46 protein-coding genes (1 of these 46 only partly in view) are annotated in these 57671 nt (G+C 57.5%); 18 read left to right on the forward strand and 28 right to left on the reverse strand.

Annotated elements, in window-relative coordinates; all coding sequences use genetic code 11:
- Both BLU26_RS07725 and BLU26_RS07730 read left to right on the forward strand, forming a co-directional pair.
- A protein-coding gene (locus BLU26_RS07725; protein ID WP_092285417.1) for a sensor histidine kinase crosses the window boundary here: on the forward strand, positions 1-1433 show its 3' portion. 163 nt of this gene lie to the left of the window's left edge; only the last 1433 of its 1596 coding nucleotides appear in the window; the start codon falls outside the window, past its left edge; it ends in the stop codon at positions 1431-1433.
- Positions 1434-1478: 45 nt separating this feature from the next.
- Positions 1479-2822 carry a sigma-54-dependent transcriptional regulator gene (locus tag BLU26_RS07730; RefSeq protein ID WP_092285419.1) on the forward strand — a complete coding sequence of 448 codons (1344 nt, stop codon included), beginning with the start codon at positions 1479-1481 and terminating at the stop codon, positions 2820-2822.
- Positions 2823-2832: 10 nt separating this feature from the next.
- On the opposite strand, the gene thiO is transcribed toward BLU26_RS07730, so the two are convergent.
- Positions 2833-3924 carry a glycine oxidase ThiO gene (thiO, locus tag BLU26_RS07735; protein WP_092285421.1) on the reverse strand — a complete coding sequence of 364 codons (1092 nt, stop codon included), beginning with the start codon at positions 3922-3924 and terminating at the stop codon, positions 2833-2835.
- A 567-nt stretch (positions 3925-4491) separates the two neighbouring features.
- Between thiO and mqo the strand changes: the two genes are divergently transcribed.
- Positions 4492-5985, forward strand: coding sequence for a malate dehydrogenase (quinone) (gene mqo, locus BLU26_RS07740; protein WP_092285423.1), 1494 nt, complete (start codon positions 4492-4494; stop codon positions 5983-5985).
- Here mqo and BLU26_RS07745 read toward each other — a convergent pair.
- The 5 genes from BLU26_RS07745 to BLU26_RS07765 all read right to left on the reverse strand — a co-directional run bounded on the left by BLU26_RS07745 (position 5970) and on the right by BLU26_RS07765 (position 14665).
- Positions 5970-7031: a M48 family metallopeptidase gene (locus BLU26_RS07745; RefSeq protein ID WP_157719329.1), complete on the reverse strand. Its 1062-nt coding sequence runs from the start codon at positions 7029-7031 to the stop codon at positions 5970-5972. The genes mqo and BLU26_RS07745 overlap by 16 nt on opposite strands.
- Positions 7009-8325 carry a YjgN family protein gene (locus BLU26_RS07750; RefSeq protein ID WP_092285427.1) on the reverse strand — a complete coding sequence of 439 codons (1317 nt, stop codon included), beginning with the start codon at positions 8323-8325 and terminating at the stop codon, positions 7009-7011. The genes BLU26_RS07745 and BLU26_RS07750 overlap by 23 nt, the downstream gene beginning before the upstream one ends.
- A 126-nt stretch (positions 8326-8451) precedes the next feature.
- Positions 8452-9237, reverse strand: coding sequence for a substrate-binding periplasmic protein (locus BLU26_RS07755; RefSeq protein ID WP_157719330.1), 786 nt, complete (start codon positions 9235-9237; stop codon positions 8452-8454).
- A gap of 193 nt (positions 9238-9430) precedes the next feature.
- A complete protein-coding gene (gene glyA / locus BLU26_RS07760) occupies positions 9431-10687 on the reverse strand; it encodes a serine hydroxymethyltransferase (RefSeq protein WP_092285431.1) in 1257 nt (418 codons plus the stop codon).
- A gap of 105 nt (positions 10688-10792) precedes the next feature.
- On the reverse strand, positions 10793-14665 hold the full coding sequence (locus tag BLU26_RS07765; RefSeq protein ID WP_157719331.1) for a sensor domain-containing protein: 3873 nt from the start codon (positions 14663-14665) through the stop codon (positions 10793-10795).
- A 223-nt stretch (positions 14666-14888) separates the two neighbouring features.
- Between BLU26_RS07765 and ettA the strand changes: the two genes are divergently transcribed.
- Together ettA and BLU26_RS07775 are read left to right on the forward strand one after the other, a co-directional pair.
- On the forward strand, positions 14889-16553 hold the full coding sequence (gene ettA / locus BLU26_RS07770) for an energy-dependent translational throttle protein EttA (RefSeq protein ID WP_092285435.1): 1665 nt from the start codon (positions 14889-14891) through the stop codon (positions 16551-16553).
- 148 nt (positions 16554-16701) lie between these two features.
- The gene (locus BLU26_RS07775) at positions 16702-17058 is read left to right on the forward strand and encodes a PilZ domain-containing protein (RefSeq protein WP_092285437.1); all 357 of its coding nucleotides are present in this window, start codon (positions 16702-16704) and stop codon (positions 17056-17058) included.
- A 61-nt stretch (positions 17059-17119) separates the two neighbouring features.
- On the opposite strand, the gene radA is transcribed toward BLU26_RS07775, so the two are convergent.
- On the reverse strand, positions 17120-18490 hold the full coding sequence (gene radA, locus BLU26_RS07780; RefSeq protein WP_092285439.1) for a DNA repair protein RadA: 1371 nt from the start codon (positions 18488-18490) through the stop codon (positions 17120-17122).
- A gap of 179 nt (positions 18491-18669) precedes the next feature.
- Here radA and pap point away from each other — a divergent pair, with 179 nt between their 5' ends.
- The 3 genes from pap to BLU26_RS07795 all read left to right on the forward strand — a co-directional run bounded on the left by pap (position 18670) and on the right by BLU26_RS07795 (position 21772).
- The gene (gene pap, locus BLU26_RS07785; RefSeq protein ID WP_092285441.1) at positions 18670-20115 is read left to right on the forward strand and encodes a polyphosphate:AMP phosphotransferase; all 1446 of its coding nucleotides are present in this window, start codon (positions 18670-18672) and stop codon (positions 20113-20115) included.
- A 55-nt stretch (positions 20116-20170) separates the two neighbouring features.
- On the forward strand, positions 20171-20578 hold the full coding sequence (gene mscL, locus BLU26_RS07790; protein WP_092285443.1) for a large-conductance mechanosensitive channel protein MscL: 408 nt from the start codon (positions 20171-20173) through the stop codon (positions 20576-20578).
- 75 nt (positions 20579-20653) lie between these two features.
- The gene (locus tag BLU26_RS07795) at positions 20654-21772 is read left to right on the forward strand and encodes a methyltransferase (protein ID WP_092285445.1); all 1119 of its coding nucleotides are present in this window, start codon (positions 20654-20656) and stop codon (positions 21770-21772) included.
- Here the strand turns inward: BLU26_RS07795 and BLU26_RS07800 are convergent, their stop codons facing one another.
- From BLU26_RS07800 to BLU26_RS07820, 5 genes are all read right to left on the reverse strand, one after another.
- Complete coding sequence (locus BLU26_RS07800; RefSeq protein WP_092285447.1) at positions 21773-22288, reverse strand: TIGR00645 family protein; 516 nt, start codon at positions 22286-22288, stop codon at positions 21773-21775.
- A 385-nt stretch (positions 22289-22673) separates the two neighbouring features.
- Positions 22674-25121: a Lon protease family protein gene (locus BLU26_RS07805; RefSeq protein ID WP_092285449.1), complete on the reverse strand. Its 2448-nt coding sequence runs from the start codon at positions 25119-25121 to the stop codon at positions 22674-22676.
- 104 nt (positions 25122-25225) lie between these two features.
- On the reverse strand, positions 25226-26086 hold the full coding sequence (locus BLU26_RS07810; protein WP_092285451.1) for a uroporphyrinogen-III synthase: 861 nt from the start codon (positions 26084-26086) through the stop codon (positions 25226-25228).
- Positions 26087-26305: 219 nt separating this feature from the next.
- On the reverse strand, positions 26306-27766 hold the full coding sequence (locus BLU26_RS07815) for a DUF3336 domain-containing protein (RefSeq protein ID WP_092285453.1): 1461 nt from the start codon (positions 27764-27766) through the stop codon (positions 26306-26308).
- A gap of 48 nt (positions 27767-27814) precedes the next feature.
- A complete protein-coding gene (locus tag BLU26_RS07820) occupies positions 27815-29449 on the reverse strand; it encodes a wax ester/triacylglycerol synthase family O-acyltransferase (protein WP_092285455.1) in 1635 nt (544 codons plus the stop codon).
- Positions 29450-30178: 729 nt separating this feature from the next.
- Between BLU26_RS07820 and BLU26_RS07825 the strand changes: the two genes are divergently transcribed.
- The 3 genes from BLU26_RS07825 (at position 30179) to BLU26_RS07835 (ending at position 33548) form a co-directional block, all read left to right on the forward strand.
- Positions 30179-30967: a class II glutamine amidotransferase gene (locus tag BLU26_RS07825; RefSeq protein ID WP_092285457.1), complete on the forward strand. Its 789-nt coding sequence runs from the start codon at positions 30179-30181 to the stop codon at positions 30965-30967.
- 81 nt (positions 30968-31048) lie between these two features.
- On the forward strand, positions 31049-32386 hold the full coding sequence (locus BLU26_RS07830; protein WP_092285459.1) for a nucleotide sugar dehydrogenase: 1338 nt from the start codon (positions 31049-31051) through the stop codon (positions 32384-32386).
- Positions 32379-33548 carry a glycosyltransferase family 4 protein gene (locus tag BLU26_RS07835; protein ID WP_231702025.1) on the forward strand — a complete coding sequence of 390 codons (1170 nt, stop codon included), beginning with the start codon at positions 32379-32381 and terminating at the stop codon, positions 33546-33548. The genes BLU26_RS07830 and BLU26_RS07835 overlap by 8 nt, the downstream gene beginning before the upstream one ends.
- Here BLU26_RS07835 and BLU26_RS07840 read toward each other — a convergent pair.
- From BLU26_RS07840 to BLU26_RS07865, 6 genes are all read right to left on the reverse strand, one after another.
- Complete coding sequence (locus BLU26_RS07840) at positions 33522-34499, reverse strand: polysialyltransferase family glycosyltransferase (protein WP_092285461.1); 978 nt, start codon at positions 34497-34499, stop codon at positions 33522-33524. The genes BLU26_RS07835 and BLU26_RS07840 overlap by 27 nt on opposite strands.
- Before the next feature lie 15 nt (positions 34500-34514).
- Positions 34515-35807 carry a lipopolysaccharide biosynthesis protein gene (locus BLU26_RS07845; protein WP_157719332.1) on the reverse strand — a complete coding sequence of 431 codons (1293 nt, stop codon included), beginning with the start codon at positions 35805-35807 and terminating at the stop codon, positions 34515-34517.
- Positions 35785-36735, reverse strand: a complete 951-nt coding sequence (locus BLU26_RS07850; protein ID WP_092285465.1) for a glycosyltransferase family 2 protein — start codon at positions 36733-36735, stop codon at positions 35785-35787. The genes BLU26_RS07845 and BLU26_RS07850 overlap by 23 nt, the downstream gene beginning before the upstream one ends.
- A 25-nt stretch (positions 36736-36760) precedes the next feature.
- The gene (locus BLU26_RS07855) at positions 36761-37609 is read right to left on the reverse strand and encodes a glycosyltransferase family 2 protein (RefSeq protein WP_092285467.1); all 849 of its coding nucleotides are present in this window, start codon (positions 37607-37609) and stop codon (positions 36761-36763) included.
- A complete protein-coding gene (locus BLU26_RS07860; protein WP_157719333.1) occupies positions 37606-39525 on the reverse strand; it encodes a hypothetical protein in 1920 nt (639 codons plus the stop codon). Before BLU26_RS07860 ends, BLU26_RS07855 begins: the two co-directional genes overlap by 4 nt.
- A 73-nt stretch (positions 39526-39598) precedes the next feature.
- Complete coding sequence (locus BLU26_RS07865) at positions 39599-40009, reverse strand: pilin (protein ID WP_092285471.1); 411 nt, start codon at positions 40007-40009, stop codon at positions 39599-39601.
- Positions 40010-40294: 285 nt separating this feature from the next.
- Here BLU26_RS07865 and pilB point away from each other — a divergent pair, with 285 nt between their 5' ends.
- The 6 genes from pilB to BLU26_RS07895 all read left to right on the forward strand — a co-directional run bounded on the left by pilB (position 40295) and on the right by BLU26_RS07895 (position 45984).
- Entirely contained in the window at positions 40295-41998 is a 1704-nt protein-coding gene (gene pilB / locus BLU26_RS07870; protein WP_092285473.1) for a type IV-A pilus assembly ATPase PilB, read from the forward strand.
- A 3-nt stretch (positions 41999-42001) separates the two neighbouring features.
- Positions 42002-43264 (forward strand): type II secretion system F family protein, encoded by a 1263-nt coding sequence (locus BLU26_RS07875; protein WP_092285475.1) that lies wholly within the window; start codon positions 42002-42004, stop codon positions 43262-43264.
- Between the two features lie 4 nt (positions 43265-43268).
- Positions 43269-44141 (forward strand): prepilin peptidase, encoded by an 873-nt coding sequence (locus tag BLU26_RS07880; protein WP_092285477.1) that lies wholly within the window; start codon positions 43269-43271, stop codon positions 44139-44141.
- A 61-nt stretch (positions 44142-44202) separates the two neighbouring features.
- Entirely contained in the window at positions 44203-44814 is a 612-nt protein-coding gene (gene coaE / locus BLU26_RS07885; RefSeq protein WP_092285479.1) for a dephospho-CoA kinase, read from the forward strand.
- The gene (gene yacG, locus BLU26_RS07890) at positions 44811-44999 is read left to right on the forward strand and encodes a DNA gyrase inhibitor YacG (protein ID WP_092285481.1); all 189 of its coding nucleotides are present in this window, start codon (positions 44811-44813) and stop codon (positions 44997-44999) included. Before coaE ends, yacG begins: the two co-directional genes overlap by 4 nt.
- A 31-nt stretch (positions 45000-45030) precedes the next feature.
- Positions 45031-45984: a Nudix family hydrolase gene (locus tag BLU26_RS07895; RefSeq protein ID WP_092285483.1), complete on the forward strand. Its 954-nt coding sequence runs from the start codon at positions 45031-45033 to the stop codon at positions 45982-45984.
- Positions 45985-46002: 18 nt separating this feature from the next.
- Here the strand turns inward: BLU26_RS07895 and ispH are convergent, their stop codons facing one another.
- The 6 genes from ispH to murJ form a co-directional block, all read right to left on the reverse strand.
- Complete coding sequence (gene ispH, locus BLU26_RS07900; RefSeq protein ID WP_092288407.1) at positions 46003-46950, reverse strand: 4-hydroxy-3-methylbut-2-enyl diphosphate reductase; 948 nt, start codon at positions 46948-46950, stop codon at positions 46003-46005.
- A gap of 82 nt (positions 46951-47032) precedes the next feature.
- Positions 47033-47470, reverse strand: coding sequence for an FKBP-type peptidyl-prolyl cis-trans isomerase (fkpB, locus tag BLU26_RS07905; protein ID WP_092288408.1), 438 nt, complete (start codon positions 47468-47470; stop codon positions 47033-47035).
- A 222-nt stretch (positions 47471-47692) separates the two neighbouring features.
- A complete protein-coding gene (lspA, locus tag BLU26_RS07910) occupies positions 47693-48187 on the reverse strand; it encodes a signal peptidase II (RefSeq protein WP_092285485.1) in 495 nt (164 codons plus the stop codon).
- Complete coding sequence (ileS, locus tag BLU26_RS07915) at positions 48180-51005, reverse strand: isoleucine--tRNA ligase (protein WP_092285487.1); 2826 nt, start codon at positions 51003-51005, stop codon at positions 48180-48182. The genes lspA and ileS overlap by 8 nt, the downstream gene beginning before the upstream one ends.
- 22 nt (positions 51006-51027) lie before the next feature.
- The gene (gene ribF / locus BLU26_RS07920; protein WP_092285489.1) at positions 51028-51954 is read right to left on the reverse strand and encodes a bifunctional riboflavin kinase/FAD synthetase; all 927 of its coding nucleotides are present in this window, start codon (positions 51952-51954) and stop codon (positions 51028-51030) included.
- Positions 51955-52039: 85 nt separating this feature from the next.
- Positions 52040-53611 (reverse strand): murein biosynthesis integral membrane protein MurJ, encoded by a 1572-nt coding sequence (murJ, locus tag BLU26_RS07925; RefSeq protein ID WP_092285491.1) that lies wholly within the window; start codon positions 53609-53611, stop codon positions 52040-52042.
- Between the two features lie 272 nt (positions 53612-53883).
- On the opposite strand from murJ, the gene rpsT reads away from it, so the two are divergent.
- Positions 53884-54156, forward strand: a complete 273-nt coding sequence (gene rpsT / locus BLU26_RS07930) for a 30S ribosomal protein S20 (protein WP_092285492.1) — start codon at positions 53884-53886, stop codon at positions 54154-54156.
- A gap of 306 nt (positions 54157-54462) precedes the next feature.
- On the opposite strand, the gene proB is transcribed toward rpsT, so the two are convergent.
- From proB to rplU, 4 genes are all read right to left on the reverse strand, one after another.
- Complete coding sequence (gene proB / locus BLU26_RS07935; RefSeq protein ID WP_092285494.1) at positions 54463-55581, reverse strand: glutamate 5-kinase; 1119 nt, start codon at positions 55579-55581, stop codon at positions 54463-54465.
- Between the two features lie 76 nt (positions 55582-55657).
- The gene (cgtA, locus tag BLU26_RS07940; RefSeq protein WP_092285496.1) at positions 55658-56866 is read right to left on the reverse strand and encodes an Obg family GTPase CgtA; all 1209 of its coding nucleotides are present in this window, start codon (positions 56864-56866) and stop codon (positions 55658-55660) included.
- Positions 56867-56964: 98 nt separating this feature from the next.
- Positions 56965-57222: a 50S ribosomal protein L27 gene (gene rpmA / locus BLU26_RS07945; protein WP_092285498.1), complete on the reverse strand. Its 258-nt coding sequence runs from the start codon at positions 57220-57222 to the stop codon at positions 56965-56967.
- Between the two features lie 23 nt (positions 57223-57245).
- Entirely contained in the window at positions 57246-57557 is a 312-nt protein-coding gene (gene rplU, locus BLU26_RS07950; protein WP_092288409.1) for a 50S ribosomal protein L21, read from the reverse strand.
- Positions 57558-57671 lie beyond the last annotated feature (114 nt).

The raw sequence follows: 57671 nt of genomic DNA on the forward strand, positions 1-57671 counted from the left end.
AAGCCAGCTGGATTTACCTGTTCATCAACGTGCTGATTGCCCTGCTGCTGCATCGTGGCCGCCGCGACCTGCATGTGTTTCTGGTCACTTTGGTCGATATCGGCCTGCTTGGCGTGATCTTTTTCGCCGCCGGCGGGGTGGGTAGCGGCTTCGGCAACCTGCTGATCATTCCGGTGGCCATCGGCAATATCCTGCTGCATGGCCGCATTGGTCTGCTGTTGCCGGCACTGGCCAGTATCGGCCTGATCTATCTGACCTTCTTTCTCAGCCTGACTCACCCCTACGTAGGCCAGAGCTACCTGCAAGTGGGTGTGCTGGGCTGTATCTACTTCGCCGTCGCGCTCTTCGTGCAACGTTTCAGCCGGCGACTGTACCTGTCCGAATCCCTGGCACAGCAGCAAGCCGCCAGCCTGGCCAGCCTTGAACAGCTCAATCAGTTGATCATTCAGCGCATGCGCACCGGCATCATCGTGGTGGGCCCGGACAACCGCATCATCACCGGCAACGAAGCCAGCGCGCAGATGCTGGCACGACCCATTCAGGCCGGCCCGGCGCTGGACAAACTGGTGCCGGAGCTGGACCAGCGGCTGCAACAATGGCGCCGCAACCCCTCCACTCGCTCCACCTCGTTCCACAGCCATAGTGGCAGCGCCGAAATACTCGCCAATTTCAAACCCCTTGGCGGCAGTGGCGACAAGACCATCCTGATCTTCCTCGACGACAACACCCAGGTCGCGCAGCAGGCGCAACAGCTCAAACTGGCCTCGCTCGGGCGGCTGACTGCCAGTATTGCCCACGAAATACGCAACCCGCTGGGCGCCATCAGCCATGCCGCCCAGTTGCTCAATGAGTCCGACCAGCTGTGCAAGCAGGATGTGCGGCTGACAGAGATTATTCAGCAACACTCTCAACGCATGAACCGTGTTATTGAAACCGTGCTGGAGCTTTCCCGGCGCCGGCCCAGCGAGCCCCAACTGGTTGATCTGGCGCTCTGGACATCCAGCTTTCTCACCGACTTTCGTGCCGCCAACCCGCCGACCGACATCATCGAGTGCGAGATAGAGAAAGAAGGCATACTCACGCGTATCGACCCCAACCAGATGACCCAGGTACTCAACAACCTCTGCCAGAACGCACTGCGCTACAGTGGCAGCGCCGGCAGCGAGCGAACGATCTACCTGAAGCTCTACGAAGACGGCATCAGCCAATTGCCTACACTGGAAGTCATCGATTATGGTCCCGGCGTGGCAGACGAGCACGTAGGGCATATTTTTGAGCCGTTCTACACCACCGAGGCCAGCGGCACCGGACTGGGCCTGTATATTTCCCGCGAGCTGAGCGAAAGCAACCAGGCGCGCCTGGAATATGAGGCGGCCACACCGACCGGCAGTTGTATGCGCATTACCTTTGCGCATCCAAAACGCTTGGTATGATGAGCGCAAAACACTACCCAAAGGCACGGAGCACCCCTGGCTGACATGAGCAAGCCCACCGTTTTGATCATCGACGACGAGCCCGACATTCTCGAGCTACTGGACATGACGCTCGGGCGAATGGATGTCTGCACCCAGAGCGCGTCCAGCATGGCCGAGGCGCTCGCGTTGCTGCGCAAAAACCACTATGCGCTCTGCCTCACCGATATGCGCCTGCCCGACGGTGACGGCATGAGCATTGTGCGCCATATACAGCAACACAACCCCGACACGCCGGTTGCGATGATCACCGCCTATGGCAGCCTCGACACCGCAATCAATGCGCTCAAGGCCGGTGCCTTCGACTTTCTGACCAAACCGGTTGACCTGCAGCGTTTGCGCGAACTGGTCGGCAGCGCCCTCAAGCTCAATCCACCCGACGACCGACAGAACGAGCCAAGCCAGGACCCGCTACTGGGTATTTCGCCGCCGATCGACCGCCTGCGCCAGCAGATTGCCAAACTGGCACGCAGCCAGGCGCCACTGTATATCAGCGGTGAGTCGGGTAGCGGCAAGGAGCTGGTAGCGCGGCGCATTCATGCGCTCGGCCCCAGAGCAGAGCAAGCCTTCGTCCCGGTAAACTGCGGCGCCATACCCTCAGAGTTGATGGAGAGCGAGTTTTTTGGCCATCGCAAGGGCAGCTTTACCGGTGCCGTGGCCGACAAACCCGGGCTGTTTCAGGCCGCCAACCACGGCACCCTGTTTCTCGACGAGGTAGCCGATCTGCCTATGGCCATGCAGGTCAAGCTGCTGCGCGCCATTCAGGAGAAAGCAGTGCGGCCGCTAGGTACCCAGCAGGAGGAGTCGGTCGACGTCAGACTGCTGTGCGCCACTCATAAGGATCTGGCCAACGAGGTGGCCGAAGGGCGCTTCCGGCAGGATCTGTTCTACCGCATCAACGTGATCGAGCTGCATGTACCACCGCTGCGCGAGCGCCGCGAAGACCTGCCGCTGCTGACCCGCCACATTCTCGGCAAACTGGCAAAACGCAATGGCTTGCCCGTGCCGCAGGTCGCCGAGAAAGGCATGGAACTGCTGTGCAACTACCGCTTCCCCGGTAACGTACGCGAGCTGGAGAACGCACTGGAGCGCGCCTTTACCCTGTGCGAAAACCAGCGTATCGAAGCGGCAGACCTGCATCTGTCGGGCTGCCCCAGTCCCGGCGCAGACGATAATGCCGACTTCAGCCAGATCGACCATCTGGAGGACTTCCTCGACAATATCGAGCGTCAAGCCATTACCCAGGCCCTGGAAGAAACCCGCTGGAACAAGACCGCTGCCGCCAAGCGGCTTGGCCTGACCTTCCGCTCGCTACGCTATCGCCTGAAAAAACTCGGGCTGGATGACTGAGCAGAGCTGATCAGAGCCGTCCAGCAGGCAGGTAGGGTTGCGGATTCAACGCCGGCTCACGCTGCAACACCAGGTCAGCCAAGAGCCGGCATGACGCCGGCGCCAACACCAGCCCGTTACGGTAGTGCCCCGCGTTAAGCCACAGGCCGTCCAACCCCGGTACCGGTCCGATGTAGGGAATACCCTCTGGCGAGCCGGGCCGCAAGCCAGCCCACTGTGCAACCGGCGCCATCGCCGCCAGATCCGGCAACAGCGCCTCGGCCGAATACCGCAGTGACTGCAGCGCCTCCTCTGTGGTGCGTTTATCGTATTGCGCGTGTTCCAGCGTACTACCGATCAGAATATGCCCATCTTTGCGCGGAATCGCATAACGCCCCTCATGCAGCACGACCGACTTCAGCCAGCCAGGCTCACGCTTGTACAGCAACATCTGACCCTTTACCGGTACCACCGGTACCGCTACGCCCGCCTGCGCCAACCAGTCGCCGGTCCAGGCGCCGGTCGCCACGACTACGGCATCAGCGCGGTGCTCGGCGGTGGCCGTGCGCACCCCGGTCACCTGCTGGCCGTCACACAAAAGCGCCAACGCCGGGCTGCGTTCATGCAGCTGAAACTCGGCAAACTGCAACAATCGCGCGCGCAACGCCTGCAGCAGCCGCGGGTTGCGCAGGTTCGCCAGGTCCGCCTGCCACAGGGCACTCTGGTAGCCGCTGGCCAGCTGCGGCACACGCTGATAGATAAAAGGGCTACTTACCTCGCTCAGCGGCTGCTGGTGCGTCTGCGCCCAGGCCCGCGCCTGCGCACGCTCGGCGTGATCCAGCCACAGCAAACCACAGGGTGCTACTTCAGCATCGATGCCGGTCGCCGCCAGCAGCTGCGCTGCCAGGGTTGGATAGAAACCCTGCGACCAGTTTGCCAGCGCGCGCACCGGCTCCTCATATCGCCACGGATACAGCGGTGAAACGATGCCACCCCCCGCCCATGACGCCTCCCGCCCACACTCACCGCGCTCAAGCAGAGTCACCCGACAGCCTGCTTCAAGCAGGTTCAGCGCACTCAGGCACCCCATCACACCACCACCCACCACCACAAAATCCTGCATCAACGCCCCTCAAAGAAATTCATAAGCAGCTCACCCGGCTCGCTACCCGACGCGCAGAGCCTAGCGCGAAATGACGCCAAACCCATTGTGCCGGATCAATTAAACATCGCGCGGCAACCACCGCGGCACGACAGAGAAAGCCCCGACGTCCGCCGAGGGCAGTGGCGGCCCAAGCTGCCTTTGACGCGTAAATTAGCGCTTCTGCAGGGCTAACCTGCCTATTTGGCGTCATTGTCGCCGCTTTGATTCTGTCACCGACCCGATTTAACCGGTATGATAACGCCTCTCTGAACTACTCCAATGGCCGATCACAGTCAGTCCATTGAGCCCTGGCAGCTCACTCCCCGGAGCGCCTGTCGTTAACCAGCATGTTGTTACTGATGGTTATCCTGATGCTGCCGCACCAGGGCTTTCGGAGCAGACAGCACACCGCTTGATGTGCTCTCGATGCCAGCCACAAGCCTTGGTCGAGAACAAGCCCGTTTGCTAGCCGCCCCGACATTGGCCAGTATGATCACTGGAGAGCTCAAGAGGCTCCTTGATTTTTACCAAAGAGGCGACATGTTAATGACAGCAAGAAATGTAGATGTATTGCTGGTCGGTGGTGGTGTCATGAGCGCTACACTAGGGATGTTGCTCAAACAGCTGGATCCGGCGATGACCATTACCCTGGTCGAGCGTCTGGACCACGTTGCTCACGAAAGTACCGACGGCTGGAACAACGCCGGAACCGGCCACGCCGGCTATTGTGAGTTGAACTACACCCCTCAGGACGCCGAAGGCAATATCGCCATCGAACGCGCCCTGGCCATCAATGCATCATTTGAAGTAACCCTGCAATTCTGGACCTATCTGGTCGAGCAGGGCATCCTGCCCAAGGCATCCGACTTCATCAACACCACGCCACACCAGAGCTTTGTCTGGGGCGAGAAGGATGTTGAATTCCTGCGCAAGCGTCATGAACTGCTCAGCAACCATCACCTGTTTGCCGAAATGCAATACAGCGACGCGCCGGAAACCCTGCGCGAGTGGATGCCGCTGGTCATGTCCAGCCGTGACGCCAAGCAGCCGATCGCCGCCACCCGCGTCGAACACGGCTCGGACGTCGACTTCGGCTCACTGACCCGCAAGATGATCGACCACCTCAAGCAGCAGGACGGCTTTGAGCTGTGCCTCAAGCATTCGGTTAAAAGCCTGCGCAAGAGCAAAAAGGGTCACTGGCGCGTCAACATCGAAGACGAAAAGAGCGGCGAAGACAAAACCTTCAACGCCAAGTTCGTATTTCTCGGCGCTGGCGGCGGCTCATTGCCCTTGCTGCAGAAATCTCAGATCGATGAAAGCCAGGGCTACGGCGGCTTCCCGGTCAGCGGGCAGTGGCTGGTTTGCAAGGCACCCGAAGTGGTCAAGCGTCATAGCTCCAAGGTTTACGGCAAGGCGCCGGTCGGCGCACCACCGATGTCGGTTCCGCACCTGGACACGCGCATCATCAACGGCCAGCCAGCCCTGCTGTTCGGCCCCTTTGCCGGCTTCACCACCAAGTTCCTGAAAAAGGGTTCAGTATTTGACCTGTTCTCCTCGGTCAAGCCCTACAACCTGGCGCCCATGATGGCGGTAGGCCGTGACAATATGGACCTGACCAAGTATCTGATTGCCGAGTCTTTCCAGTCGCACAAGGACCGCGTCGAGTCGCTGCGCAACTTCTTCCCCGATGCGCAGGAGAAGAACTGGGAGCTGCAAAACGCAGGTATGCGTGTACAGATCATCAAGAAAGACGCCAAGGGTCACGGCAAGCTGGAGTTTGGCACCGAGATCGTTGCGGCCAAGGACGGCACCCTCGCCGCCCTGCTGGGCGCATCACCTGGTGCCTCTACTGCTGTACAGGCGATGATTGATGTACTGGAACGCTGCTTCAAGGATCGCATCGCCAGCCCGGAGTGGCAGGCACGCATGAAGGAACTGGTGCCATCTTATGGCCAGTCACTGATCACCGACGCCGAACTGCTCAAGCGGGTACGCACCCGTACCCTGAGCACGCTGGGCCTGGGTCAGTCAGCAGTCTGAAAGCGCTGAAGGCGCTCTGGCGTCGGCGGGTGGGTAGACAGGAAACTGCCTAACCCGCTCGCCGCGTCGTCAGACTCTCCCTCAGACGGCGGATCAAGCCGCGTCATGATGTCGGCAAACCGTTGCGGTGCAATGCCTTGCTGCTGCAAAAAGGTCAAGGCAAAACCATCCGCCTCGGTTTCCATATCCCGCTGATAACTCAAATTCGCCAACAGCGCGGGTAACCCGGTAGTGATATCGGATGCTGCCGAGATATCCCCAGTCAGCGATACCATCACAAACACCAGCAATGAGCTCTGTACCACATTGCGCAATCCGTGCCGGTGTATCACGTGGCCTACCTCATGCGCCAGTACCGCCGCCAGCTCCTCATCGTGCTCCGCCAGCGCGACCATCTCGTCGGTAAATATCAGGTGCCCGCCGGGTAGCGCAAAGGCATTGGCCCCCAAGCTGTCAGACGAGCGAAAGTGCAATTGCAGAGGATGCTTGGGATAGGCTTGCTGCATAGCACGCAAATGAGGCGCCATCGCAGCCAGCACTTCTTGCTGGCGGGCCTCGGTCAGGTCGCTGGGGCCAGTCCAGAAGCCGTCCAGTGCGTCCAGCGACTGCTCACCCAGGTGCCGCTCGAGTTCAACTGGCAAGGCGTGGGCAATCTGATTGGAGAGCCAAGGGACGCCGTAAACCACCCCCAGCCAGGAGAACGCCACTACCGCCACCAGGCTGCAGACGATCAGCCTGGGGCTGACTTCCAGGCGCTGCAGCCAACTACTTCTGCCGGAGCGCGTGAGCGCGCGTGACAAGGCCTGCAAACCCGGCACGTCCAGCGATTCGAGCACCGCACCATCGGCCAGGTGCAGATAGCTGCTTGCCTTGCCGACCTGCACGCCAAGACGGACTTCATCAGCGTCATAACGTCTTACCTGGCCCGCCACCTCAAGATGCAACTGGTCACCCACCACGGTTGCACACGCCGCTTGACTGCTGCTGGACTGCCCATCGAAAAAGCGTCCGGCAACCCGCGCCTCAGACAAGGGAGATACCCACATCAAACACGTCGCCCAACTCCAGCCCCACCGCGCCGGCATGCTGGGCCTGACCAGCCACAAAGCCATCCAGATCACCGTGAATCAGCATCTGCGTGCAGTGGGCACGGTAGCGCGCCATCCGCACCTTGGCCCAGGGCGTGTAAAAGCCGAGCGTGAGCATCACCAGGGCGCTATTGCTAAGGTAGATCCACAGCATGCGCCGCTTGCCCAACCGCGACTCGAAGCCGTGATTCTCCAGGGAGGTCGCATTGGTCACCAGGTTCTGAATACCCGCCAGCAGATACCCGAAGAGCGCCAGATAGCCCAGGATTGCCAGCACGAAAGCCAGTGACTCGTGCACAAACTCTCCCAGCACAGCCCCCAATACAGCGAACCCGAGCAAAACGCCGAACATACGCAGAAACAGCATGTAGACAGCGCCGACGGAGAGGTTAAGCGTGAACTCACTAGCCCCGTAGCGCATGTTACCGATTAGAAAGTGATACCAGCGCTGCGCGGAAAACGGGATGAGCAGACCCAGACTGACAATTGCCAGCAGCGGCCAGAGATAAATCACCTGCACCGCTTGCCAGTAGCCGCCGTTGTAATCAAATCGAATGTTGCGATAGGCGCTGTTAATAGCGTGAAACTTGAGTGACCGCGCTATGATCCAGGGCAGCACAGGGACAAAAATCAGCAAGAGCCCCATCGCGACGAGGGGAAAGAAACTCGAGGCAACAGACCAGATCACCAGAGCGACCATGGCTACCAGGCGGCCACGAAAGATAACCCAGGGATCGGCCAGATATTGAAAACTGGTATCTTCCAGCAGCGTATGACCGTAAAAATACTGCAGGTTACGTACCTTGGCCCAGGGCGCGTAGAAGCCAAGTGTCACAATCAGCAGCAGGATATTTACAATCCAGATACCGAAATATTCACCGCCGTCGCCGGTAAAGCGAATGCGCGACGGGCGCCGCCCGGGGGGCTTGGCCTTGCCCACATAGGGCACCTCAGGCGGAAGATTGTCAGACAACACGGGCTCGCGGCGTACCGATGACTCAACGGCCAGCGTCTGCTCGGCACCACTCTCCGCCACCACTTCGGTAAGCAAGCCTGCCGCCTGCAGGCGCTGGCGGTAACGCTCGGCCTTTGCCGCGCTCAGATTGCTCTTGATGGTGACACGGCGACCTTCCAGCAGCGACTGGACCTGTCGCTCATCGAACCCCAGACGCAGCAACTCGCCGCGTACCGCCGGCTCTTCCATGCCCGGCACCAGCTCACCCTTGAACACCACCTTGAAACTATCCGACATCACTATCCCTTCCCTTGGAAAATACTCCTACCGCGCTGGCCGATAGCAAAAGGCCAATACGCAAAATCTGCGCTATTCAATCAAGCAGCTGACAACCGCGCAAGCCTCGGCACGCAACTTTGTGCGTTACTGCCGCGTTATGTCGAGTTCCTCGCCGCGCGCCTGCAACCGGTCATACGCCAGATCAAATTGCTGAACCAATTCCGCGGCACCAGGTGTGCGCCGCGACACCACCAGGCGCATCGACTGCTCTGCTACGGTCAAATGCGGCAACATCTCGATATTCAACTGCTTGGTCACAGCTTCTACCTGGGCTCGATAATCCAGCAGATAGTCGCCGCGACCACGCAGCAGCATGCGTACCGCGCCAATATGTGAGCTACCACTATGGAAGGTCAGCGCCAAGGCGGGGTCATCCAGAGTGCGCATCAGCTGCGCGGTGTAGGTGTAATTGGTGATCAGGATCACCCGCTTGCCCTTGATGCCCTGCGGCCATTGTGGCGCGGGGCTATCGGGCGGGTAATACAGGTTGATACCAACCACGCCCAGTGGGCGCTGGGTAAGCAGGGTATAGGCTTCTAGACCGGGCTTGTTGACGATACCCGGCCAAACTTGCACGCTCCCGTCTTCCAGGCCCTTCCAGATACGAGCGGCCGGCAAGATGCGCACCTCATAGGGCAAGCCCGCCTCATCCATCAGTTTTTTTATCAGGGTCACCGTGTGGCCACTGGCCTCGCCATCGGCATTAACCTCGGAATAGCCGGGAAAATGCATGATGCCCACCTGCAGGGGGTCACGGGTCACCTTCTCAGCCGACACGGCAGACTGCGACGCCGCCTCCTGTGCACCCAACGACGGCATGTCGGCAATCAGCAACGCCAGCGATGTCATCAAGCAGGCCCACAGCCTCATGAGATGCATTCCTATTATTTTCCAATCAGACTAGACCGGCATACCGCTGCCGTCATGCTTCGCAGCCGGGCAGGCGCGACGATGTCATTAAAATAACGTCAAATATTAAACTAGTTGTCATAAGCCTGGCGACCACCCATAAAAAAACCCTCCCGACTCAGTCGCGGAGGGTTTTTTTCAGCAGCCGTTGCTATCAGTCACCGTAGACCGGCAGCCGGGCGCAGATCTGCTTGACCTGCTCACGCACTCGATCAATCACAGACTCGTCGCCCATGTTGTCGAGAATATCGCAAATCCAGCCAGCCAGAGCCTGACAGTCCGCCTCAACAAAGCCACGCGTGGTCACCGCTGGGGTACCGATACGCAGACCCGAGGTCACGAAGGGCGAGCGCGGATCGTTCGGGACGGCATTCTTGTTTACGGTGATGAAGGCACGCCCCAGGGCAGCGTCTGCGTCTTTGCCGGTGATGTCCTGCTTGATCAGCGACAGCAGAAACAGGTGGTTCTCGGTGCCGCCGGACACGACATCGAAGCCGCGCTCGATAAACACGGCTGCCATCGCCTTGGCGTTCTTGACCACCTGCTGCTGGTAGCTCTTGAACTCGGGGCTCATGGCTTCCTTGAAGCAGATTGCCTTGGCAGCAATCACGTGCATCAGCGGGCCGCCCTGACCACCGGGGAATACCGCAGAGTTCAGTTTCTTCTCCAGTGCCTCGTTGGCGCGGGCCAGAATCAGGCCGCCGCGCGGACCGCGCAGGGTCTTGTGCGTGGTAGTGGTAACCACATCGGCAAAGGGCACCGGGTTCGGGTAAACGCCCGCCGCAACCAGACCAGCTACGTGAGCCATATCGACGAACAGGTAAGCATCTACCTTGTCGGCGATCGCACGGAAGCGGGCGAAATCCAGCACCTGGGAGTAGGCCGAGAAACCGGCAATGATCATCTTCGGCTTGTGTTCCAGCGCCAGCGCTTCAACTTCGTCGTAGTCGATCAGACCGGTGTCGGTGTTGATGCCGTACTGCACGGCATTGTAGTGCTTGCCGGAAAAGTTGACCGTCGCACCGTGGGTCAGGTGACCGCCATGCGCCAGACTCATGCCCAGCACGGTATCGCCAGGGGTCAGCAGCGCTTGAAACACCGCACTATTGGCCTGTGAACCCGCATGCGGCTGCACGTTGGCATAATCGGCACCGAACAACGCCTTGGCGCGATCAATGGCCAGCTGTTCCGCCACGTCAACATACTCGCAACCGCCATAATAGCGTTTGCCCGGGTAGCCCTCGGCATACTTGTTGGTCAGAACCGAGCCCTGCGCCTGCATGACCGCCGGGCTGGTGTAGTTTTCCGAGGCAATCAGTTCAATGTGCTCTTCCTGACGCACTTCTTCCTGCTGCATGGCTGCCCAAAGGTCGGCATCGTATGTGGCTATATCGTTGGAACGGCTAAACATGTAACGGCCCCCTGCTAGGTCGTTCAGAAACAAAAGAGGCGCGCATTTTAACGCAAGCGACGCCAACTGGCACTTGAAAAGCATTCAGGCGTGAGCAAAAAACGCTCATTCAATCGCCCGCAGCCAGCGCTGCTCGAATGCGCCAGCCTCTACCGGCCGCCCCAGGTGAAAGCCCTGCACCTCATCACAACCAAAACTGCCAACCAGGCAATACTGCTCCTCGGTTTCGATCCCCTCGGCGATCACCCGCAGTTGCAGACTGCGGCCCATGGCCACAATGGCTTCGGCCAGACGAGCATCGCGGGTCTCCGGCTGCATGGCATGAATGAACCCGCGATCAATCTTCAACGTATCAATCGGGAAGTCCTTCAGGTAATTGAGCGCCGAATAACCGGTGCCGAAGTCGTCAATGGCAATATGTACGCCCTTGTCTTTCAACCGGTTCAGGGTGCTCATGGTCTGTTCCAGGTTACGTAACAGAATACTTTCGGTCAGCTCCAGCTCCAGTACCTGCGGCGGCAGCCCGTAACGCTCCAGAGTGCCGGAGATCTGCTCGACCAACTGGCCGTCATCGAACTGCATGGCCGACAGGTTAACCGCCAATCGGGGCATGGTGTAGCCGCTCATGCGCCACTGCGCGAGCTGTTTGCAGGCTTGGTCCAATACCCATTCGCCGAGCACCCGAATCAGTCCCAGCTCCTCGGCAATGGGAATGAAGTCAGCCGGTGAAACCGCGCCACGTTCAGGGTCATTCCAGCGCAGCAGCACCTCTGCGCCGGTCAGGCGACCATTGCCACAGCTGAATTGCGGTTGATAGACCAGATGAAAAGCCCGTTCATTCACCGCGTGGCGCAGGTCATTTTCCAACCCCAGGCGCTCCAGCGCACGGGCGTTCATTTCGCTCTGATAGAACTGGAAGGTGTCCTTGCCCATTGCCTTGGCGTGATACATGGCGGTATCGGCGTTCTTCAGCAGCATACTGCTCTCTGCACCATCCAGCGGTGACAACGCGATACCGATACTGGCACTGACAAAGAACTCCCGCTCCTGCAGCACGAACGCTGGCCCCAGCGCCAGCAAGACCTTTTCCGCGACATGCATGCAAGCCGATAGCGCGGCGTCGTGATCGCTGAGCCCGGCAAGCAAAATGGTAAATTCGTCGCCCCCCATACGCGCCACTGTGTCGCTCTCGCGCACGCAGCGACGCAGGCGCCGCGCGACATCCTTCAGCACGGTATCGCCGGCGGCGTGGCCGAGGCTGTCGTTGATCGGCTTGAAGCGATCCAGATCGAGGAACAGCACGGCAACCCACTCCGAACGCCGTGCAGCCAGCTGCAACGCCGCTTGCAGGCGGTCCTGAAACAGCGTGCGGTTGGGCAGCCCCGTTAGCACATCGTAATAGGCCAGACTCTGGATGCGCGCCTCGGAGGCTTTGCGTTCACTGATATCGACAAAAAAGCAGACGTAGCTGACCAGGTCACCGTCGCCGTCTTGCACCGCAGTAATCCCGGCCCAGCTGGGGAAGGCCTCGCCGTCCTTGCGCTGTTGCCAGATTTCACCTTCCCAGCGTCCTTGCTGCTCAAGGGCCATCATCACTTCGCGGTAAAAGGCTTCTTCGTGCAGGCGGGCGGTCAGCACCACTGGCAGCTGGTCAATGATCTCGTCGCTGCGATAACCGGTGATGCGGGTGAAGTTCTCGTTCACCTGCACAATGTAACCTGCCGGGTCGGTTACCAGCACCGCCCCGGTGGTGTTCTCGAACACGGTGGCCGCCATGCGCAGACGATTTTCGGTGCGCCGCTGCTCGGTAATATCACGCGCTACGCCCAGCAGCCCGAGAAAACGACCCTGCTCATTCCACATCAGCGAGACGCGCGTTTCCAGCGGGCATTTGCGACCGTCAGCCTTGATGGCGTCGGACACGATCTGTCTGTGAAAGCCGCGTTTGCGCAGTGCCCTGGCTTTTTCAGCGTTGTAAACCTGGGGTCTCAGCTCCCGCGCGATATCACGCATGAACTCGACGTAACGATCACCCACGATGATCTCATCCGAACCATGCTGCAGCAGATAGTCCGCACTGTAGCCCAGCACATGCTGCGCCGAGGGGCTGATGAAATCGGTATGAAACTCGCTATCGGTTGACCAGATGATGTCGCTGATATTTTCGGCCATCAGCCGATAGCGAGCTTCAGAACGCTGAATATGCTGCCGCTCCAGCGTTTGCGCGTGGGCGTCACGCACAAAACCGATAACCATTTCGACACTGCCATCGGCGGCGCGCCGGAATACCCGCGAGCGGATACTGAACCAGCGCCACCCGTTGTCCTTGTGGCGCCAGCGCACGCGCCATTCCAGTACGCGATTATCGGACAGGATCAGCTGCAGGCGACGGTTTACCTCCATGTACTCCAGGTCATCAGGATGCAGCAGCCGGTTGCGATAACTGTCGCCCATGGCTTCCTCTTCCTCTGCGCTGTAGCCCAGCAGAGTGGCGAGCGAGCGGTTACTGAAGAAGAACTGATCGGCGCCCATCTTGTGAATGTCGCGGATATACACCAGATCGGGCACAGAGCGCACGACCGAGGCCCAGAACTGCTCGCGTTCACGCATTGCCAGTTCCATACGCCGCCGCTCGGTCAGGTCGGTAATACTCAGAGTGACCGAATGCAACTCATCAATATCGCGCGGCAGACGCATGACCATCCACAGGTAGCGCAATTCGCCGTCAGCCCCCTGCACCGGCGTTTCCAGCTCAACCCGCGCGTCCCCATTGACCAGCGCCAGAATCAGCCGATACCGCGCGCCGCCCACCCGTACCTGTTGTTCACCGCGCAAAAGGATAGTGAGTCGCTCCAGGGACGCTACCTGCAGCAAGTCCAGGGTTACCTGATTGGCCTCCAGCAAATTGATAGTCGCCAGCAGTTCGCCATGGCGCTGCGGGTTGTCAGCCAGCCACTGATCCAGCGCTGCCTTGTCGTGCAGGCCGTTGCGCATGATGAAGGACTTGAGGTCGGATAGATCCGCCAGGCACAGCGCCATATCAACACCGCGAAACACATCCAGATAACGCCGTTCGCTGTCTTGCATATGCCGAAAAGACTGCGCTGTACGCGCCCGCAGTTGCTGGTTGGACCGGGTTTGCCGCAGCAACAGCCACAACACCACAAGCAGCACCAACAGTGAGCCGAATAACAGCAACATGCGTTTCAGCAACAAGGGGCCCAGTTGGCGGTGATAGTAATCGGCATCAACCAGACCGCGTACCTGCCACAAGGTACCCTGAACCGGCGCGCTGACGACCACCCGTTCGCGCTCCTGCGCCGACATAGGCGCGTTGCCGGAGTACACCAGTCGCCCTTCGAGTTGACGCGCCAGCACCCGGCTGCGCCCGGCGTCCTCCAACAGCCAGACGTAACCCTGCGCGCCGCGAGACGACACCAGCGATGCCAGTGCGCGACCATCCAGAGTCAGCACCCAGTAACGCCCGGCGCGTTCGCTGGCCAAGGTCCAAAACAGTTGATTTTGCTCAAGATCGGAATCCAGCCCGAAGGACTCGCCGCCCAGAGCCAGGCGTCGCGCGGTTTGCTGCCAGGCGGCCGGGGGCTGTGCGCCTGGGCGATCCAGGCTCATCTCCCGCACATTAAGCACGCCTGGCAACAGATCCTGCACTACCTGCAACGATCCGGCGCCCGGTTCGGGTGATTGGTAATCGAGTACGCGCCGCAGCGCGGTAGAGGTCACGGCCAGATTGAGCGCCATCTGATCAGCGGTCAGCCAAATGCTTTCTTCTACCTGAATCTGATGCTGCCGCTTGAGCGCCAGATAATCATTCCAGGACTGCCAGCCAAGGAGCGCCAATACCAGCACGCCGGCAGCAGCGATAAGAAAGTAGCCCACGCGCACCGACTGGGATTGGGCAGAGGAGCCGACAGCGCCGTCTTCGGCGGGCCATTGCGATTCACTGTTATTATTATTCAATATGATCACTTGTCTTGAAATCAGGATATAGAGCGGCTTATCACCTCAATTCCCTTGAACCTTGCTGGCGGAACTCCCCAATTCGCCGTCAGCCCTGGCCATCATCGGCCGGTGTTTGCCCTTGAAGCCCAGTTGGGCTAGCCTTGCCTGCAATTTCGCCGCCGCAGCCAGGCCGCTGCATGACGAAGCGTTTTCTACCCCCCATTCAACAGGTTCTGCCCCCATGGCTCAATATGTTTATAGCATGCATCGGGTTGGGAAAGTCGTCCCCCCGAAGCGTCAGATTCTGAAAGATATCTCCCTGTCCTTTTTCCCTGGCGCCAAGATCGGCGTATTGGGCCTCAACGGCGCGGGTAAATCCACCCTGCTGCGCATCATGGCCGGGGTCGACACCGAGATTGAAGGCGAAGCCCGCCCAATGCCTGGCATCAAGGTAGGTTATCTGCCGCAGGAACCACAACTTGATCCTGCCAAGACAGTTCGCGATATCGTTGAAGAGGCGGTAGGTGAGATCAAGGCTGCCCAGGCACGCCTTGATGAAGTCTACGCCGCCTACGCCGAGCCCGATGCCGACTTCGACGCACTGGCCGCCGAGCAGGGTAAGCTGGAAGCCATTCTGCAGGCCGCTGACGGTCACAACCTTGAGCGCCAACTGGAAGTCGCCGCCGACGCGCTGCGCCTGCCACCGTGGGATGCCACCATCGAGCACCTGTCTGGTGGCGAGAAGCGCCGTGTCGCACTGTGCCGCCTGCTGCTCTCAGCCCCTGACATGCTGCTGCTGGACGAACCAACCAACCACCTTGACGCCGACTCCGTCGCCTGGCTGGAGCAGTTCCTGCACAACTTCCCCGGTACCGTGGTCGCCATTACCCACGACCGTTACTTCCTCGACAACGTCGCTGGCTGGATTCTCGAGCTTGACCGCGGCCAGGGCATCCCCTTTGAAGGCAACTACTCCCAGTGGCTGGAATCCAAGGCCGCCCGCCTGAGCACCGAAGCCAAGCAGGAAGCCTCCCACGCCAAGGCGATGAAGGCCGAGCTGGAGTGGGTACGCCAGGGTGCCAAAGGCCGCCAGGCCAAGTCCAAGGCGCGTCTGCAACGCTTTGAAGAACTGCAATCACAGGAATTCCAGAAGCGCAGCGAGACCAACGAAATCTACATCCCGGCCGGCCCGCGCCTGGGCGACAAGGTCATCGAGTTCAACGGTGTAACCAAGGGCTATGGTGATCGGGTGCTGATCGACAACCTGTCCTTCGCTGTACCCAAGGGCGCGATTGTCGGTGTAATCGGGGGTAACGGCGCGGGTAAATCCACCCTGTTCCGCATGATTACCGGCAAGGAGCAACCCGATGGCGGCGCCATCGACATCGGTGAAACCGTCGAGATCGCCAGCGTCGACCAGAGCCGCGATGACCTGGACGGCAGCAAGACCGTATGGGAGCAGGTATCCGACGGCTTCGACATGATCAAGGTGGGCAACTACGAAGTACCCTCGCGTGGTTACGTTGGACGCTTCAACTTCAAGGGCTCCGACCAGCAAAAGTTCGTCAAGGACCTGTCTGGTGGTGAACGTGGTCGTCTGCACCTGGCGCTCACGCTCAAGCGTGGCGCCAACGTGCTGCTACTTGACGAACCCTCCAACGATTTGGATGTGGAAACCCTGCGAGCGCTGGAAGAAGCGCTGCTGGACTTCCCGGGCTCCGCCATCGTGATCTCGCACGATCGCTGGTTCCTTGACCGCATCGCCACCCATATCCTTGCCTACGAAGACGATTCGCAGGTGGTGTTCTTCGACGGCAACTACACCGAGTACGAAGCCGATCGCAAGAAGCGCCTGGGCGAAGCCGCTGCGCAGCCGCACCGGGTACGTTACAAGAAACTGGCCTGATGCCCCGCCCGGACCGCCAGGCGGTCCGGGCTGTTCAGCAGAAAGACGCTATAGTTAACCCAACAAGACTGATTGCGCAGCGCCAGCATTGGCCGCAACGCAGCAGCCCGGCAGCAACACCCGACTGCATCGCCCCGGGAGGCAATCCATGAGTGATGAAAGACGCCGTTTTACCCGCGTACCCTTCGATGCCAACACCCTGTTACAACAGGACCACTGGCAAAGCCCGGTGCAATTGATCGATATTTCGCTGCATGGCCTGCTGGTACTGCAGCCCGACAGCTGGGATAAAGCCCAACCACAAGCCCCCTTCAGCGCCATCATCGAGTTGAACGACGGCCAGCAGATCCGCATGGAAGCCACCTTGAGTCACGCCGAAGAGGGCCTGCTCGGCTTTGTCTGCGAGCACATCGATCTGGACTCCATCAGCCATCTGCGACGCCTGATCGCGCTCAATACCGGTGATGCGGCGTTGCTGGAAAGGGAGCTTAAAGCGCTGCTATGAAGCTGCGCTTTAGCGCAGCTTCAAGCGACAACCTTCAGGCTAAGGCCACAACAGCGGCGTTTTACTCAAAAATCGCCGACAGCGCTTGATCCAGCCTGGTAACGGCAATGACCTGCATCCCCTTGGGCGACTCCTTGGGCGCATTTGCCTTGGGCACAATCGCGCGCGTGAAGCCGTGCTTGGCAGCCTCCTTCAAGCGCTCCTGACCACTGGGCACCGGCCGAATCTCGCCGGACAGCCCCAACTCTCCAAACACCATCAAGTCCATCGGCAGCGGCCGATTGCGCAGGCTCGACATGACAGCTGCCAGCAAGGCCAGGTCGGCGGCGGTCTCCAGCACCTTGACGCCGCCGACCACGTTGACGAATACATCCTGATCGTAGGTTGCGACCCCGCCGTGGCGGTGCAGTACCGCCAGCAACATGGCCAACCGGTTCTGATCCAGGCCCAGGGTGACGCGGCGCGGATTGCCCAGATGGCTGGTGTCGACCAGCGCCTGCACCTCCACCAGCATCGGCCGCGAGCCTTCCCAGGTTGCCATTACCACACTGCCGGGAATGGGCGCGTCGTAGCGCGAGAGGAAGATCGCCGATGGATTGGCGACTTCCTTCAAGCCCTTGTCGGTCATCGCGAACACGCCCAGTTCATTCACCGCGCCAAACCGGTTCTTCACCGCGCGCAGCATGCGGTAGCGACCATCCGCCTCCCCTTCGAAGTACAGCACGGTATCCACCATATGCTCCAGCACGCGGGGGCCGGCCAAGGAACCTTCCTTGGTGACATGGCCCACCAGGAAGATGGCGGTGCCGCTCTGCTTGGCGTAGCGCACCAGCAAGGCAGCGCTTTCGCGCACCTGCGCCACGCCACCCGGCGCCGACTGCAACTGCTCGGTGAAAATGGTCTGAATGGAGTCCACCACCATGACGCGCGGCTGCTCCTGACGAGCGGTCGCCACAATGCTTTCAATGCAGGTTTCGGTCATCACCTTTAGTTGATCTTCCGGCAGACCCAGGCGCCGCGCCCGCATCGCTACTTGCTGCTGCGACTCTTCGCCCGTCACGTACAGTGCCGGCATAGCCTGCGCCAGGCGACACAGCGTCTGCAGCAGAATGGTCGACTTGCCGATGCCCGGGTCGCCACCAATCAATACCACAGAGCCGCCAACCAGGCCACCGCCCAGCACCCGGTCTAGTTCGGACGAGCCACTGGGCTGGCGCGGCATTTCTTCGGTCGAAACCTCTGACAGCGTTTTCACCTGCGCCTGTTGGCCGGCCCAGTTGCTGCTATGCGTGGGGCTACCGCCGGTGGGCGTGGTGTCCAGCACGGTCTCTACGAGCGTATTCCAGGCCTGGCACTCTGGGCACTGCCCAGCCCACTTGGAAAAGGTTGCGCCGCACTCGGTGCAGCCGTATACGCGTTTGGTTTTCGCCATGCATCCTCCGCCGGAATTGCGCCCGCCCCGACCTGCGAGGCGCGACCTGCGAGGCCCGACCTATAATGCACAGGGTTCGAACGCAAAACGGCTATTGTTGTCGAGCTGAGAAGTAACAAACAACCCTTGCCCGCCGTCTGGCTCGCATTTCTGCCAGCAGCATCAAAAAAGGCCAGTAAATGAGCAAAGAAAAAAGTGTGAAAAAACAGCGTGAAGCGCTCTGCGAAGACCTGCTGGAGGCCCAGTTCGAACTGCAAAAATCTAATCTGGGCCCCGTGCTGCTACTGGTCAGCGGCAACGACCTGGCCGGCAAGGCCGAACTTATCTACACCTTTTACGACTGGCTGGACAATCGCTACCTGAACACCCGCGCCTTTACCCTGCCGCAGGGCGTAGAACGCAAAATGCCGCGGCTATGGCGCTACTGGCGCAGCCTGCCGCCCGCCGGCACGCTGGGATTCTATCTGGGCTCCTGGTATCACCAACCGCTTATCCGGTTAAGCCGTGGGCAGCTTTCGGAAAAACACTTCACCGTCGAAATGGCGCAGATCACCCGCTTTGAGAACCAGCTGGTAGCCGAAGGCGTCGGTTTGCTCAAGCTTTGGCTGCACCTGGATGACGACCACACGCAGAACTATCCACCCCACGAGCAACAACAGCAGTACGACAGCCTGGCCATGCGTGAGTGGGGCGAATTCAGCACCACCGAGTACTCCGCCGTCCGCCAGGCCGCCGATCGCATGAGCGAGCTGACCTCAAGCGCGATCGCGCCCTGGATTCGGGTACCCAGCAGCGATCCAGACCAACGCGATCTGCAGGTCGGCCGCTTACTGCTGCAGGCCATGGAACACCAGCTGCAAGGCAAGGGCTTGCGTCCTGACCAGCGCGATTGGCAGCCCAGCAAGCATGACCGCCTGGCCGAGCTAGACTACGACTGCGCGCTGAAAAAAGATGTCTACAAACGCGAGCTGGCGCACTACCAACAGCAGTTGCGCGACCTGATCCGCCACCCCGCCTTTGCTAAAGGTAGCCTGCTGCTGGTATTCGAAGGGGCGGACGCCGCCGGCAAGGGGGGCACCATCCGCCGTATCACACGTTGTCTCGATCCACGTATTTTGCGTGTGCACGGCACCCGCGCACCCACTGACGAAGAGCGCAGCCAACCCTATTTACTGCGCTTCTGGCGGCGCATCCCTGCGCCAGGCAGGGTGGTGGTATTTGATCGCAGCTATTACGGCCGCGTGCTGGTAGAGCGGGTCGAAGGATTTTGTTCCGAGCTCCGCTGGCAGCAAGCCTATGCCGAGATCAATGACTTTGAGGCGCAGCTGCACAAGGCTGGCACTCAGGTGATCAAGTTCTGGCTGGCCATCACACCGGAAGAACAGTTGTCGCGCTTTGAGGCGCGCGAGAAAACCCCGACCAAGCGCTACAAGCTCACCGATGAGGATTGGCGTAACCGCGAAAAGTGGCCGGATTACGTGAATGCCATGAACGATATGGTCGAAAACACCGCCACCGCCCATGCTCCTTGGCACGTTATTCCAGCAACCGACAAACGCTACGCGCGCATTCAGGCTCTGCGCATTGTCTGCGAGACCCTGCAAAAACGATTGAAACAAAGTTGAGGGCTGCGCATTATCAAAGCTCACGCGCCGCGTCGGCGCCAGCGAGGAAGTGCGTATGAGTATGTTGCAAGAATTCAAGACCTTCGCCCTGCGCGGCAACGTGGTCGATATGGCGGTGGGTATCATTATCGGTGCCGCTTTTGGCAAGGTAGTGTCTTCGTTCGTCACCAACGTGGTCATGCCCCCCTTGGGACTCATGATCGGCGGCGTCGACTTCGCCGACCTGGCTATAGTGTTGAAGGAAGCCCAGGGCGAACTACCGGCGGTGACGCTGGGCTACGGCCTGTTTATCCAAAGCGTTGTCGACTTTGTGATCATTGCCGCCGCGATTTTCGTTGCCGTACGTGTCATGAACAGCCTGAAGCGCAAGGAAGAGGCTGCTCCGGCCGCGCCACCCGCCCCCAGTAAGGAAGAAGTCCTGCTGAGTGAAATCCGCGACCTGCTGAAACAGCAAAACGGCTAGTCCCCGCGGGGGCGGCCCCTCCGCCCCCAGGCGTCCTGGGTTATACTGATCGGCCTGATTCGCAAAGGCCCGCCCATGCACGCTTTCAACTCCCCCTACGGCGACCTGACACTCACCCGTTATCCGCCGACCCGCAATCCGACTCTGCAGGCGTTCGATGCCGCGGATCAGTATCTGCTTAATCAACTGAATGCCAGCAATAACGAAGGTCCGTTACTGATCATCAACGATCAATTCGGTGCACTGGCCTGCGCGCTGAGCGCACAGAATCCCAGTAGCTGGGGCGACTCCTGGCTGAGCAAGCAAGCGTTGAGCGAGAATCTCGACACCAACCACCTGCCAGCCGACGCAGTCGACTTTGTGCCCGGCAGCGCTACACCCACGGGCCGCTACCAGCGGGTGCTGCTGCGCGTACCCAAAAGTTTGACCCTGCTGGAAGACCAACTGCAGCGCTTGCGGCCGCAGCTCTTGCCCGGCGCAGTGGTGATGGCCGGCGCCATGATCAAGCATCTGCCACCGCGTGCTGGCGACCTCTTGGCCACTTATATCGGCCCCTACCAGGCATCGCTGGGCTGGAAGAAGGCGCGTCTGCTGAGCGCGACCCTCGACCCTCATCTGAACCCACCGCAGGCGGAGCTGCACAGCGGCTATGCCCTGGAAGGCACGTCGCTGACGCTGCGTAACTTGCCCGGTGTGTTTTCCCGTGAGCGGCTGGATATTGGCACTCGTCTACTGCTGCCGTTGATTCCCGTCCTGGCTGAACAGGCCAAGCACATAGCCGACCTGGGCTGTGGCAACGGCGCACTGGGCCTGATGGCGGCACTGCACAACCCCTCAGCCGAGCTGTTGTTCTGCGACGAATCTTACGCGGCAGTGGCGAGTGCCGAGCACAACTTTCACAGCGCCTTTGCCGGTCGCGACGCGGGGTTCCGGGTCGATGATGGCTTGCTGGGGGTAACGGCGCAAAGCCTGGATCTGGTGCTGTGCAATCCGCCGTTTCATCAGCAGCAGGTGGTGGGCGACGACATCGCCCTGCGCCTGTTCAGCCAAAGCCGCCGCGCGCTGGCGGCCGGCGGCAAGCTGGTGGTGGTGGGCAACCGCCACTTGGGTTACCACATCAAACTGCGTCAGTATTTCAATGAAGTCACTCAGCTGGCAGCGTCCAGCAAGTTTGTGGTGCTGCAGGCCAGCTGATCAGTCAGGCAGACCGGCATCACCCTTGCCGTTCTTGGCCAATTTGTCGAGCACGCCCATGCCGAAGGCCGATACGACAAAGGTCATGTGAATGATCACATACCACATGAGTTTGTCGTTGGGGATGTTCTGCGCGTTCATGAACACCTTGAGTAGGTGAATGGACGAAATCGCCACAATAGAAGCGGCGACTTTCATTTTCAGCGAGCCCGAGTCCATTTTGCCCAGCCAGCTGAGCTTCTCGCGGCCGTCCTCGATGTCGAGCTGGGAAACGAAATTCTCGTAGCCGGAAATCATCACCATCACCAGCAAGCCACCTACCAAAGCCATGTCGACCAGCGACAGCACGACCAGAATCAGGTCTGCCTCGGCAATCTCCAGCAGGTGCGGCGCCAGGTGGGCCAGCTCTTGAAAGAACTTGACCGCCAGCGCCAGCAACGCGAATGACAGACCAAAATAGATCGGGGCCAGAATCCAGCGCGCCGAATACATCATGTTTTCCAGTAAACGCTCCATTACCGCTATTACCTCGACTCAAAAGGGAATCAACAAACCAGCCAGCATGATACCAGCGCAGTTGTGCACAGTATCTGTGGATAACACTGTGTGCAAAACGCAGATAACTGCGCTTCACCCTGAAAACACAGGTACTGCACGCAGCCGTTCAAAAAACACTCAATACGCGCAAGCCAGCCGTCTGCAAGCGCGAGCCTCCTGTAGGCCTAGTGCCACGCCGCCTGCAGAAAGTTGACCAGGGGCTTGAATTCACAATCCAACGCGGGGGTCAAGACCCCGTTTGTGGAATACGTTGGACAATGTCAGCCAATGTTCGGCGCCAGCCTGTGGATAAGTCTGTAGACAAGGTTTGTAAAAGCGCCCTTGGCCGGCGCCGCATCTGGCCTCAGCCGCGCTCACCCGCCGCGGGTGGGTCGCCCTCTGGCTCCTCGGCTTCTTCTTCCCGGTCGCGCTCGGCAATCTCGGCCAAGCGCGATACCACCCGTGCATTGATGCTACCTGCGGTAAATTCGCCGTCTGCAGCCATCTCGCCCGCCGGCTCGCCAGCCAACAGCGCCAACGCTTCGTCGACATGCGCCACCGCGTAAACGGCAAACTGTCCGGCCTGCACCGCTGCCAACACCGCTTCGTCGAGCATCAGGTTGGGCACATTGGAGCGGGGAATGATCGCGCCCTGCTTACCGGTCAAGCCACGCGCCTCGCACAGCCGGAAGAAGCCTTCTATCTTCTCGTTCACGCCACCCACGGCCTGTACTTCACCAAACTGGTTAATCGAACCGGTAATCGCGTAGCACTGCTGCAAGGGAGTACGCGAGAGCGCGGAGATCAACGTGCAGACCTCGCCCAGCGAGGCGCTATCGCCATCCACGTACCCGTAGGACTGCTCCAGCGCGATGCTGGCAGAAATCTCCAGCGGGTAGTTCTGCGCGTAGCGGCTACCCAGGTAACCGGTAAGAATCATCACGCCCTTGGAGTGGATCGGCTGCCCCAGGTTCACCTCGCGCTCGATGTCGACAATGCCGCTGCCACCCGGGTACACGGTCGCACTGATACGCGCGGGAACGCCGAACACCGAATCGCCCACCTCCAGCACGGTGAGGCCATTGCACTTGCCCACCGCCGCGCCCTGGGTATCGATCAGAATCACCCCCGAGACCATATCCTCACGAATACGCGCGCTCACACGACCTGTGCGCGTCTCCTTGGCACGCAGGGCGCGCTCGATGTGCGCGGTGTCGGTCAAGGGGTCGCTGGCGAGCTGCCGAACGAAGTCGGCCTCGGCGACCAGCTGAAAGATGTCGCTGATGCGCGCCGAGAGGCGCGTCTGATGCTCTGCCAGCCGAGCGCTGTAGGTCAGCACACGCGCAACGGCGGCGGCAGTCAGTGGTGCCAGCCCCTCCTCCGACGTACGCGTTTTCAGCAACTGCGCCATACCTTCAATGCTGTCGGTGGTGCGCGGTAGATCCTCGTCAAAATCCACCAGCACGCGGAACATTTCCTGAAAGTCCGGATCCAGGTCCTGCAAGGCGTAGTACACCTGCCGTGAACCTATGATCACCACCTTGAGGTTCAGCGGGATAACCTGCGGCGTGAGGGTAACCGTGGCCAATCGCCCCATGTCGGCCCAAGGCGATTCCATTTTCAGCAGACGTGAATGCAGGGCGCGCTTGAGCGCATCCCAGACAAAGGGCTCACTCAACAACTTTTCGGCCTCCAGCACCAAATAGCCGCCATTGGCCCGGTGCAAAGCGCCAGGACGAATGTGCCGATAACTGGTGACCAGACCGCCCTGCTCCGGGCTGTACTCAACCCGGCCGAAAAGGTTGTCGTAGGACGGGTGTGGCTCGTGCACCACCGGCGCGCCGCCGCTGCCGTGATGACCAACGATCAAACTGGGACTGTATTGCTCAACCAGCATCTGCTTCTTGTAGGCGTCTGGCTTGGCCTCCAGCACCCGCTCTTCGACCAGTTGGTCGATGACGGTTTTCAGCAGATTCTGGCGCATGGCCTGCAGGTATTCGCACACAGCCTGATTACCGCAATAGGCCTCCAGCAGCGGCTCCAGCAAGGGTTGCAGGGCCTCGGTAATGGTTTCTTCGTTCAATTCGCGCAGCTGGTTGCTCGACTCGCGCTTCCATTGCGGCAGGCTAGACAGCGCTTCGTTCAGCACCTCTTCCAGCGCCGAAATATCGGCATGAAACCGGTCGCGTTCCTCCTCGGGCAACTGCGAAAACTCCGCCTCATCCAGTGCCTTGCCTTCTTTCATCGGCGTAAAGGCAATGTTCTGCGCATCGCGGTAGATGGCAATACTCTTTTCCAGCGCGCGCCGCTCTACCGAATCGATGGCGCGGTCGTAACGCTGGTTGAAAGCACGGTCGATAGCGCTCTTCTTCTGCTGATAGGCCGGGTGCTCGAACACGGCCGGGAAGGTTGCCAGCAGATTGTCGATAAACTGCTCAAGGGTGCTGATCAACTCGCCAGCGGTGCCGGGCGCCAGGCTGATCACCCAGGGCTCACGCGGTTCATCAAAGTTATTGACGTAAACACAGTCCTGCGGGGTGATCTGCCGTTTGGCTTCCGCTCGCAGATAGCGCAGCACGTAAGAGAAACGGCCCGTGCCGGGGTCACCCATGACAAACACGTTATAGCCGGGGCGATGCATAGCCACCCCGAACTGCAGCGCCTCAACCGCGCGCTCCTGACCGAGGATGCCACGGAACGGCTCCAAGTCATCGGTGGTGGTGAACCCCATATTGGCGAGGTCGATAGGGACGGTCAGTTGTTCGGGCTTGAGACGGAGGTTCTGTTCTAGCGCAGCGGAATCAGTGGTCATCCAGCATCCTTGGCATACAGGGAGGGCAATACGGCATTGTTGCGCCGCCGGGCGCCTGCTGACAAGCCTCGACCTGCAGCAGGGTACGCGGCACGCGCGGGTAATCAGTCTTCGAGTGTGCTGGCACTGGCAGGGTTGCCCAGCTCTCGTACCAATTCACGTACCAGCGGCTTCATGAAAAAGCTGCTTTCAGGCATCAGATTTACCTGCACGCCATAGGCTACCAGCTCATCCCCTACGACCGGCCCGACGGCGGCCACCGTGAGGCGTGACAGAGCGGACAATAACTGCGGCTCGCCCTCCTCGCGCCGGCGCGCAATTTGAAACAGACGGCGTACCTGGGTGGCGCTGGTGAACGCAATGGCATCGACCTCGGCGGCCAGGAGTGCGTCGATCAGCTGCACTACCTGGGTATCTTCCACATCATCCGCATAAATATAGGGAGACACCGTACTGACCTCGGCGCCCGCGCCCTGCAGAAACTCGATCAGGCGCACATTTGGGTCGCTGCCATACAGCTGAACCCCTATCCGTTGGCCTTCCAGGTTCTCGCCCTTGAGCGTGTCAATAACGCCCTCCGTGGTCGGCGCGACCGCCACGCGGTCGGCTTTCAGGCCCAGCTTGCGCAGCGCGGCGCCGGGTTTTGGGCCACGTGTAAGCTTGCTGATCGGCGCCAGCGCAGCCACAAAGTCGTCGCGCAGACTGCCGCCCTCGCGCTCGGCGAGCGAGACCATACGGCGCAGCCCTTCACCGGTCAGTAAAATCAATTGATCGAAGGGCTGCGCAATCAACGCCTGCATCCACTGGCGGACCGGTTCGGGATCGGGCGCGTCGTGAATGGATACCAGCGGGCAGCGCAAGACATCGGCCCCACGCTTGATCAGCATGTCGGCAAAGAGGTCAAGTTCACGGCTTTCCGGCAGCGCGATGCGGCGGCCAGACAATGGCAGGTCTTCAGTACTCATGGCGATGGGTCTCAATCAGTGCGGATAAGCCATTGTGCGCAGCCGGCTTGCGCTTGAAAAGCGTAAACGCAATATCCGTCGCAACACGCCCACTCCGGCGTCATCGCCAGGGCCGTCACCCGGGAAGGTCGAGTTCCATCTCGACCCTGCGCCTTCCTGGATTAAAGCTGGCTGCCGCACAGTGGCCCCGCCAGCTATTATCGCCGCCGGCGCGTAACTCTATTTCTCCCAGCCACGGCTATGCAGGATGTGATCAAGCGTACGGCTGACCGCGGTGCAATTACGCACCATTTCCACCTTTTCCCAGGTCGAGCGCTCGCCCTCGTGAATCAGACGGTGCATGGCCTCACGGGTGGGCGGGGCCAACAATCGCAGCGGATGATCCCAGCGGTTACGCAGAAAAATATTGATGTCGGCCGTGTAGTCCTGCGCCAGTACGCCGTAGGTCAGGTGCTGCATCAAGCTGATCACCGGTGACTTGATACGGATGTTGTCGCGGCTGAAGCGCATGGCTTCGGCCGCCCCCATCTTGATGAAGTGGGCCTGAAAATTCACCAGCGAACGCAGCCGCGTGCGCGGCACATCCGGATCCGGGGTAATCGCCAGCGCAGCCGGGTTGGTCATGCTGGAAATGAAGTGGTTGACGCCATACAGGCGCGCCAGGCGCTTGGCCGGCAGGTCGTCGGCAAAAGAGCCGTCAATCCATTTCATACCTGGCAGATACGGCACGGTTTCACCGGCAGCGTTGCGGCACATCAAAGTGACCGGCGGGTAAACGCCATATATCGCGCAGGAGGCCATCACCGCCGACCGAATCAGCACGTTGGGCGAGGTAATGGCATTCAGCAGGCGCGGCGCCTGCTGCGTCGACAGCCCCGTTACCGTGATATTCAGCTTGCGACCCGTCAGCTCAAAGGCTTCCTGAAAGGTCATGTCGGGGATGATTTTCGCCAGGTAGTCACGCAGGTTATCCGCATCCATGGCAGGCCGGTTATTGCCCAGCAACGAGAGCGTCGGTCGGATCGCGGTGGTCTCCTCCACATCGTGGTGCAGGTTATCCAGGCTCAGGCGGTGGCGCAGCTCATCATCGTGGTGAGTACAGGCGGTTGCCGCCAGTATCGAGCCGGCGCTGGAGCCTGAGATAATCTCCGGCAGCAGCCCCTGCTCGAACAGGGCCTTCAACACGCCGGCATGAAAGAAGCCCAGCACCGCGCCACCGCTGAGCATCAACGCAGAACGACCGTTGCAATGACTGGCCCGCAGGAAGAAGTCCTGCTTCTCCTGCAGCGGGATAATGTCGTCAGATACCTCGTTCAAATCCTTCAGAGCGCCGCAGAGCTCGTCTATGTAGCGGGTAATCAGGGTTTTGGTACCCAGCCGCGCCTTGTTGTACAACGACGGCTTACCCATGCCGCCGAGGTTGCCGTGCACCCCCTCGTTCAGCGCGAACAGTAGTTGGTGAAAGTCGCCCCGAAAACGCAGATCGCGCAACACATCAAGGCGCTGACGTAGCGAGCGGTAATCATAGCTTTCACAGGCGTCATCCTGCTTCCAGTCGTCCAGACCGTGCTCGTGGTCATACTCCGCAGCCAGCTCGGCCCACTCGTCATAGGTTTCTGCATTTTCCATTGCCTGCAGCAACGACTTGCTGCGCGCACGCTGAAACAGTTTCAAGCCCATATTCGTACCTCTGGCGCCACGACGGCGCCGGTTGCCTGTATCGAAAAACTAGCGCGCGCTGCTGGCCGATCTAGCCGGCTGCACATCGGACGCTCTGGGATCTGGCTCGGCGGCGGCAATCTTTTCCGCCTTGCGCTTGCGCGCACTTGGTACCGCCTTACCTTCCGGCACCGAAACAGCCTCCCCAGGCTTGCTTTCGGCGCTCTGGTTAGCCGTATCAGGCGCCACAGCGGTCAAGGCCTGCTCTGCCTTCTGAGTCGCTTCAAGCTCTTTCATCAGTGCCTGATACTCTTGGGTGGAGGCTTCCATGCAGGCGATATAGGTGTCCATGTCGCCAACAATCTTGCGATCGGCCACTACACCCAGATTCAGCTCATCGTAGATGCCGGTCATACCGTGGCTGATACCCATGCCATCGGAAATCGGTACCAGCGGGAAAACGTTGACGATCTTGGCACCGGCGAAATAACGCGGCTGCATACCCGGAATGCCCGGCACATTGGTGATCACGGTATTGATCATCGGAAAGCGGCCAACCGAGCGTATGCGATTCTGCGTCCAGGCGCCCAGCGCGCGCATATAGGGCGGGATCATGTCGCCGAAGGCGTTGCTCAGGTCGCACAGCACTTCCTTGGCCAGCGGTACGCCCTTGGCCGTTCTGCGTTGCACCGCGTGCAGGCGATCTACCGCATTGGGTACGTCGGTACCGATGCCGATAAACATGGCGGAAATCAGGTTGCCACAATCCTTGTTGGCCTCGCTTGGGCGAATGGAGACAGGACACATGGACACCAGCGAACCTGTGCTGGGCAACACGTTGTGGTGCGACAGATACCGCCGCATACCGCCACCAATAATCGCAATCACCACATCATTCAGCGTCGAGCCCGGGCAAAGCTGGCGCATGCGCTTGAGCTCGGATATTTGCCAGGTAAAGGCACCATAAGAGCGGTGTGGGGAAATTTGGGTATTGAAGATGCTTTTGGGTACGCGTGTCTGTTCCGGCTTGGCCTCGTCGCGCAAACGGCGGGCCAATTCAATGCCCTTGCGGCCGACTGTCCAGCCGGCCTTCATGCTACGCAGTGTCTGCCCCATCATGCGCGGGGTGGTGCGGGCCCACATCTCCAATCGGGTGGGTGCACGCTCGGCTACCTCCACCCGGTCACGGCGACCGTACTCGTGTTCCGCGGTCTCCTCCATCATCGCTGTGGTCAGCTCCAGACTGGCTTTGCCGTCAACATAGGCGTGATGGAAGCGGATCAGTACCGCGAAGCTGTTGGGCGGCAAGCCTTCAACATTGTTGACGCCTTCGATGATGTAGATCTCCCATGGCGCACGCTCCATATCCACGCTGCGCGACATAGTGCGCGCAGTGAAAATGCACAGCTGCCGCCAATCGCCCGGCTGCGGCAAACCAACGTGGCGCACGTGATATTCGAGGTCAAAGTTTTCGTCATCCAACCAGTAAGGATCGTCCAGTTGAAAGGGAGCTTGCTCCAGCCGACGGCGAAAGAAAGACGTGGTATTCAAACGATCCGAGATGTACTGCAGAATTTCCTTATGTCGCACTAACCCACCCGGCGCACTGCTTTGATCACAAAGCCAGAGACTGCCAATCATCATCGGCTGATTGGGCGCCTCAAAGTAGAAGAAGTGAGAGTCCATCGGGGTGAGCTGTTTCATTGTAGAAGTCCTCGTACCGGGTAAGGTGTATTCGATTCATCGCCAAGCATCGCCGTCTTGCGATCAACAGGCCTTGATTCAAGTCAAGCAGTTAAGCCAGAAATGTAAAACGCACCAAAAAACAGCCATCGACTTAAATCGATGTAATTTGAGGCTGAAGAGGATAATGCAATTTTGTGACCAATTGGTCACAGCATCATAAATACTGGGGACAGCTCACAAAGAAAGATCATTCTGGCCTTGAGCCAGAGCCTGCGGCAGACAACCACAAGGCGACACATTTTGAAATTGATTTGCGCCTGCCAGCGCCATGAGCACCATATTGGTGCGCACGTTTAGCCATGGTGGGCATCTCGCAACGGCTATTCCGTCCTGTTTGCGCGCTCGTTAGAGACAAACGGAAACGGCCCGAGCGTAGCTGGCGCTAAGCCTAAGCCCATACTTTGCGCGTGACACCAGTGAGCGAGCCAAGCGATAAAGGGCCGCCGGATTGACGTACCCCGTGCCTGGATCTCGCTGCCGCAGGTGCACCTCTGAGCACAGGCAGATCTAGATGCAGGCACTCGCCGCTAGGTTAACCAAAGCAAATTGACTGGATACCCGGCGTCGCCAGGTCAGCACACAACAAGGCGTGGCTGCGTGTATGAGCCAGCCCGGCCAGCGCTTTACAGCTAAGACTCAAACTGAGTTAATCCACTCTTTAACCAGCGGCGTAACTCGGGGCGAATAATGTGTGAACTACTGGGTATGAGCGCCAACGTACCGACCGACATCTGTTTCAGCTTTGCCGGGTTGATGCGCCGCGGTGGTGGCATTGGCCCTCACCGCGATGGCTGGGGTGTTGCCTTCTATGAAGGCAAGGGCGTGCGCTGCTTTCACGACCCCAACCCATGCCATGACTCAGCCATTGCCAAGCTGGTCGAGTCCTACCCCATCAAGTCACAGAACGTCATCTGCCATATCCGCCAGGCCAACGTCGGCGGCGTCAGCCTAGCCAACACGCATCCTTTTACCCGTGAGCTCTGGGGCCAGTACTGGGCCTTTGCTCACAACGGACAGTTGGCCAACTTTGACTCGACCAAGGGCCCATTCCGGCCCGTTGGCGACACCGACAGCGAAGCGGTCTTCTGCCACCTGCTCAATACCCTGAGCCAACACTATGAGCAGCCACCAGACACCTCCGATCTGATTCAAACGCTAAGCCAGGCCTGCCAGCCCCTGCTGAAGCACGGGGTGTGCAACATCATGCTCAGCAACAGCGACTGGCTTTTCACCCTCTGCACCAGCAAGCTCCACTGGATCACCCGCAGAGCGCCGTTCGGCGCAGCACACCTTAGCGACGTAGAGGTCAGCATCGACTTTACCGAGCACACCACCAGCGCCGACATAGTCACCGTTATCGCCACGGAACCACTGACCAATAACGAGCAATGGAACGCCTGCCAGCGCGGCGAATGGCGCTTATGGCAGGCGGGTGAGACGCTGCTTCAGGGTAACTTGCTGACGCCGGCGATTTAGCTGCATATCTACTTGCTCCACTACCGGGCATTTGCAATCATCGACCGACTGACCACGCCAAGGAAGATGGACGTTCAACCTATGCCCCGCACCGCCCTCGAAAGCAACAAACCCGATACCTGCCTGCGGGAACTCTCTGAAAGAATTGAATCAAAACGGTGCGTTGTGGGTATCTACGGACTGGGCTACGTCGGCCTGCCGTTGGCACTGCGCTTTGCCGACATGGGTATCAAGGTCATTGGCTTTGATATCGATGCAAACAAAGTTGCCATCCTGAACGGCGGTGGCAGTTACATTGAGCGCATCACCCGCGAGGCTATTCACCAGGCCCGCGCAAGCGGCTTTGAGGCAACTGCAGACTTCAGCCGCACCGCTGAGGTGGATGCACAGATCATCTGCGTACCCACCCCGCTGGATAGCCACCATCAACCCGACCTTAGCTACGTCACAGATACCGTTGACAGCATTTTGCCGTTTTTCAAGGCTGGCCAATTGATGAGCCTGGAAAGCACAACCTGGCCCGGCACGACAGAAGAACTGCTGGCGCCGCGACTTTGGGCATGTGGCTTCACCCCTGGCGTCAATTGCGCGCTGGTGTACTCTCCTGAGCGAGAAGACCCCGGTAACGCGCACTTCAGCACGGCGCAAATCCCCAAGGTCATCGGCGGCATGACGAGCCAGTGCCTGGAACTTGGCAGCGCGCTGTACGCCAACGCGATTGAAACCATGGTGCCGGTGAGCAATACCCGCGTGGCCGAGATGACCAAGCTGCTTGAGAATATCCACCGCGCAGTCAACATCGGCCTGGTCAACGAGATGAAGATCGTTGCCGACAAGATGGACATCAATATTCACGAGGTGATCAACGCGGCCGCCACCAAACCCTTCGGCTTCGTACCCTATACACCTGGCCCTGGTCTCGGCGGCCACTGCATCCCGATCGACCCTTTCTACCTCACCTGGAAAGCCAAGGAGTACGGGATCAATACCCGCTTCATCGAACTGGCTGGTGAGATCAACCACTACATGCCCCACTGGGTGGTGCAGAAGGTTGCCGACGCACTCAACGAGCACGGCAAATCCGTCAAAGGCAGCCGCATTCTAGTGCTAGGCCTAGCCTACAAGAAGAACATCGACGACACCCGAGAGTCGCCCGCAGTGGAGATCATGTCGCTCTTGCAGGACAAGGGGGCCGATGTCGCTTACTCGGATCCGCATGTGCCAAGTTTTCCGCAGAAGCGTGACTATCATTTTGACCTGAAATCGGTCGAGCTGACATTCTCTAATATTGAAAGTTACGACTGCTTGGTACTAGCAACGGACCATGACGGATTTGACTACGAGAGCTTGTCCGAGCATGCGAAGCTTATCATCGACACCCGAGGGCGTACCCAAGGGGAGAACGTGATTAATGCCTGATCCCAAGCGACAAAAGATACTGATCATCACCCGTAACCTGCCGCCGCTGGTGGGAGGAATGGAACGACTTAACTGGCACATGGCTGATGAGCTGTCTAAACATGCAGATGTGTGCGTGATTGGCCCGAGAGGTGCTGCCGCTAACAAGCCTGAAGCAGTGCAACTAGCAGAGGCACCTATAAAGCCTCTGCCGCTGTTTCTTTTGGTCAGTTTAATAAAAGGGCTGTGGAGCGCAATATTCTGGCGGCCAGATACAGTGCTAGCAGGCAGCGGTCTAACCTCGCCCTCGGTATGGCTGCTCAGCAAAGTATGCAGGGCCAGGTCCGCAGCTTACCTCCATGGTTTTGACATTACGGTTGACCACTGGCTTTATCGCAAGGTCTGGCGCCCAACGTTCAAGAAGCTCAATACCGTCATAGTCAATAGCACCCCTACACGGGAGCTAGCTCTAGCCGCAGGGGTACCTTCCGCAAATATAAGTATCGTATTCCCGGGAGTCACCCTGCCGGAAGCCGCACAACCTTTAAGCCGAATCAACAAATTCAAGCGCCAACAGGGGTTAGAGGGCAAGAAAATCCTGCTGTCCGTGGGGCGATTAACGACACGCAAGGGTTTACGGGAGTTTGTTGAGTTCAGCTTGCCGAAAATAGTAAGTGCCGAGCCAAACGCTGTTCTAGTTATCGTTGGCGAGGCACCGAAAAACTCGCTTGGCGCAAGCGTGCAGACTGTTGAAAGCATCCAGGAGCAAGCTAATAGGTCAGGTGTCGGGAAACACATCAAGTTTCTCGGCGTAATCACCGAAAAAACGTACCTGGCTACCGTGTATGAGGCAGCCCATTTACACGTATTCCCAGTCCGCGCTATACCCAACGACCCTGAAGGCTTCGGCATGGTTGCTATCGAAGCCGCTGCGCATGGCTTACCTACAGTAGCATTTGCTACCGGAGGAGTAGTAGATGCGGTTAAAAACAGAACGTCAGGAGAGCTGATTGAACGGCAGGACTATGGTGCACTAGCACAGGCAGTAATAGAAAATCTGAAGACCACAAGCACAACGCCAGATATGTGTAGCAGATTCGCACTAGACTTTGGATGGACCGCGTTCGGTCGAAATCTGCAAAGCGTCATCCATCATTTACCAGGCGCGTCCGGAAGCGACTAGTCTTTGTTGACGGTCGGTTAATGTTTCGTAAAGCGGATCAAAGCCAGGAAAGCGGCGGGTCTCGCGACCGAAGAGGAATTTGGACACATAAGCGAATGTAGAGCTAGGTGTGACAACCTGAACAATCTGCTCAGAGCAACGCATCAAAATCCACTCTGCCGGAGTGTCTGCCGGCAGAACAGCAAACTTCCTGTATTTAGTCACATTTTCAATGGGGTGTGGCTTGATCAACAGATCAGCTAACCCTGTGAGAGAAACACGAAGTACGTCAAGCTCTGCAAGCAATTGCTCTTCGCTAATCAAACCTAACTCCACCACAGGCGGCGTCACGACTAGAATATATTTTCCTGCGCCAGGCAAAGAAAAATCCATGGGGCTCAGCGTGTCTAGCACGTCCAAATACGACGAGCTCATACGCTGATCCAGCCTAAATGAACTATCAAAAATAAAGCAACGCTCATTCACGCGAAACTTGAAATACGAATTCAAAAGAAATATTACGGCCAGCGCCAAGGCATATTTTATAGGCAATGGCAACTTCACGCGCGCCAAGTCTTCTCTCAAATATGCTTTAACGTCCTGCCGGTAACCGCCGTAAGACCCCAGCCCCTCCTCCGTAAGTATCAGCTTGACTGAAGCTGCCTTGCTACTAATAAGCTTATATACCCTGTAAGGCCGTTTCGTTGGTGTCACTAACCCTACACGCTTTCTTTCCCATCGTGCATCTAGTAAAAGCGAATTCAGCTCGTCGACTGACTTCAAGAAAAAAACTTCTTCCGCGCATTCGCTCATTACTCTTTCATTCGTTCGCGCGCTAACGCCTTTAAAAGGGGTAGCCAGAAAGGCAATGCAGCGGGGCTTGGTCTTTAGACGCTTAAAATAAGCCAGCACGCCCAGCAGATGGTACCAAGACGAGAACTTGCAGACGTATAAGTCCATCTCACGCACCATAGAGTCTCCATAAAATTAAATCAGTCGAAATTTGGACGGCGTCTTCTTAAAATAGACCGCCCACTTGGCTAGCATCAAAAACAGAAATGCAAAGAAAACACTAGCAGGCACCGCATAGATAGAAGAGTAAAAAGAGACCACATAAACAGAGCAGAAAAATAGAGGCAGCATGCTTACATGGCAGGCAAAAACCGCTCTATCCAGCCGCTGCGCATACAATGCAAAATGCGCCACCATAGACAAAGAAAAGACCACTTGCGACAACAACAAGAAAAGCAAAATCCCCATATACTCGAAATACACATCATTCCGAATGAAGAGCTGTATATATGGAAACACCAGCAATATAAAAATCGAGCTTAATATCGAAAACACAAAAGCAGAAAACAACATTTTACGCAACAAGGATTTGAATACATCCGAATCCCCAGACTCCCATGCAGACATTACTTTCGGATACAAGTAACTAAAAACCCCTGCATCCAAGAAAGAACCTATCGCACCGGCAATACCCGCATACAGCACAAACGCAGCCAGAACGTAACTGCCAACGAAGTCCTCAAACAGGAAACGATCCAAGGTTCCTATCGCCTTAAGCGATAACGAAGAGAGCCAGTACGGTAGTGAGGTACCAACCCCCAACCAAACCCAATGCCACCCCAGGAATCTGCGAGCACCTCCGGCAAAAAGCTTTTCTTTAATCAGAATCAGGGACAGCGTAGCGGCTACCAACCCGCCCAGCATCCAGGCGAGCAAAAGATCTTTTAAGCCTATATCATCCGGAAAAAAAAATAGCAGCACGCTCATAAGGATAGCCCAAATCCCTGAGCGAAAAAACATCACAACACCTGCACCAAACGGCTTACCTAATACCACCAGAAGTCTACCGCACTCTTGGCCAACTAATTCGAATAAAAATATAGGGATAAGAAAGTAGCCAACAGAAGCCCAACCGTTGTCAGCAAAAAACAGCATAAACACGACATAAAAAACACAAATTGTCAGTGCCGTGCAAAACAAAAAAACACCGTGGGACAACAATACATCAGAGACATAAATCTTTCGCTGCCCCAGCAAGGTTCGCGCTGAGTACACATAAAACTCAGCGCCAGCCACATATTGGAAAAAGACGACTAACGCTGCGAACAAACCAAAAAAACCAAATTCGTATGGGGTAAGCGCCTTCGCCGCAAGGAAAAGAAGGGAAAAACGAGAAAGAAGCGTTATCGCTCTAAGAGCCATACTAGCAGCCGGAAGCACACCACCCCGAAGACTTATCACCACTTCACATTTCTTCTTCAGCAACATATTGTCGCTGGTAACGGGTTCCGGAAAAATAGAACACGGCCGACGCTAGTCTAACGAAAAATCGCTTGATGAAAAATGGAAGTGGTCGCGAAACGATATTTTTGGCAATAACGAGAACACCCTGTCTAAACAAAGAAAAAAAACAGAGCAGTACACGTGAAAAGAAACCCGCACTATTAATATCGACACGACTGTACGCCATCTCCGCATAGGCCTCAGGGTGTCGCGCCCTAAATATATATGAAGTATAGCTCCCTGCTTCGAACATTTTTTTACATACAGTAGGCAGTGAGATGTCATCATCATGATAAACGGCTGATTCAACAGCGTACTCTGGCTGTACGCCCATCTCAATCAGTCTAATAATCCAATCACGATCCTCAAATCCATAATGTGTATAGGCACAATCAAACCCGCCGGACTTGACAAAATACTCGCGTGAAACCGCACAGTACTGAGTTGAGAATGCGAGCGGATTGCCATCGTAAAATTCACGCTCTCGATCTAGCATTAACTGATTGAAATACTCAGACCAGAACCCAAATCCTTCTGACTTTAGCTTCCCAAAAACAACAGCAGCGTTAGAACCCAGGTAGGGAAGAAGGGACATAAGCGTAAGCTCTGACTCTGCCCTACAGTCCGCATCCAAAATTATTAAATAATCCGCCACACTAGTGACTGCGCCGGCATTGACTGCTCCCCCGCGCCCGAGAGATTTCTCGTTCCTTATTACACGAATGGTATGCCCTTCTTCCAGTTTCGGGAGGTGACGAATAACGCTGTCAGACTCCGTAGAGCCATCATCCACAACACATATTTTCACATCACACTTTTGGCCAACCTGTTGATTCAGCCAGGACTCTATAACCTCAGCGAAAACCCTGCCCGGATTTTTAACCGGAATGACGACTTCTATGCTAAGCATCATTTAATTTCCGCAATCAACGCAATTATCAATCACCTTTATACATCAAGGCAGTAATTTGTTCGGAGATAAGTCCCATAAGAAAAACCATCACGCTTCCAGTATAAAGAAGCGCGCTCATATTGGTAAATCGGCCAAAAGTGCCGAGCGTGTAGGCATACCAAGCTGACGCCATAAAAAACGCAATAGCAGCAATGGGCGCAAATAGTTTAAGCGGCGAGTATAAAGTGCCGACTTTAAAAATAATAAGCAAAAATCGTAGACCATCACGCAGTGGCCTTATGTGGCTTCGCCCCTCACGTTTCGCAGCATGAATAGGCATATAAGCCACCGAGTAACCTGCACGGAAAAACGCCATTGTTGACGTAGTTGGATAGGAAAAACCATTTGGTAGCAGATAGACAAACTCCATGAACTTAGCTGCTCGCACCGCGCGGAAGCCCGAAGTAAGGTCCTCTACCTTACGTCCTGTCATGTAGGTGGCGAGCCTGTTATAAAACCCATTAGCCACTCCCCGACCTATGCTAGCTTGAGAGCCTTGCTGTCGGGCACCTACTACCAGATCGTAACCATCACCAATTAGGTCGAGCAACCCTTGAATATCTGCGGGGTCATGCTGGCCATCCGCGTCCATAAATACGATCACGTCGCCAGACGCGACCCTTGCGCCAGATTTGATCGCAGCTCCATTACCTTTGCTATATGGGTGCGATACAACCAACGCTCCGGCTTGTCTGGCCGCACTTTCGGTGTCGTCTGAAGAGCCATCATTGACCACAATTACTTCAAAACCTGGGTACGTGGCAACAATATTAGCTACAACCTTCCCGACAGAGACTCCTTCGTTCTTAGCTGGCAATACAACACTCACCTTCACTCGCGCGCCTCCGCTATTGCTTGTTTCATGGCAGATAGCAACTCAGCCGGCAAGGTTGAAGCTACCTGCGCGTCATTTTCACGCCTGGCAATCGCCTGCTCAGCACGACTTATATCTCCCTGCTCCAGAGCAAAGTAGACTTGGTACTGAAGAACAGGCACCGCGTCAGGAGCAATATTCTCAGCTTGGGACAAAGAGCGCCATACCATATCAACCTGTCCCAGTTCTTGCTCAATCATCGCCTTAACAAAGTAGATTTTTGCTCCATACACGGCAACGTTCATCTTAGAACTCTGTTCAAGGAGCTCAATCAATGAAAGTAGATCTGAAAAACCTAGCGACCCGCATTGATTTGCAGACAGTAGCGTGTGCAAATTAAAAAGCTGATCAACAACCGTTACATTTATCCGGCCAGTTTCTGCTACGGAAATCGCTTCTCGCATTCTGCTTGCGGTATCGTGACCATCTGAAATAACACATGAATACATCACGCCTTGCAGCCTGATATCCAAGCAATCCGGACATGCCTGCTTGGTTCTATCCAAGACTTTCAGAGCAAATGCCATCCTCTCTCGCGAGATATATTCGCTATTCTGCTCTCCCAGCGCGGCGAGATCGTCTTTGCTTTGCTCAAGAAAAACAGCGTGCAAAGCTGCCCTAGCAGACCCTGGATGACGTTTATTCCAAGTGTCCGCGGCCTCTTGTGGTTGCCCCCAGAGACTAGTAATCGCCAACAAAACAGCAGCAAGCAACACGATATAGGCCCCGAGAAGCCAAGGTGCAACACGTGCTATCTTGCCTTTCGCAGTAAAGGCTGCAACGGTCAAAAACAAGCATATGCCGTACATAGCAACATAGTTTCTATGCTCAAAGTAGAGCTCGAGCATAAGGCTTGTTGATTCAATAAGGTGTCCAGCAACAAACCATAAAACGGCAAAACTAAAAAACTTGTAACGGCTTCGATAAGCGAACGCGAACAACAAGACTGCTAGCCACGACATACCAGCAGCAATAACGCCTAGGTCGAGAGTTTTTAAACCGTAATAGTCATGGAATGGACCATACGCAGTAGGTGACTGAGGGAAAAACCCTCTATAGAGGTACTCCCACAGGACCACCCACTCGGTCACCACCCTATCCGCAGGTGAAAATCCTCTATAGCTATTGACCGCAAACCAATCGAAGCGGATAGGTGAAATATAAAACAGGACAAACAACAAGGGAGCACATAGCACCAACCTTCTCAGCCAAGGCCACCCATCGCGCTCACCTTTTAGCCTTACCACAAAGAAATCGATCAGCAGAGCAAACACAGGGAAAAGCGCTCCGCTTTCCTTCGTATATATCGAAAGCAGCGTACCCAAACCCAACACTGATAACTGCGCAAGCGTACCAAAAAGCGGCCCACGCACAGCCCAAGCATAGCCCTTGATAAAGCCCAACAACCCCATCAAGCCAAATAATGTCGCCAGGCCCGTCATTCTCTGGATAGCAATCAAGGAAGCCGATGCCAATATAGGCAAAACCGCCCACATCAGCGCAGACATTAGCGCTACACGAAAATGCAACCGACGCTCAACATTGCCGATCAATGCAAGGCATTCACGTCCGATTAGAAAAAACAAAAGAAAATTGAAGCAATGAACAACAACATTAAAAAAGAGAATACCTTGGCTATTCTCAGGCCAACCAGACGCAAACGGGACAAAACTCAAGAGGGCAATGGGCCGACCTAACGGGCCGGCATGGCCTCCACTCACAAAGGACCAAGCCTCTCCCCAGCTTTGTATACTCGCCAACCCCTCAAGATTCGAGTAGTCATCGTAATAAAGAGCTCCGGAAATTCCCGGAATATATATAAGCACCAAAAGTACAGCGCAAAATAATACCAGCGACAGCTTCGCGAATTTACCCACTTGCAACGAGTTCCCGACTAAGTACATAAACAAAAACCCCGGCTAGACAGCCGGGGTTTTTTTTGGCTAGCGATTAGCCACGGCAAGAGCCTGGCATCCACTTGGTTGGGGTACCGGAGCAAATCCAAGCGGCGATGTTGTTGCGCGAGGTACCGGAAGGAGTCAGCGTCACAGTAATGGTCTCATCAAACTCACCAGCTTGGCTGTCAATGGTAATAGTACCATCGTTCGCCACTGCCAAATTGGTCGCGTATTGAGTGCCGATGAAGTCGCTATCGCAGGTCGCCAACTGGGCGCCAAATCCGTTCGACTGAACAATCTCAGTTACACAAGTACGCGCAGAACTGGCGGCCAGTACGATCTCAGAAGCCTTAGCGCGATTGGTGTAATCTTGGTATGCCGGCAGAGCGATGGCGGCGAGAATACCGATGATCGCAACAACGATCATCAGTTCGATCAAGGTAAAACCCTTTTGAGCTTTCATTTAGAACTCCTTAAGTGTGAGATAGCCTAGAGGCTGAAAGGTGCAATGCACAACTTGTGCCACAAGCTCGACACAACCCAACCCTGCAAGGCATGGGCGATAGCGCCTGCAATAACCTACAGCTAAATGGACGGATATCCGTACCCTAGGCGTCAGAAGGTGACATTTTTGGTCACTCCTCAAATGGCGACATGTGCTCGCAGCGTTATTTGCGGTGCATTATCTATAGCGTATGTACTATAGTCCCCGTATCTAAAGCCATTTCGCAATTAGAGACGCCAAAGGATTATGGAAACCCCCGCTCTATCTGGGCTGGCACGCCGCATTGTTCAAGATGGGCTGCTCGATGCCGACACCGCAGCTAAGGCAAGTCAGCAGGCTAGCCAAGACAAGATCCCACTGATCACGCACCTCGTACAGCGCAAGCTTGCTAGCTCCCGTGACCTCGCAATGGTTTGTGCTGAAGAGTTTGGTTATCCCTACTTTGACTTAACCGCCATAGACAAAGAAACGCAACCGAGTGAGTTGGTTAGCGAGAAGCTAATTCGTCAACACAACGTATTGCCCTTATTCAAGCGAGGCTCGCGCCTCTATTTAGCCATATCCGACCCAACCAACCAACAAGCGCTTAGCGACATCCAGTTCAACACCGGACTGATGACCGATGCTGTAATAGTAGAGGACGACAAGCTGCATACTGCTATCGATAAGTTCCTGGACAGCCCTACCGGCGGACTAGGCGATATGGCAGACGCAGACCTTGACGACCTAGACGTTCAGGCAGTTACCGACGACGATAACAAAGACAACGGTACTGACGCTGACGACGCCCCTATAGTTCGCTTCGTCAACAAAATGCTCTTGGACGCGGTACGAATGGGGTCTTCTGACCTGCATTTCGAGCCTTACGAGAAGACATATCGAGTTCGCTTCCGTACCGACGGCATTTTGCACGAGGTGGCCAAGCCACCACAGCAGCTTGGTGTGCGGATTGCGGCTCGCTTGAAAGTAATGTCGTCTATGGACATGGCCGAGCGGCGCAAGCCGCAGGATGGCCGTATCAAGATGAAGATATCCAAGAACAAAGCCATCGACTTTCGCGTAAACACCCTCCCAACTCTCTGGGGCGAAAAGGTGGTGCTGCGTATTCTCGATTCCGAAAGCGCCAAGATGGGTATCGACGCACTGGGCTATGAGGACGACCAGAAGCATATGTACTTGGCGGCACTTGAGCGCCCGCAAGGCATGATCTTAGTGACAGGCCCTACCGGCTCAGGCAAAACGGTTTCACTGTATACCGGATTGAACATTCTCAATACCATGGAGCGCAATATCTCCACTGCAGAAGACCCGGTAGAGATCAACTTGGAAGGCATAAATCAGGTCAACGTGAACCCTAAGCAAGGCTTGGATTTCGCCAAAGCATTGCGCGCGTTCTTGCGGCAAGACCCGGATATCATCATGGTTGGGGAGATTCGCGACCTCGAGACCGCGGAGATCGCTATCAAGGCAGCCCAAACCGGCCACATGGTGATGTCTACGCTACACACCAACAGTGCTGCTGAGACGTTGACTCGTTTGCGCAATATGGGCGTGCCTTCCTTTAACATCGCAACGTCGGTAAATCTGATCATCGCTCAGCGCTTGGCACGCCGGCTTTGTAAAAGCTGCAAGAAGCCGATGGAAATTCCCCGCGAAACACTGCTGGAGGAAGGCTTCTCGGCAGAGCAGGTCGATGCCGGCATTACAATATTTGGCCCTGTGGGTTGCGAAAATTGTAAAGATGGTTATAAAGGACGTGTTGGTATTTATGAAGTCGTCAAAATTACGCCTGCGATGCAGCGCATCATCATGGAAGACGGCAACTCTATTCAGATTTCTGATGTAGCCCAGAGCGAGGGCTTTAGAAGCTTGCGCCAATCGGCCCTTATGAAGGCAGAAGAGGGTGTTACCAGCCTGGCGGAAGTTAACCGAGTGACCAAGGATTAAGTCATGGCGCAACAAGCAGCACTAAAAAAGAATCCTGCAGCTGCCAAGAAAAAGGCCAAGGAAGAGAAACTTTACCCCTTCAAGTGGGAAGGTAAAGACCGTAAAGGCACCAAAATTACGGGGGAGACTCAGGGCTCAAATCCTGCATTGATTAAGAACCAGCTGCGCAAACAAGGCATCTTGGTTACCAAAATCAATCGCAAGTCTACCCTATTTGGCAAGCGAGCAAAGGCGATAAAGCCTCTAGACATCGCGTTTTTTACTCGCCAGTTGGCGACGATGATGGAGTCAGGGGTTCCCATCATTCAGGCTTTCGAGATCATTGCCGAGGGCGCTGAAAATCCGAACGTGGCTAAGCTAGTCACCGAAATCAAAACTGATGTTGCTGCTGGCAACACCCTTGCGGATTCACTGCGCCAACACCCTAAATATTTTGACGATCTCTTTTGCAACTTGGTGGAGTCAGGCGAGCAGTCTGGCCGCCTTGAGTCACTTCTAGATCGTATCGCAACCTATAAAGAAAAAACCGAAGCGCTCAAAGCTAAAATTAAAAAGGCTATGACCTACCCCATTTCGGTTGTAGTTGTCGCAATCATCGTGACAGCGATCATGCTGCTAAAGGTTGTGCCCAGTTTTCAAGAGGTCTTCGCCAACTTTGGAGCAGAACTACCTGGCTTCACACTTTTCGTGATTGGCCTATCTGAATGGTTGCAAGCCTGGTGGTTCGTGGCCCTCTTTTTGATTATCGCTGTTGGGTACGCCTACTCTCAAGCTCACCTCCGCTCAAAGCGATTTAGAGACGCGGAAGACCGCGCCTTGCTGAAAGCTCCCATTATCGGGGATATTATCTACCAGGCAGCTGTAGCGCGGTATGCACGCACTCTTTCCACAACCTTTGCAGCAGGCGTGCCATTGGTAGAAGCCCTCGACTCTGTAGCAGGCGCGTCAGGCAACGTCGTTTTCTACAACGCTGTCATGAAAATCAAAGAAGATGTCTCAGCCGGTTCGCAGCTGAACTTTTCGATGCGAAATACAAATGTATTCCCTTCACTGGCTACTCAAATGGCCGGCATCGGTGAAGAATCAGGCAACCTCGATGGCATGCTTGAAAAAGTTGCGGACTACTATGAAGCAGAAGTTGACAACAAAGTAGACAACCTCACGACCCTGCTAGAGCCTATGATTATGTCCGTTCTAGGCATTTTGGTTGGCGGGCTGATCGTAGCCATGTACCTCCCTATCTTCCAGCTCGGCAACGTCGTATAAACGCATGCAGCTTCTCGATTACCTGGCCAGCCAAACGCTGGCCTTTATTTTACTCGCGGGCCTGCTGGGACTGGTTATCGGCAGCTTCCTCAACGTGGTGATTCATCGCCTGCCCAAGATGATGGAAAACCAATGGCTGCAGCAAAGCAGAGAAATGCTGCATCCTGACGAAGAGCAGCCTGCTCAGCCGACCTACAACCTCATACTCCCGCACTCACACTGCCCTCACTGCAACACCGAGATCAAGGCCTGGCAAAACCTGCCGCTTTTGAGTTATCTGCTGTTGAGAGGCCGCTGCGGCCACTGCAAGGGCAGTATTAGCCCGCGTTACCCCATGATCGAACTGATGACCGCTCTGCTTTCCATGGTGATAGCATGGCAATACGGCTTTGGTTGGCCGGCTGCCGGGATGCTGGTACTGACCTGGGGATTGATCAGCCTGAGCATGATCGACGCCGATACCCAGCTACTACCCGACGTACTGGTATTGCCGCTGTTATGGCTTGGGCTGATCGCCAACAGTTTCGCGATCTATACCTCTCTGCACGAGGCACTGTGGGGCGCGGTCGCCGGTTATCTCAGTCTGTGGTCGGTTTATTGGCTATTCAAACTGGTGACTGGCAAGGAAGGCATGGGCTATGGTGACTTCAAGCTACTGGCCATGCTGGGCGCCTGGGGTGGTTGGCAGATACTGCCATTGACCATATTGCTATCTTCGCTGGTGGGTGCCGTTCTTGGCATCATCATCCTGAAGACACGCGGGCAGGACAACACCACACCCCTGCCCTTTGGCCCTTACCTGGCGATTGCAGGCTGGATTGCACTGATCTGGGGTGAGACAATCACTGGCACCTATCTAAAGTTCGCCGGCTTCTAAGTTGGCGATCAGCCGCCTTGGGCGGCAGGTGACTCACTTTCGGATACCAGCACTCGCAGTTATGACCATGATCATTGGCTTGACCGGCGGCATTGGCAGTGGCAAGACCGCCGCCGCCAACTACTTTTCTTCCGCCCACGATATTCACGTAGTGGACGCCGACCTGAAGTCGCGCATAGTCGTAGAGCCCGGCAAGCCCGCACTGCAGCATATCGTTGATCGCTTCGGTGCCGAGATCCTCCTGGAGGATGGCCAGCTAAATCGCGCCGCCCTACGCCAACAGGTGTTCAGTGATCCACAGCAACGCGTTTGGCTGGAGCAACTGCTGCACCCCCTGATACGCGAAGAAATCATCAGCGACTTGCACAGCGCTGCATCGCCTTATGCGCTGCTTGTATCCCCCCTATTGGTTGAGTCCGGCCAACACCGGCTGACGAGTCGCGTCATCGTGGTGGACGTTCCCGAAGAGCTACAGTTGGCCCGCACGGCGATACGTGACCAGGTTTCAGAACAGCAGGTCAGGGCCATCATGCAAGTGCAGGCACAGCGGGAGGCGCGACTACGCCAGGCCCACGACGTTATCGTCAACGACCGCGATTTGGCTCACCTCCATCAACAGGTAGATGCGCTGCATCAACAGTATCTCGCCATGCTGCAGGAGAAAGAAATATGACACTCAGCGTCGAATGCCCCACCTGTCTGGCGCCGGTGACCTGGGATGCCAGCTTTCCTGATCGCCCTTTCTGCTCTCACCGCTGCCGCCTTATTGACCTGGGCGCCTGGGCCTCGGAGGAGCATGTGATACCCGGTAACGATCAGGAGCAGGATGTGTTTTCCGAGGATCTGCCGCCGCAATGAGCCTCAGAACCAGCCAAAATACGGCGACCTGATGCGCCGCATCCACGTGATGGCGGCCGTCATCAAGAACTTGGACGGTCAGATACTCATTGCCAAACGGCCTGACAGCTCACATCAGGGCGGCCTGTGGGAGTTTCCTGGCGGAAAGTTGGAACCAGACGAGTCCCGCTTTGCGGCGCTGCGCAGAGAGCTACAGGAAGAGCTTGGCATTGAGGTGATTCAGGCCAGACCGCTAATCGATATCCGGCATGACTACCCCGACAAGTCAATCCGTCTGGACGTGTGGCTGGTCGACAGGTTCAGCGGTATCGCCCACGGTGCGGAGGGTCAGCCAATACGGTGGGTACAAAGCGCCGAGCTCAACCAGTTTGAATTTCCCGCAGCCAATAGGCCCATCCTTACCGCCGCGCAGCTGCCGGAACGCTACCTGATCACGCCCGACTGCGACGAACAAACGCTTTTTCGCGGCCTGGACCAGGTCAGAGGCGAAGGCGTCCCACTGATTCAGTTACGCCAGACTCAATTGCAGCCAGAAGCCTACGACGCGCTCGCACAGCGCGTGACGCAGCGCTACGGCGACGACTTCAAGTGGCTGTTGAAAGGCGATGTGCAGCCGCGCGTGACAGATTGCGGCTGGCATCTTAACAGTGCCCAGTTAAGGCGGCTTTGGCAGCAGCAGGCAGACGGACAGAAAGCCCAAAAGCCTTTCAGCGGCCTGCTGGCAGCTTCCTGCCACAACGCAGAAGAGCTCTCGATGGCGATCGCACTGGGCGTAGACTTTGTAACCCTGTCACCCGTGCAAACCACCGCCAGCCACCCCGACGCCAACCCCCTGGGATGGGAACAGGCTGAGCAACTGATAACCGAGGGCAACCTGCCGGTCTATCTACTCGGAGGGCTACAACCATCGCACTCTGCGCGGGCTTTCGACATTGGCGCGCAGGGGGTAGCAGGTATAAACGCGTTCTGGCCCAGCGACAATTGAACGCTGGCCATTGCAATACTACTGAACCTCTACCACGCGCAATTCCTTGGGCATGCTGAAAACGATGTTCTCTTCCTGCCCGGCCAGCTCTTCTGCGCCGGTAGCGCCCTGCGCATGTAGATGCTGAATCACCTGACGCACCAGCACATCCGGCGCTGATGCCCCTGCGGTGACACCAATACTGGCTACCGAGGCGAGCCATTCCGGTTTGATTTCATCTGCCCCATCGATCAGATACGCCGGCGTACCCATGCGCTCAGACAGCTCGCGCAAACGGTTGGAATTCGAGCTGTTGGGGCTGCCGACAACCAGCACCAGGTCACACTCACTGGCCAGCTGCTTGACCGCATCCTGCCGATTTTGAGTGGCGTAGCAGATGTCGTCCTTGCGCGGACCGTCAATCGCCGGGAAGCGCGCGCGCAGGGCATCGATAACACGGGCGGTGTCGTCCATCGATAGCGTAGTCTGGGTAACAAAGGCCAGGCGCTCCGGATCGCGAACCTGTAACTGCGCAACGTCTGCTTGTTCCTCCACCAGATAGATTGCGCCGCCCTGGCTGGCATCATACTGCCCCATGGTGCCCTCCACTTCCGGGTGGCCAGCGTGGCCGATCAGCACACACTCCCGACCATCTCGGCTGTAACGAGTAACCTCCATGTGCACCTTGGTGACCAACGGACAGGTCGCATCAAACACCTTGAGACCGCGATCGGCCGCCTGCTGCCGCACGGCTTGCGAAACGCCATGGGCACTGAAGATAACAATGACGTCATCCGGCACCTGGTCAATTTCTTCCACAAAGACCGCACCGCGGCTACGCAAGTCTTCCACCACAAACTTGTTGTGGACCACTTCATGACGCACGTAAATAGGCGGGCCAAAGACTTCCAGTGCCCGATTGACGATCTCGATGGCGCGATCAACGCCTGCACAGAAGCCGCGCGGATTAGCCAGTTTGATCTGCATGAGCACCTCGGGGCATTAGTCTGTTGATGGGCGAATTATCCAGCATCATTGCGCTGATTGCGATGACTGACCGATAAGCCGGTCAGGCCGGCGCCACCGCGACAATTTCGACGTCAAAGGTGATGACCTTACCTGCCAAGGGGTGATTGAAGTCAACCTCTACCACCTTCTCGTGGATAGTTTTCACCACACCCGGCAGCTCACCGCCGGCAGCGTCCTGAAAAATCACCAGCAGGCCTTCTTCCAGCTCCATCTCGTCGAACTGATCCCGCGCTATGCTCTGTACATTCTGCGGATTACCCGGCCCAAAGCCGCGCTCCGGTTCGATCGCAAAGCTACGCCTATCTCCCGCTTGCAGACCGAACAGCGCTTGCTCGAAGCCAGGCAGCAAACTGCCATCACCCACCTTGAAGGTCGCCGGTTGTTTATCCAGCGTGGTGTCGACCACATCACCGTTGGGCAATTTCAGCGTGAAGTGCAGGGTCACCTGGGTGTCGTGGTTGATGCGCAGGTCTGTCATTTTGGTATCTCGAATTTGATTTAGGTAATACATCCGTCGGGGAAGCGCTGTGCAGCGGAGCCGCTTCCAGGGACAGCCGGGTTCCATCCCGGCTCGCGGTGGTGCGGCTTTTGCCGCTGGTCGAGATGGAGCTCGACCTTCCCGGGAACAAACCAAACCAGTGTGCGGCTATACAGTTCATGCGCCTCGCGGAAAAAGCGTCCTGCCCGCATCTACCAGCTTCTAGCTCTCAGCCTGCTTTTTACCGACAAACATATCCACAATCAGCAAGCCAGCACCGACGGTAATGGCACTGTCGGCGATATTGAAGGCTGGGAAGAACCAGCGCTGCTGCCAGTGCACCAGAATAAAATCGACTACGTGCCCCAGCACCACACGGTCATAAAGGTTGCCCAGCGCGCCGCCCAGAATCAGCGCCAACGCGATGGCTTCCATACGCTTGCTGCGATCCAGCCGCGACAGCCAGATGCAGAGCACCACGCTGACTACCACGGCAATGGCGGCGAACAACCAACGCTGCCAGCCTGCAGCATCCGCCAAAAAACTGAACGCCGCACCGGTGTTGTACGCCAGGGTAAAGCTGAACAGCCCTTCGATTACTGGCACCTGGTGGTACATCTCTAGGTTGGAGACCGCAATCCACTTGCTCAGTTGATCCAGCGCGATCACCAGTACCGAAAGCCATAGCCAGGCCAGACTCCCCTTGGCCTCAGGCATGATGACGCACCTCACCAGCGCCCTCGATGTTATCCACACAGCGCCCGCAAATGTCGGGGTGCGCGGCGTGACTGCCCACGTCGGCACGGAAATGCCAGCAACGCGCGCACTTGGCTTCCGCCGACTTGAGAATACGCAGCTTCAGACCCGGCACTTCGGTAGCCACAGCCTCGTCGGGGGCGTCCGCCAACGGAGCCAGCGCTGCCTGCGAGGTGATAAGCACAAACCGCAGCTCGTCGCCCAGCTTGCTCAACGCCTCGTCGAGTGCCGGCTCTACGAACAGGGTGACCTCGGCCTCCAGATTACCGCGGATCGCCTTCGCGTTACGCAGGTTCTCCAGCTCCTTGTTGACGGCTTCCTTGACGCCCATGACGGTGTCCCAAAACACGCGCCCCAGTGCCTGATCCGATGGCAGTTCAGCAAGCCCCTCGTACCAGGTGTTGAGCATGACCGACTCATTGCGTTCGCCTGGCAGGTGCTGCCAAAGCTCTTCGGAGGTGAAGGACAACACCGGTGCTATCCAGCGCACCAAGGCTTCAGCGATGTGATAAAGCGCAGTCTGGCAAGAGCGGCGCGCTACGCTGTTGGCCTGGGTGGTGTACTGGCGATCCTTGATGATATCCAGATAGAAGCCACCCAGTTCCTGAACGCAGAAGTTGTGCACTTTCTGATAAACGTTCCAGAATTTGTAGGTGTCATAGGCCTCGACAATTTCCGCCTGCAGCAAACGGGCGCGGTCAACTGCCCAGCGATCCAAGTCCAGCATCTGCTCCGCCGGCAAGGCATCGACCTTGGGGTCAAAGCCGTTCAGGTTAGAGAGCAGGAAGCGCGCGGTATTGCGAATACGGCGGTAGGCGTCGGCACTGCGCTGCAGAATCTGATCGGAGACGGCCATCTCACCGGAGTAATCGGTGGAGGAGACCCACAAACGCAGAATGTCGGCGCCCAAGGTGTCATTGACCTTCTGCGGCGCGATGGTATTACCCAGTGATTTGGACATTTTGCGGCCGTTCTCGTCGACCGTGAAGCCGTGCGTCAGCAGACCTCGATAAGGTGCATGACCATCGATAGCGCTCCCGGTCAGCAGCGACGAGTGGAACCAGCCCCGATGTTGGTCAGACCCTTCCAGATACAGATCGGCCAACGCACCCGCCGCATGCCCCATGGGGTGCGAGCCACGCATGACGTGCCAATGCGTGGTGCCGGAGTCGAACCAGACATCCAAGGTATCGGTAATCTTGTCGTATTGACCGGCTTCGTCGCCCAGCAGTTCGCTGGCGTCCATGTCGAACCAGGCATCAATGCCGCCCTGCTCCACGCGCTCAGCAACCTGCTCGATCAATTCCAACGTGCGTGGATGCAGCTCGCCACTTTCCTTGTGCAGGAAGAAGGGAATCGGCACGCCCCAATTACGCTGCCGCGAGATACACCAGTCCGGGCGACCGGCAATCATGTTGTGCAAGCGCTGCTTGCCCCAGGCCGGCACGAACTCAGTCTGCTCGATGGCATTGAGTGCGCGTTCTCGCAGGGTTTCACCGCCCTTGACCGGGACGTCCATGCCGACGAACCACTGCGCGGTGGCACGGTAAATCAGCGGCGTCTTGTGGCGCCAGCAGTGCATGTAACTGTGCTGAATGCTCTGATGCTTGAGCAAGGCACCCACTTCCTCCAGCTTGGTCACGATGGCTGGATTGGCCTTCCAGATAAACTGACCGCCGAAGAACGGCAAATCGCTGACATACACACCGTTGCTCTGCACCGGACTGAAAATATCGTCGTTGGTCATGCCGTATTGCTTGCAGGTACGGAAGTCATCCTCACCGTAAGCGGGCGCGGAGTGCACCACGCCGGTACCCGCGTCCAGCTCGACATACTCCGCCAGGTAAACCGGCGACAGGCGCTCGTACAGCGGATGACGGAAGTTGATCAGCTCCAGTGCGGCGCCGGGTGCAGTGGCAATCACCTCGCCTTCCAGGCCGTAACGCGCCAGACAGTCAGCCACCAGGTCTTCAGCCAGCAGCAACAGGCGCTCGCCGGTATCGACCAGCGCGTAATTGAATTCCGGATGCACATTCAGCGCCTGGTTGGCGGGAATGGTCCAGGGCGTGGTGGTCCAGATCACGATAGCGGCTGGCTTGGGCAGCGCGCCCAGACCGAAAGCAGTTGCCAGTTTGTCAGCGTCCTCTACAAGGAAGGCGACATCGATGGCATCGGACTTCTTGTCCTGATACTCGACTTCAGCCTCGGCCAGTGCCGAACCACAATCGAAACACCAGTTGACCGGCTTTAGGCCCTTGAACACCACACCCTGCTCGACCATTTTGCCGAGTGCGCGGATCTCACCGGCTTCGTTGGCAAAGTTCATCGTCAGGTAGGGGTTATCCCAATCGCCCAACACACCCAGGCGGATAAAATCTGCCTTCTGCAGGGCGACCTGCTCGGCGGCGTAGGCGCGGCTAAGCTCACGCACCTTGTCGGCCGGCAGATGCTTGCCGTGGGTAGTTTCAACCTTGTGCTCGATAGGCAGGCCGTGACAGTCCCAGCCAGGTACATAAGGCGCATCAAAACCCGACAGGGTTTTGGAGCGCGTGATCATATCCTTGATGATCTTGTTCAACGCATGACCGATGTGAATGACGCCGTTAGCGTAGGGCGGGCCATCGTGCAGAATGAACTGCGGGCGGCCCTGGCTAACCTCGCGAATGCGCTGGTACAAACCATCAAGACGCTTGAGGGTTTCCGGCTCGCGGTTCGGCAGCCCGGCTTTCATCGGAAAGTCCGTGGCAGGCAGGTTCAGTGTCGCTTTGTAATCGGTCATTTCGGTTCAGGCTCTTTTAAGTTCACAGGCCCCATTGGGCCCTGGCCGCGGCAAAATCAGCCTTGATTGCCGCCTGCAATGCATCCAGCGAGTCGAAGCGTTGCTCGTCCCGCAGTTTTTCATGAAACACGACGTCGAGCCGACGACCGTACAGGTCACCGGCAAAATCAAACAGATGGACCTCAAGGTGGGCGCTGCCATCGCCCGCGACCGTCGGCCGCTTGCCGATATTGGCAACGCCCTTGCGCAGCTCGCCATCCAGCATCACGCTCACCCGATACACACCGTGCAGGGGTGGGTTGACGCGCTTGAGCTGCACATTGGCGGTCGGCGCGCCGATGGTGCGACCCAGTTGCTGGCCGTGCAACACCCGGCCACTGATACTGAACGGGCGACCCAGCAACCGCTCGGCGAGGGCAAAGTCACCCTCGGCCAGTACCTGGCGCAAGCGCGTACTGCTGATACGCTCGCCGCTCTCGGCCACCGTATTGGCCGCCTCGACCGTAAAGCCATGACTCACACCGCTGCTCTGCAAGAAGGCAAAGTCACCCGAGCGGTCACATCCAAACCGGAAGTCGTCGCCCACCTCCAGATGCTTGACGCCCAAGCCATCGATCAACACCTGTTGCACGAACTGCTCCGCGCTGAGCTCGCGCAGGCGGCGATTGAAGGCCAGGCACAGCACCCGGTCAACGCCTTGGGCCTGCAACAGCGCGAGTTTTTCGCGCAGACGGGTGAGCCTGGGCGGCGCCGCATCGGGGGCAAAGTATTCGCGGGGTTGCGGCTCGAAGATCACCACACAACCCGGCAAGCCCAATCGCTCGGAATGCGCACGCAGCCGGGCCAGAATCGCCTGGTGGCCGGCGTGCACGCCGTCGAAGTTGCCAATTGTTGCGACACAGCCCCGGTGCCGGGGCCGCAGGTTATGTAGACCGCGGACCAGTTCCATAATGCTCGTTAATGGTGGATCAGTCGAAACGCTGGAGTATACAGGTTTGCTGCTACCAGCGTCATGCCCGCCGTCGCCCGACCCGCTAGGCGTGGCGCAGATCACGCAGGCGCAGCCCGCCTGCCAGCAACACGAGCAGATAAGCCCCCATACCTGCCGCCACCAACTGCGTCATCTCCCATGCCTTGCGCTGCCAGCCCCAAGCCAGCCAGTCCTGCGTCGGCGGCGCCAGCCACAACAGCGCCAGCGACATGGCCACACAGGCCGCGAGCAGGCGCAGCGCAAACAGCAGCCAACCAGGCTGCGCCTGAAAGACACCGGCCTTACGCAAGCCCCACCAGAGCAGACCGGCATTGAGCAACGCCGACAGCGAGGTGGCCAGCGCCAACCCCACGTGGGCCAGCGGCCAGATAAGGAGCAGATTCATGCCCATGTTGGCGATCATGCAGATAATGGCGATTTTGACCGGGGTCTTGGTGTCCTGCCGCGCAAAGTAACCAGGCGCCAACACCTTGATCAGCATGAAGGTCATCACCCCCACGGAATAGGCACGCAGCGCTGCAGCCGCCTGCACCACATCCTGATCGGTCATTGCGCCGTAGTGAAATAGCGCCGCAATCATCGGTTCAGCCAGCAACAGCAAAGCGATGGCCGCGGGCACGCCCACCAGCAGCACCATACGCACCGCCCAATCCAAGGTACGGGCGAAGGCACGTGGGTCATCCGCCGAGTGCTGCCGCGACAGCGCCGGCAGAATCACGGTGCCGATGGCAATACCGAAGGCGCCAAGCGGCAGCTCGGACAAACGGTCGGCGTAGTAAAGCCAGGAGATACTGCCGGTTTGCAGGAAAGACGCCAGCACGGTATCCAGCAGCAGATTGATCTGACTCACCGAGACTCCAAACAGGGCCGGAATCATCAGCGTCATGATGCGCTTGACCCCAGGATCCTTGCGATCGGGTCGAGGCACTGGCAGCAGCTTGATCTGCGCCAGAAACGGCAACTGAAACAGCAACTGTGCAACGCCGGCGATAAATACGCCCCAGGCCAGCGCCATGATGGGTTGCGCGAAATAGGGGGTGAGGCACACGGTGGCGCCGATCATGCAGACATTCAACAGCACCGGGGTGAACGCTGGCACCGCAAAACGCCCGTAACTGTTCAGAATCGAACCACAGAGCGCAGTCAGCGAGATGAGAAACAGATAGGGGAAGGTGATGCGCAGCATATCGGTAGCGAGGCCGAGCTTGGCCTCGTCATCGTGAAAGCCCGGCGCAAACAGCATGATCAACACTGGCGCACCGGCGACACCCAGAGCGGTAATACCCGCCAGCGTGAGGCCTAGCGTACCCGTCACCCGATCGACCAACTGCTTTACATCCGCCAGCGCGCGTTTTGAGCGATATTCAGACAGCACCGGCACGAAGGCCTGGGCGAAGGCGCCTTCGGCAAATAACCGGCGCAGGAAATTGGGGATCTTGAAGGCAATGAAAAAGGCGTCGGCCTCTGACTGCGAACCAAAATACGCCGCCACCACCACATCGCGTACCATGCCCAGAACCCGCGACAACAAGGTCATGATGCTCACCACCATCCCCGAACGGAGCAGGCTGGGCGCCTTGGTTGGCGTGCTATCGGAGGGCGGAGTCTGGGACATGGATTTGGGCGCCGGCAAAAGCCGCCATCATAGCGTCCCGCACGTCGCCTTGTCAGGTGCGCAGCATACAAGAGCGCAACTAAATAGAAGCGTGCAGGCGGCTTTCTCTGTATACTCCGCGCACCGCGACAGACCGCCGGCAGCGCTGCATCTCAAAGTGACAGCGCCGCCCGTCGGATTTCCTCAGCCCTCTTGACATTAACCTGTCTCGGCTGCATAGTACGCGGCCTTATTTGTACCTAATTCATCCAGATTTTCTGAGGAGCACGACGGTGGCCAACTCACCTCAAGCCAAGAAACGCGCCAAGCAGGCCGAGAAGCGCCGCAATCACAATGCAAGCCTGCGCTCCATGGTCCGCACTTACATCAAGAACGTTGTCAAAGCGATCGACGCCAAAGACCTCGAGCAAGCCAAAACTGCCTATACTGCAGCCGTTCCGGTCATCGACCGTATGGCCGACAAGGGCATCATTGCCAAGAACAAGGCCGCTCGCCACAAGAGCCGCCTGAACGCACACATCAAGGCAATGGCTGAAGCCGCCTGATCTGCGATTCTTGCTGCAATAAAAAAACCGGCCATGAGCCGGTTTTTTTATTGCCTTGAATATATACCCTCAAGCTCATTCGCCGAGCCAAACCCCAACACCCCCCCCTAACAGCTCTCCAGAAAACACCTGACCTGGCTGTTTACTCGGGTAGGTCGAGCACCATCTCGACCATGCACATCAAACGCAACGCCGCTGGACGAGATGCAACCACCCCTTACCTGCAAACAAAGCTGCCTGAGCATCAACCAGGAAGGTCGAGCCGCATCTCACCCCACAAAAACCACCAAACGCGGCGCACACACTTCAGATCAGCACCAAGTTATCCTTGTGTATCAACTCAGGGTCATCGATATAGCCGAGAATGCGCGCAATCGACTCGGTGGACTTACCCAGAATACGTGCCGCATCCTGCGCACCGTAATTAACCAGGCCGCGAGCAACCTCCCGCCCGTCCGGCGCCACGCAAACCACCATTTCGCCACGCCGGAAACCGCCCTCTATTGCCGAAACACCGACCGGCAACAGACTGTGCTTACCCGTGGTAAGCGCCTTTACGGCCCCTTCATCGAGCAACAAGCGCCCGCGCGTTTGCAGATGACCAGCCAGCCACTGTTTGCGCGCCGCCAACATCCCGCGCTCAGGCAACAGCAAAGTACCCAACGCCTCACCCTGATGCAGACGAGCAACCACACGCTCTATGCGCCCACCTACGATCACCGTCGCCGCACCGGAGCGCGCAGCCAGTCGCGCCGCACGCAACTTGGTCTGCATACCGCCGCGCCCCAGAGCACCAGCACTGCCGCCAGCCATAGCATCCAGCTTGGGGTCATCCGCCATAGCGTCGGAAATCAGCTCGGCCTGCGGATTGTGGCGGGGATCAGCGGTATACAGGCCATCCTTGTCGGTGAGAATCACCAACAGATCAGCCTCAACCAGATTGGTTACCAGAGCCCCCAGGGTATCGTTATCACCAAAGCGAATTTCGTCAGTCACCACGGTGTCGTTTTCATTGATCACCGGGATCACATTGAGATCCAGCAGCGCCCGCAATGTACTGCGCGCATTCAGGTAGCGCTTGCGATCAGACAGATCGTCATGGGTGAGCAACACCTGCGCGGTAGACAGGCCATGTTGCTGAAAGCTCGACTCCCACGCCTGCACCAGCCCCATCTGACCAATAGCAGCGGCGGCCTGCATATCGTGGGTGGTTTTCGGTCGCTCGGTCCAGCCAAGCCGACTCATGCCGGCAGCAACAGCACCGGACGACACCAGCACCAGCTCGGCACCGCTGGCACGCAGCGCGGCCAATTGCTCGACCCACACTGCCATCGCCGCGCGATCGAGCCCGCGACCATCGCCCGTCAACAGGGCACTACCAATCTTGACCACCCAACGGCGGGCTCCGCTTACCTTTTCGCGCATGCTGATTCCATCAACAGATTGCCCAAGTTCATGCCAGACCCGGCGCTGCGCGCGCCGGGCTTACCGCTCAACCGACTCAATGGACGTAGAAAATTTCCGGACCATCTTCGTCGTCTTCGTCATCATCGTCGTCCTCTTCGCCATCAACAGCGATACCCTGCTTACGCAGCGCACGACGATCATCCAGCGCTTGAATATGCGCCCGCGCCTCGTCCTCGATCTGCTGATCAAGCGCAGCCACCTCGGCGGCGTACTCTTCATCATCCTCGATCTGACGCTGACGCTCGTCCAGCCAATTCATTACCGCTTTGGCCAGCTCTGCCGTACCCTGACGCTCGGAGGCGGAAATAACAAATACCGGACCCTCCCACTCCAGACGCTCAACCACATCATCCAGCACGGCCTGCTGCTCATCCTCCAGCAACTGGTCGCACTTGTTCAGCACCAACCAGCGCTCGCGCATGGTCAATGCCGGACTGAATTTGCCCAACTCATGAATAATGGTCTCGACCGCTTCCACCGGGTCAGACTCATCCAAGGGCGCCATATCAACCAGATGCAGCAACAGCCGCGTGCGCGACAAGTGCTTGAGAAAGCGCGTGCCCAGCCCAGCACCATCGGCAGCGCCGGCAATCACACCAGGAATGTCGGCGATCACAAAGCTACGCAATTGACCCACATCAACCACACCCAGATTGGGCACCATGGTCGTGAATGGGTAATCCGCCACCTTCGGCTTGGCGGCGGAAACCGAACGAATGAAGGTGCTCTTGCCGGCATTGGGCAGACCCAACAGCCCCACATCGGCCAACACCTTCAATTCCATCTTCAGGTCGCGCAACTCACCGAGCGAGCCATTGGACGTCTGCCGTGGCGCGCGATTGACACTGGACTTGAAGCGCGTATTACCCAAGCCGTGGAAACCGCCCTGCGCCACCAGCAAACGCTGGCCAGGCTCAGTGAGATCGCCAATGATTTCCTGGGTACCCGCATCGATTACGGTAGTGCCCACCGGCACCAGGAGCACCATATCCTCACCCTTGGCACCGGTGCAGTCGCTGCCGCGCCCATTCTCGCCACGCTGCGCATTAAAGCGGCGGGTGTAACGGTAATCTACCAAGGTATTCCAGTTGGCATCCGCCTCCAGAAAAATGGAGCCACCGTCGCCGCCGTCACCACCGTCCGGCCCACCCTTGGGGATGAACTTTTCACGGCGGAAACTCATGCAGCCATTACCACCATCACCGGCCTTGACCGTGATGGACACTTCATCAACGAATTTCATCTATCTCCCCTTCCCTGTCGGGACGGGCTAATGGAAAGAGTACGCTACAAACAAAAAAGCCCCGTCGCAAGACGGGGCTTTTCAGCAGCAAAGAGCTATCAGGCAGTTACGACATTAACGTAACGACGACCGAACTTGCCCTTAACTTCGAATTTCACCACGCCTTCAGCTTTGGCGAACAAGGTGTGATCCTTGCCCATGCCAACGTTCTTGCCAGGGTGGAACTCGGTGCCACGCTGACGAACAATGATGTTACCCGGAATGATGGCCTGGCCACCGTACATTTTTACACCAAGGCGTTTGGATTCTGAATCGCGACCGTTGCGCGTGGAACCGCCTGCTTTTTTGTGTGCCATGAGTCTATATCTCCTGAATCAGCTTAGGCAGAGATGCCAGTAATCTTGATTTCGGTGTACCACTGACGGTGGCCCTGACGCTTCATGTGGTGCTTACGACGACGGAACTTGATGATGCGAACCTTATCGCCGCGGCCGTGAGCGCTGATCTCAGCAGTCACTTTAGCGCCTGCAACAACGGGAGCGCCGATTTTAACGTCATCACCGTCTGCAACCAGCAGAACCTTGTCAAATTCGATGCTGGCGCCAGTTTCAACGTCCAGCTTCTCTACTTTCAGGAACTCGCCTTCAGCGACCTTGTATTGCTTGCCGCCGGTAACAATGACTGCGTACATGTTGCTTTCTCCGTAATCCTGCTCACCCAGCGCTTGGTTAGAATCATTAGTGGCTGGCATGGCTGCAAGTGGCTCCGCCTATCGGACCCGACCTTGCCATTGTCAAAACAGGGA

The sequence above is a fragment of the Halopseudomonas sabulinigri genome, from assembly GCF_900105255.1.
Lineage (GTDB): Bacteria > Pseudomonadota > Gammaproteobacteria > Pseudomonadales > Pseudomonadaceae > Halopseudomonas > Halopseudomonas sabulinigri.

Bases quoted from the DNA above. Each gene is read 5' to 3' on its own strand.
- ileS (WP_092285487.1), bottom strand. From the start codon at position 51,005: ATGACCGATTACAAAGCGACACTGAACCTGCCTGCCACGGACTTTCCG.
- BLU26_RS07755 (WP_157719330.1), bottom strand. From the start codon at position 9,237: ATGAGGCTGTGGGCCTGCTTGATGACATCGCTGGCGTTGCTGATTGCC.
- pap (WP_092285441.1), top strand. From the start codon at position 18,670: ATGAGCAAAGAAAAAAGTGTGAAAAAACAGCGTGAAGCGCTCTGCGAA.
- BLU26_RS07825 (WP_092285457.1), top strand. From the start codon at position 30,179: ATGTGTGAACTACTGGGTATGAGCGCCAACGTACCGACCGACATCTGT.
- yacG (WP_092285481.1), top strand. From the start codon at position 44,811: ATGACACTCAGCGTCGAATGCCCCACCTGTCTGGCGCCGGTGACCTGG.
- ettA (WP_092285435.1), top strand. From the start codon at position 14,889: ATGGCTCAATATGTTTATAGCATGCATCGGGTTGGGAAAGTCGTCCCC.
- BLU26_RS07750 (WP_092285427.1), bottom strand. From the start codon at position 8,325: ATGTCGGATAGTTTCAAGGTGGTGTTCAAGGGTGAGCTGGTGCCGGGC.
- glyA (WP_092285431.1), bottom strand. From the start codon at position 10,687: ATGTTTAGCCGTTCCAACGATATAGCCACATACGATGCCGACCTTTGG.
- BLU26_RS07800 (WP_092285447.1), bottom strand. From the start codon at position 22,288: ATGGAGCGTTTACTGGAAAACATGATGTATTCGGCGCGCTGGATTCTG.
- BLU26_RS07775 (WP_092285437.1), top strand. From the start codon at position 16,702: ATGAGTGATGAAAGACGCCGTTTTACCCGCGTACCCTTCGATGCCAAC.
- BLU26_RS07805 (WP_092285449.1), bottom strand. From the start codon at position 25,121: ATGACCACTGATTCCGCTGCGCTAGAACAGAACCTCCGTCTCAAGCCC.
- BLU26_RS07810 (WP_092285451.1), bottom strand. From the start codon at position 26,086: ATGAGTACTGAAGACCTGCCATTGTCTGGCCGCCGCATCGCGCTGCCG.
- ispH (WP_092288407.1), bottom strand. From the start codon at position 46,950: ATGCAGATCAAACTGGCTAATCCGCGCGGCTTCTGTGCAGGCGTTGAT.
- BLU26_RS07840 (WP_092285461.1), bottom strand. From the start codon at position 34,499: ATGGTGCGTGAGATGGACTTATACGTCTGCAAGTTCTCGTCTTGGTAC.
- BLU26_RS07850 (WP_092285465.1), bottom strand. From the start codon at position 36,735: ATGATGCTTAGCATAGAAGTCGTCATTCCGGTTAAAAATCCGGGCAGG.
- BLU26_RS07875 (WP_092285475.1), top strand. From the start codon at position 42,002: ATGGCGCAACAAGCAGCACTAAAAAAGAATCCTGCAGCTGCCAAGAAA.
- murJ (WP_092285491.1), bottom strand. From the start codon at position 53,611: ATGTCCCAGACTCCGCCCTCCGATAGCACGCCAACCAAGGCGCCCAGC.
- mqo (WP_092285423.1), top strand. From the start codon at position 4,492: ATGACAGCAAGAAATGTAGATGTATTGCTGGTCGGTGGTGGTGTCATG.
- BLU26_RS07815 (WP_092285453.1), bottom strand. From the start codon at position 27,766: ATGGGCTTGAAACTGTTTCAGCGTGCGCGCAGCAAGTCGTTGCTGCAG.
- cgtA (WP_092285496.1), bottom strand. From the start codon at position 56,866: ATGAAATTCGTTGATGAAGTGTCCATCACGGTCAAGGCCGGTGATGGT.
- BLU26_RS07730 (WP_092285419.1), top strand. From the start codon at position 1,479: ATGAGCAAGCCCACCGTTTTGATCATCGACGACGAGCCCGACATTCTC.
- BLU26_RS07880 (WP_092285477.1), top strand. From the start codon at position 43,269: ATGCAGCTTCTCGATTACCTGGCCAGCCAAACGCTGGCCTTTATTTTA.
- BLU26_RS07865 (WP_092285471.1), bottom strand. From the start codon at position 40,009: ATGAAAGCTCAAAAGGGTTTTACCTTGATCGAACTGATGATCGTTGTT.
- rplU (WP_092288409.1), bottom strand. From the start codon at position 57,557: ATGTACGCAGTCATTGTTACCGGCGGCAAGCAATACAAGGTCGCTGAA.
- coaE (WP_092285479.1), top strand. From the start codon at position 44,203: ATGACCATGATCATTGGCTTGACCGGCGGCATTGGCAGTGGCAAGACC.
- mscL (WP_092285443.1), top strand. From the start codon at position 20,171: ATGAGTATGTTGCAAGAATTCAAGACCTTCGCCCTGCGCGGCAACGTG.
- fkpB (WP_092288408.1), bottom strand. From the start codon at position 47,470: ATGACAGACCTGCGCATCAACCACGACACCCAGGTGACCCTGCACTTC.
- radA (WP_092285439.1), bottom strand. From the start codon at position 18,490: ATGGCGAAAACCAAACGCGTATACGGCTGCACCGAGTGCGGCGCAACC.
- BLU26_RS07895 (WP_092285483.1), top strand. From the start codon at position 45,031: ATGCGCCGCATCCACGTGATGGCGGCCGTCATCAAGAACTTGGACGGT.
- BLU26_RS07830 (WP_092285459.1), top strand. From the start codon at position 31,049: ATGCCCCGCACCGCCCTCGAAAGCAACAAACCCGATACCTGCCTGCGG.
- BLU26_RS07835 (WP_231702025.1), top strand. From the start codon at position 32,379: ATGCCTGATCCCAAGCGACAAAAGATACTGATCATCACCCGTAACCTG.
- BLU26_RS07820 (WP_092285455.1), bottom strand. From the start codon at position 29,449: ATGAAACAGCTCACCCCGATGGACTCTCACTTCTTCTACTTTGAGGCG.
- rpmA (WP_092285498.1), bottom strand. From the start codon at position 57,222: ATGGCACACAAAAAAGCAGGCGGTTCCACGCGCAACGGTCGCGATTCA.
- proB (WP_092285494.1), bottom strand. From the start codon at position 55,581: ATGCGCGAAAAGGTAAGCGGAGCCCGCCGTTGGGTGGTCAAGATTGGT.
- thiO (WP_092285421.1), bottom strand. From the start codon at position 3,924: ATGCAGGATTTTGTGGTGGTGGGTGGTGGTGTGATGGGGTGCCTGAGT.
- lspA (WP_092285485.1), bottom strand. From the start codon at position 48,187: ATGCCTGAGGCCAAGGGGAGTCTGGCCTGGCTATGGCTTTCGGTACTG.
- ribF (WP_092285489.1), bottom strand. From the start codon at position 51,954: ATGGAACTGGTCCGCGGTCTACATAACCTGCGGCCCCGGCACCGGGGC.
- BLU26_RS07795 (WP_092285445.1), top strand. From the start codon at position 20,654: ATGCACGCTTTCAACTCCCCCTACGGCGACCTGACACTCACCCGTTAT.
- BLU26_RS07845 (WP_157719332.1), bottom strand. From the start codon at position 35,807: ATGTTGCTGAAGAAGAAATGTGAAGTGGTGATAAGTCTTCGGGGTGGT.
- BLU26_RS07745 (WP_157719329.1), bottom strand. From the start codon at position 7,031: ATGTGGGTATCTCCCTTGTCTGAGGCGCGGGTTGCCGGACGCTTTTTC.